We start from the raw sequence: 55,791 nt of genomic DNA, 5'->3' as shown, positions 1-55,791 counted from the left end.
CGGGCGGGTCCGTGGCCGTGGCCCAGAGTTCGTTGAACGTCCTCACCTCGCCGTCGACGCGACGGCCGTCCGCGTCGAGGCGCGTCTTCACGTTGCCCTCCTGTCGGTCCGGATCGAACTCCAGGCACAGCTCGCTGTCGAAGATGACGACGTCGCGAGCCGCCGCCGCCCTGCGGTTCCGCCGCCCCGGCGAGCCGTTGGAGGAGAGGACCCGGTAGCGTACGTCGATGCTGAAGCCACGCTGCTCCTCGCAGAGTTTGAGGAACCGTGTCATGAAGTCGGGGTCGTTCCTCTCCGACTCCTTGATCATGAAGAGCCGTCGGATGGTCACGTCCCGGACCCGCATCGCCTCGATCTGGGCGTCGAGATACGGTTTCGCCGAGTCCGTGTCCCAGAAGGGCTGATCGACCGAGCTGCTGGTGGCGTCGATCGTGCGGCGCGCGCATTCGGTGAGCCTGATGAGCCATTCGGTGTTGTCCCGGGGCCACTGAGCGGTCATGCCGGTCAGATCGGTGACGACGAAGGCGAGGCTCTCCGTCTCGGCCCTGGCGAACGCCTTCACGATCTCCGGACCCTGCTGCCCGACCCGGCTCAGGCTCTTGATCAGACGCGTGGCGTCACCGGCGCTCATCCCCGCCTGGTCCAGCTCGCGCAGCAGGCCGGCGGCCTCACTGAGCTGCATGAAGTGTTCCTGGTGCTCCCGGCCGCGCTCCCGCTGGCCCGTCTCCATGTCCGCCAGCCGCTGCTCGAAGTCGACCATGTACTGGATGATGAGGGCGGATCCGCCGATGACGACGGACACCGCGATCTTCCACAGTTCGTCCCCGGACTGGTGCACCAGGTTGGTGAGCACGTACGCGATCGTGCTCACGACGATGGTGACCAGTGTCTTGAGCACGATCGGCGCGATACGCATGCCGCCCGTCGGCCCCGGTGTCCCCGGTGTCCCCGGTGTCCCCGATGCTCCGGCCATTCCTGTCACTCCCCCGCCCAGGTGTCTCCAGGATGGTGCCCGATCAGCGCGGAGTCGGCACCTCTTGAGGCAACTGGATCGCGTGGAGCGCGAGTTGATCCCGGATGCGCCGTGTCAGCGCGCTCCACTGTCTGCTGTATCCCGGTGTCTCCTCCAGGTGGTTCCATGTGCCGTGCAGGACGGGATCGAGGCGGGCGCGGGGCATCCACAGGTGCAGAAGGTGGTCGACGAGCGGGCGCACGACCTTCACGGTGCCGCGGACGTCGCCGGACCCGGCCCTCAGTCCGTCGAGTCTGTCCGCGACGGTCGTGAGGAGCCAGTCGTGCAGAGCCAGGTCCTCACAGAGCACGGCGGCGGCGGTGAGCGGCGTCCCGTGCGGAAGGCGCAGTCGCAGGGTCCGCAGGCCGTCTTCGGCCAGCGTGAACAGGGAGGACGGTTCCTCACCGGCGTCGGCGTGCGTCGATGTCCAACGCAGCCTGGTGTCAGTGGAGTTGAGGGGAGCGTCATGGTCGAGGACGGGGTGCCGGGTGATCCTCGCCAGCATGCCCTCGGCGATCGACCCGACGTCCAGAAACCCTGGCCGGGACCCAGCGAGAAAGCCCTCGGCGACCGGTTTCCCGACGAGCCGTCCGACGGTGACCAGGGAGCCGGGCCGCGCGAGGTAGTAGCCCCAGGCCTGTCGCCTGTCGGTCCCGGTGGCGGGGATCGAGAAGGAGGCCGTGGACTGCAGGACCCGGCCCTCGGTGAGCACCGCTCGCGTGGTCACCGTACCCACTCCGCGCACGCGGGCACCGGTGGAGGTGGGCAGTCCGCAGTCCACGCCGGTGAGGAGGTCCGGGGAGATCACGAGGCGGTTCGGGCGCCGGGACGCCCTGACCCGTTCGTCGGCCCGCAGGTCCAGCACGCGCAGGGCGGCCCGCTCGTCCAACGCCTCGCGGGTGGGGAGCAGACAGGTGCGTACCTCACCGCAGGCGAGGACGGGGGGAGCGAGCGCCGCGTGGCCGCTTTTCACCTGCTCGGTGCCGCCCGTCACAGGCCCGGTGGAAAGACGTAGGACGTACGGTCGGCGATGTCGGCGGGCACGGTGAAGCCCTCACGCTCCGAGCGCGACATCGCCTGGTCCAGTACGGCGGCCTCCAGGTGAACCTGTCCGAGGACGACGCGAACGGCGTGTTCCACGGCGAGGAACCGGGTGGGGAGCACACTGCAGGTGGAGTACGCCGTGAAGGGCTCGGCCCGCGGGTTCAACCGCACGACGGGCGGAAGGTCGTCCCATTCCGTGGGGAACTCGCGGTCGTCCCAGGGGGTCGGGGTGAGAACGGCGCGGCCGTTGTCGCGCAGGAGTCCCAGCCTGACCAACTGCCAGACGGAGGCGAGAAAGGCACAGGACCAGGTCCGCTCCTCCCCCGAGCCGCTCCACAACTCGACGTCCATGAAGACGGAGTGGCCGCGTGCGGTGGTCTCGCTCGGGGGCTGCCAGGTCGTTCCCGCGGAGTCCAGGGCCGCGGAGGTCCGCTGGGCCGGGGCGCGGCGGCCGTTGCTGATCCAGCCGGTGCGGCTGACCGGCGGCCGGAACCCGTTGCCGCCGGGCGGCGGGGACTCCACCAGTCGGTGCAGAACGGACTCGGCGAGGTGCAACTCCGAGCGGTCCACGCCGGGTGCGACCGCGCAGCCGGACTCGCGGGCGAGGTAGTCGATGGTCAGACCCGCGTCGGCGGCGGCGCCCAGGAGCGGGGGGATCAGCCGGTCGGGGGTGGACAGCCGCGAGAAGTAGTCGTCGATCAGGAAGCACGTGCTGACACGCGCCCTCCCGTTCGCGAGCCGGGCCTCGGTGCCGGCCCGGACGGCGTCCGCCCACGGCCGTGCCGTCGCGAAGTGCCGGCGCAGCCGGGTGGTCCCTTCGGCGAAGTCCTCCATGTACAAGTGCCCGAGTTCCAGGGAGACATGGGAGAACGGTACGGACGCCGTGGGCGGTTCGGCGCTGGTCTCCCGGAAGGACGCGATGGGCTGGTTCACAGCTCCCCCCAGTGGCTGTCGTCGTACAGCCGACGGGTCAGACCGTCCAGTGAGTCCAGGGTCCCGTGGTCGGCGATCCTGCGGTCGAACACGTCCTCGTCGGTGATGAGGCGTTCCTGCCATTGGAGTACGGGTTCCAGCGGAATCGACGCGAGCACCCGGCTCTCGCCGATACCGAGGACGGCGGCGAGCTGTTCGAGCCTCTGGTCGCACTGCCGCAGCCAGGCGTACTGGGCGGGTGTCACCTGGGCCCACAGCGGTGAGTCCAGGTCGGCCACCGCGGCCCGTACGAAGCGGATGGAGCCGTCGAGCTCCTCGGGCCGGTGCCCCAGCAGCTCGCCGGCCCGCAGGATTCCGCGCTCGCCGAAGGTGAGTTCGGCCGCCGCCCTGACGTGCTGGTGGGTCCAGCGGTGGAACACGAGCCAGCGGCGCTTCAGCCTGTCGAGCCCGCCGCGGGGAGCGGTGGCCGCGAGGACCAGGTCCATCGCGTAGCTGCGCCCCGCGCTCAGGTCGACGACGATCATGTCGAACTCCCGCTTGAGACGCAGGACGAGGTCGACGCAGCGGTGGAGTTGATCGTCGCCGGTGACGAACTCCCCTCCGGAGCGGTCGCCGGGGAACAGGACGAGCCTGCCGGAGCCGCTGGGCCGGTCGCGCAGGTCGGAGTGTTCCGTGCGGGTCCAGACATCGACGCGGTGGGGTGTGCCGATCGCGCCCCGGAGATAGGAGTGCAGCCCGGTCTCGCGGACGTCCAGGTCGCCCACGGGCAGGTCGAACACGGCGGTGGCGGTCGGCGAGCCGAAGTCGAAGTCCAGGAAGCAGACGTCGTCCCCGGCCAGGGCGCTGCGGTAGGCGAGGTTGGCGCTGGTGACGGAGCGGCCGGTGCCTCCCTTGTCCGAGGCGGCGAAGACGAGCACGGTCACCCCTCCCCGTCCGTGGCACGCGCCAGGGTGTCCAGCCGCGCGAGGACGCCGAGCGTCAGCGCGAGCGAGGTTCCGGGCAGGTCCTCGATCAGCTCCCGGGCACGGCGGAGATCCGCTTCGACACCCTTGATCCACTCCCCCTGCGGGGTTCCGCCGAGCGGTGCCGGGTGGTTCTTCTGTTCCCGCCCCAGCAGATGGGCGGCCTCGCTGATCGCCTCTCTCGCCGCCGCGGTGAGTTCGTCACTGCGGATCGGAGAACGGTCGTAGAGGCCGTGGGCGGCGACCATGCATTCGGTGACCCGCTCGGTGACGCTCCAGGACGGGGTGGTCGCCGGAGCGGGCGCCTCGGGGTGGACGGCCCGCACGTCGTCCCAGAGTCCGACGCCCTCGCCCTCGGTGATACGGCGCCGCCACACATGGTCGAGGACACTCTCGGCCAGTCGCAGCAGCCGGTCCTGGGAGCCGATGTCGTTGGCCAGGGAGCACAGTTGGACGGACCGCTTGAGCAACTGGGTGGAGAAGTCGTTCATCACCCAGGTCATGGCCGGGCCCCGTTCGTCACTGCCCAGCAAGGGCATGGCGATCCCCGGACGGTGCAGCGCGACGGCCGGGTCGTCGCGGAGGGCGCGGCCGGTGATCCTGCCGCGCTCGGCGAGGCGTTCCATGACGGCGACGATCCGGCTGAGGTCGTGAACGGTGGTTCTCCGGCGCATCAGGTCGTGGACCAGGATGGAGACGACGGTGAGGGAGAAGTACTCCGACTCGACGGGGCCGCGCGTGGTGCGCCAGGGGATCTCCTCCAGGAGCCAGACCTCGTCGTCGAAGCGCGCGATGCCCGACCAGTACTGCTGCGTGATCTCGAAGCGCAGTCTCAGGGCCGAGGCGAGGTGCTGCTGTTCGGCGTCGAGCAGACCGAGGGTGAGGGTGCGCTCCGACAGGAGGTCGATGATCCCGTCGAGGGCGACGACGGTGAAGTGGAGGTACGGAACGGGGCGCGCGACGCCGTCCGGCTGCCGGCGGCCGCCCTGATCGGAGTCCGTGGAGACCACCGGGGCGTCCTTGACCACGCCCCATGCCCAGCCGCACTCGAACAGGCGGTTCTCGTTGCGCAGTTCGTCGCAGACGTCGGTGTCGAGGCCCAGCGCGAGACTGTCGGTGATCAGGGCGCGCAGCGGCTTGAACCGGTGCTGGAATCGCTGCACGACCTGCCGGTCGGACAGCCGGCCCCGGCCGAGCAGGCGCGCGAGCGCACGGCCCTGATCGGACGAGATGTCGACGACGTCGACGGTGAAGGAGCGCAGCAGGCCCACCATCGCGGCGGTCAGCCGGTCGCTGGTGTCCTGCCGCAGTTCCTCGATGCGGGCGACGGCGGACGCGCGGGTCGTCGTGTTCCGGTAGACCTTGAGGAATCCCAGGGTGGCCAGGCACAGGCTAACGGACATGGAGTAGGAGTCGACCACGTCGAACTCCCTTTGTTTAGCTGAGAGTTCGAGCTCAGGGTCGACGGAGCCGAAGGAATGGCCGCCGCCGAAGGTGGGGGCTTCACCGTCGTGGTGCCGCTTCATGAACTCTCCCACGATCTCGATGAGCCGCACGGGAATGTCCGTGGAATCCCCCACCTCACGCAGGGCTTTGCGCACATCCCGCTCGGTGGTGTTCGGATCGTCCAGGCGAAACGCCGGGAGCTCCGTCGCGGGGTACAGGAGGCAGAGCAGCCGTTCCGCGTCCGCGACACTGCTGAGGCCACCCGATTCGCCCCAGGACCACACTCCTTGCTCGAAGGAATGACGAGCCAATGCCTGCCACATGTCCAGCAACTGCTGGCGTGGTTTGATCTGCATTCCGCGCTCCCCCATGGCGGCCGTCCGCTCACCGGAATCCGCACGCGAGGATCATGGACGTGTAGCCGGGTCGCACCTCCCCCGGGCTGCCGATCCGGTGCGTCCGCACATGCTTGGTCAGGCGTTCGATACTGGCGGTGATCTCGGCCTGCTTCATCTCGCAGGCGGGAAACCAGGTGTCCCCCACCCGATACCCTTCGGAGTTCTCCATGAAGGCGGCCGCGAAGGGCGCTCCCGGAACAAGGGAATCCAGAAAATGCTCGACGGCGCGGTGGAATTCGTCGGGCGAGGTGGAGATGGACTCGGCGACGAAGAACATCGTGCCGATCTGCCACCTCTCGCGCCGCTCGGCGGGCTCCAGGACGTCGCCCTGCTCGACCCGTGCCACCTCGCTCAGCCGCTGCCAGGGGCCGCCGGGCATCGAGGCGTACGCGTCGTCCTGGCAGAGCTTGCGCCAGAAGTCGTCCCAACTGCCGTCGTGCCGGGCGATCTGCCGCCGAAGGTAGCGGAGATTGGGCCGCGCCTTGTCCAGCAGGGTGATCTCGTCGCACCAGGGGAGCATCGACAGGGCCGGATAGAGATTGGCGCCGGCTCCCACGTCGATTCCCCGCACCGGCCGCGCGGGAGCACTACGGAAGTGATCGCTGAAGTGAGCGCGTACGATCGACATGATCGCCTCGTCCACGGAAAGCACCGTGCGGTAGTTGTTCTGGACGTATTGAGCGGGGTCGAAGTCGTCCCAGGGCGTGTCCGCGTTCAACTGCGCCTGTTTTCCCGGTGATCCCAAGGGCATGCCCCACGGTATCAATGCTCCCGATCCCCGACTTCCCCTCCTTCTGAATCCTCTGCCGATGAAGGAGGCACGAGGGGCGCACGGTCGCATACGGCTCCCGACACTTGGGCCGAAGACTTGAACCGTGCGAGTGGCGGCGCGATTCTGGTCCGATGCCAGCACTTCACTCTTCGGTCGTTCGGGTCGGCAAGGCCGGCGATCAAGACTTGTCCGAACTGATTGATCTGGATCACCAAGCCTTTCCTGCCGACCCGTTCCCCTTTTCGCTCATGCGCCAGTTCATGGACATGTACCCGGACCATCTGCTCGTCGCGGAGGGCGACGACGGCCGCATCTGCGGATACGCGCTGGCCACACCACCGAACAAGGGACAGAGCTGGATCGTCAGTCTGGCGGTCGATCGCGTCGTACGAGGCAAAGGAGTGGGGCGGCAGTTGATGCGGGAGACCCTCAAGTCCCTGCGCGCCGCGGGGACGGGGACCGTCCTGCTCTGGGTCGAGCCGGCCAACGACCACGCCATAGCTCTCTACCTGTCCCTGGGCTTCGTCCCCGACCCCGCGGGCCCCCTGCCCGACCACTTCGGCCCCGGCGCCCATCGCCTCCTCATGTCGCTGGCCATGGGCGGTTGAACGGGGGCACAGGCCGCCGTGGCGTCGACGGGCGTCGGCCGCCGGCGCCCCGGAAGCGCCGCGGGTGCGGCCCGGATCGGCGGCGCACCCCCTGACACGCCGCCCCGCGAGGGGCTTCAGCCGGTCCGCTCACGACCCGCTGAAGCCCCCGGGAGACGGCCTGGGGCGAACCGGCCGTCCAGTTGGGGGACTTGACCGTCCAGCACCCCGGCGATCCCTGTTATGACGCCGCGGGACCGTCGAGTTCGCGTCGCCTGGCGGCCAGCGCCTTCGCCAGGACCTTGTCCCGGAAGGGGTTCGCGGGGCTCAGGGCCCTCGCCACCTCCACCGCCTCGTCCAGCAGTGCCATCCGCCGCTCGGGCAGGTCCCGCACCAACGGGGACGCGCTCGCCTCCACCAGGACGTACGCCAGCTTCGACCCGTACGCCTCCGGATCGACCGGTGTCAGGGTCCGGTAGATCCACAGCCCCGCGACTCCCCGCACCACACGTGTGTTGGCGCTCAGCAGCAGGACCCGCGCCCGCATCACCATGTCCTGATTCATCAATCCCCCTTCGTTCCACCACCCCCGGCCCGCCCCGGCACACGACGGAACAGCGCAACGAACGCGCCGGCGGCCCGAGACGGGTGCCGGCACGCATGCCGATGAGTGGATGACGACGAGTCTGCGGGCAGGCCACCGGCGCTGCCAAGACCGAAAGGACGTGCGCTCCGTCCTACCGCGAACGCCCCCCGAGCAGGCATGATGGACCTGACACTCTCCCAGGACCGCCCCGCACGCGTCGCGGTCGCCTGTACGAGGGTGCCTGAACCTGCCGGCCGGCCCCCTGGGCCCCGGCCCCCGGCCCCCGGCCCCCGGCCCGACGGTGACGCCGTCCGCTGCCGAAGGGATACTCGGAGCATGGCATTCCTCGTCTTCATGACCTTGCCCGGACTGGTCATCCTGCTGACCGCGCTGTCCTTCGTCGATCAGCTTCTGCTGCGCGCGAGCAGGGCCGGACTACTGCCATGGCGCAATGCCGCACGTCAGGGTCAGATATCGGCGACCGGGTTCGAGCAGTTGCACGCGAGCCTCTCGCCGGGCAAGCAGACCGAGCTGAAGGAACGCCAGTCGGCCCTGCTGCTGCGCGACGACGAGGAGGACGGGGCACCGCCGAACCGGACGACGGTGGATCTGGACGGCGGAACAGCGGTCATCCGCATCCCCGGCGCCGCCGCCGGCCCGCGCTAGCCCGCGTACACCGGCCGACACCGGAAGTGGAGCGCTCGGTCGGTGGGCGATTCGGGCGGGCGAGCCGGTTCCTGTTCGGCGACGGTGCGTGGGGGTCGCGGCGCGCGGGCGTCGGGCACCGGGCGTCGGGCAGTACATGCATAGGATCGCCGGCATGGCACTGCGACCTGTTCACGTGAACGTCAAGGCCGTCGACAGCTCGGCCGTCGGCCGGTTCTGGGCGGAGGCGCTCGGCTGGAGCGCGTACAGCCCCGGCGTGACCACCTATGTCGGGCCTCCCGGCGGTCCGGTCTGGCCGGACCCGGTCGTCCTCGGCATCGACGTCGTTCCGGTACCGGAGCCCAAGACGGCGACGAAGAACCGTGTGCACCTCGATCTCGCCACCACCTCGGCCGCCCACCAGGCCGAGCTGGTCGACCGCCTCAGGACGCTCGGGGCGACGCCCGTCGACGTGGGCCAGGGCGTCGTGCCGTGGACGGTCCTCGCCGATCCCGAGGGCAACGAGTTCTGCGTGCTGGAGCCCCGGGAGATCTACCGCGACACCGGGCCGATCGCCACGGTGGTGGTCGACTGCGTGGATCCGCGGGCCATGGCCGGGTTCTGGGGCGAGGCGACGGACTGGACCCTGCACGAAGTGGCCGACGATCATGCGACGCTGCGGTCGGCCAAGGGCGTCGGCCCGTATCTCGAGCTCCTCCGCACGCCCGGCGTGAAGACCGTGCCGGACCGCGTCCACCTCGACCTGCTGCCGTACCCCGGCGACGACAAGGAGGCGGAGGTGGCCCGGCTGCGGGCCCTCGGCGCCATCGAACTCGACATCGGCCAGGGAGACGTGCCGTGGACGTGCCTCACCGACCCGGAGGGCCACGAGTTCTGCGTACTCACGCTGTCCTGACACGGCGCGGCGACGCCGCCCGGCTATGTCTTGTCCAGCTTGTCGAGTTGCGTCGTGACGACCTCGTCCGGCACGGCGGCCGGGCCCTTGCCCCAGGGGCGGCCCGGGTTGCTGTAGGTGGAGAACATGACGACCGTCGCCCCCTTCCGGACGGCGACCACCGTGCAGGGAACCCGGACGGGCTTCTCGTTCTCGTCGGCCGCCGCGAGTTGTGTGAGGCGCACGGACACCGACTCGTCGCCGTAGCCGGGGTCGGGTCGGAGCTCGACCGTGTCGTAACGGAAGTCGACCTGGACGTCCTTGAAGGTCTCGCACTCCTTCGCGGCGGTACGCAGCTCACCGATCACCTGTGAGGCGACTTCGGCCGTGTACGTGGACAGGCTCAGGGTGATTCCGGGGCCGGGCTTCTTCATGGAGAGACTCCGGCCGATGCGCGCGCCGGCGGCGTGGGCGGTACCCGTTCCGACCGCGTGGACGAGGGGTGAGCACGCGGAGGGATCAGCCGTTCTGTGGGCCGCTCTGGTCGTCGTGGGAGCCTGCGCCACGTCGTAGCCGTCGAGGTCGGTGCCCGCGAGGGCCGCGTGCTCCAGTTCCGTCCGGCTGAGAGCCTCGGCCGGGGCCACCGACGCGGTCCGGTCCGGTGCCGATCCCGCCGGGGACTCCTCCCCCCATGCGCATCCGGCGAGGGACGGAAGGGCCGCCATGAGCATGATGGCAGCGACCCGGGCCCCTGATCGGCGCATGATGAATTCCCCGTCTGTAGGTCTCGGTCGTCCGACCCGGACTAATGAGCCGTCATATTGCCTGCGGAATGGACCAGTTGACCAGTTCGATTTACGGCGACGCCCCGCCTCCCATCGGCGACGACGGCACGGTCACCCGGTGATGCTTGGCTAGTGTGGGCGGTTCCTCGGCTCGACGCGCGCCCCGTCCGGTGGGAGCGGGTGTCCCGTCGTACGGTCGAGGTACGCCCCGACGTCTTGGTGAGAGCACAGGGACTGGTGTGAACGAGGTGTCGCCCACGATGGCCGCTCCGGGAGAGGACCGGCACGCCACGTGGCTGGAGCTGTTCTTCGACCTCGTCGCCGTGGCCGGCGTGGCCCAGATCGCGCATCTGCTGCACGGCGAACCCGGCGCCGCCGATGTCGGGCAGTACGCGCTGCTGTTCCTGGCGTTCTGGACCGCTTGGATCTGTTTCACGCTGTACGGGAACGTGGCGGGCGAGGGCACGCACGCCCGCACGGTGCTGGCCGCGATGTTCGGCATGGCCGTCATGGCGGCCGCCGTCCCCGGCGTCCACGAGGGCGAGGACGGTCAGGCCAGGGCTCTGGCGCTCGCCTATGTCGTGATCAGGATGCTCGCCAACCGCGCCTGGCGGCACCGCCGGGAGCTCCTCGTCGACTGGCCCGCCGCCCAGATGTCCCTCGGCGTGATTCCGTGGATCGTCTCCCTGTGGGCGCACGAACCCGGCCGGTACTGGCTCTGGGCCCTGGGCATCGCCCTCGACCTGTGGGTCACCTTCACCGTCTCCGCCCGCGACGTCATCGAGAGCCGGAAGGCCCACGACGAGCGCGAGGAGAGGCGCTCCCGGCGCCACGACACCGTGCCGCCCGTGTCGGTGGCCGCGCCGCACGCCGACCACCTGAGCGAACGGCTCGGCCTGTTCGTGATCATCGTGCTCGGCGAGGGTGTCGCCCAGGTGATCGAGGCCGCCTCGGACGCCACCTGGGACAGACGGCTCTACGGCCTCGCGAGCGCCGCGTTCTTCCTCCTGGTGGCCCTGTGGTCCCTGTCCTTCCGGCACGGCTACGCAGGGGTTCCGTATCTCACCGCGCGCTCCCTGCCGGCCCGTGCGGCGCTCCCGCTGCACTGCTTGGTGTCCGGCTGCCTGGCGGCTCTCGCGGCCGGACTCGGCGCGGCGGTGGAGCACCCGGACACGCTGCCCGCCGGCACGCGCTGGCTGTTGTGCGCGTCTCTGGCCGGATACTTCGTGCTCACCGGGATCGCCGCGCTGCGCCGGCCCGACGGCGTGCGCCGCTGGTTGCTGTCCGTGGTCCTGCCCTGCTGCGCGCTGCCGCTGCTGATCGCGGGGTTCGGCGGTGGGCTCGGGACCCTGGCCGTGGTCTGGCTGCTCGTGGCGGTCACGTTGTGGCCGACGTTCTACGAGAGCCGGCACGCCGAGCGGGCGAAGGCGGCGGCCCGGCCGGGGGCGTGAGCTCCGTGGTTCACGCGGCGCTCGCCCCCGGCGGCGAACGGATGGGACGCGAGCGGGCCGCCGGCGCCGGTGCTCACCGGCTGCCCACGCCCCGCTCGCGTCATGTCACCGGCCGGACGCGGCCGACGACGCCACCTCACCAGGTGTGCGCGACGTCGATCACCAGGCGACCGGAGAGCTGCGTCACCCGGAACGGCAGCCGGGCCCGCACGCCGAGTCCCACCTGGGTGACTCCCTCGAAGCTGGCTCCGAACTTCGTGTCCCGGAAGGTGCGGTAGCCGGTCAGGTCCACGCCCGGAAGGGGCCGGCCGCCCCGGCCGGGGTAGGTCTCGGTGTAGGTCTCCGGGTCGTACGACGGGGAGGACACCAGGATTTCGAGGATCGCCCCGCCGGAGACCGGAATACGGATGCCGGACGGGTCCTGGATGAAGGCGTCGACGTAGTGCACGGTGTACCCGATCCCCGTGGTGCCGGCGGTGGGCACGTCGAGGACCATGCGGTCGTAGCAGTCGTGCTGACCGGTCCTGATGTCGGTCAGCGACCCGTTGTCGGCGTCCGCCACGGTCTTCGGGAGGCTGCCCCAGCCGGTCGGGCACACGACCGCCGCCGTGGCCGCGCCGGCCGGTGCGGGCGCGGCCACGACCGCGCCGACACCGGCCATCGTCAGGGCGGCAAGCACCGCCATGGATCGTCTCGTACGCATGGTTCCCCCTTGGGGTCGCGGCTCTCGGTTTGCCTGCCATGTACGACATGCCGGTCACGGTTTTGGTTGTACGGACCGCCCCGAAACGTGGTCTGTCGCCAGGCCGCCGACCGTTCGCCCCAACGGGTTGCTCAGAAGGCCGAGTTGTCGAACCAGAGGGTCAGGAGATCCTCGTCGCCCTCGTGTTCGACGGCCTCCGCCTCACGGTCGAGGCGGCCGTAGACGAGGAGCAACAGGTCGGCCGCGCTTCCCCGAACGGTCGCGTCGGCCGATCCGGTCGCCGCTCCGGACGCGTCGAGCCCGAAGCCGTCGGGCCGCAGGCGCACCAGCCAGTCGCCGTCACCGTCGGTCGTCCGGAAGCGGATGGTCCGGTCGGGACCGCGCAGGTTGGCGACATCGGGTGCGAAGGACGTGGCGAAGGGCAGATTGACGAGGAACTCGTCGATGCCGTCGACCGCCACCGTACGGTCGATCGTGGCCGGCAGGCCGAGTGCCCGCTCGGCGTCGACCCGGTGCACCAGGGTCTCGAAGAGCATCCGGCGCGCCCAGAAGCGTGCGTGCTGGTCGACGCCCCAGGCCCACATGGGCAGGTCGGGGCCGGTGGCCGCGAAGGCCTCCGCGGCCACCGTCGCGCTCTCGGCCAGCCAGTCCGCGTAGCCGTCCCACCGCTCCGGAAGTCGCAGGTCGACATCGCGAGTTCGCGGCGGTGCCTGGACGCGGGCGTGCAGGAGGGCCGAGAACCAGCGCTGGACGCTGCCGGTGTGCCGGACCAGGTCCGCCAGGGTCCAGCCGGGGCAACTCGGCACCGCGGTCGCCGGATCGGCGTTCTCGAGCGCCGCGACGAATCGCGCGGTCTCGACCGCGATCGCCGCACGGTGGTCGATGGGAGTCGCTCCGCGGTGGTGATGGTCCGAGGACATCATCGTCGTGCCTTTCTACGAGGGTACGGGCGGTTCCGCCGAGCGGGCGGTCCCGCGGTGGCGCCGGACCAGCGGCCTCCGAGGGGTGCTGGTCCGGCGCGGCCGAACAGGCCGACGTGCTCGGGGTTTCGAGCGAGGGCGGTCCCGATCACACGGACGCGGACGCGGCCTCGGACTTGGTCTCGAACTCGGACGCGGACTCGGTCCGGGACTCGGAGTCGGACTTGGTCTCAGACGTGGTCTCGGTCTCGGTCGTCACGAGTTCCGGGGTCTCGGGGTCGGCACTCTTGCGCACCACGGGAGTGCGCGGCGCGTGAGCGGCCTTGAGCCCGAGCAGAGCGACGACCACGACCAGGATGAACGCTCCTCCGGCGATGGCGAAGCTCAAGGTGAACTGGCTCTCCTGGGGGAGGGTGGGCATGCCGGCCGGCAGCGCCACGGACTTCGACGCCAGGAGCGAGGTGATCACCGCGCTCGCGACGGCGCTGCCGACGGAACGGGAGATGGAGTTGATGCCGTTGGCGATTCCGGTCTGGTGGGCCGGGACGCCGGCGACGATGAGGGCGGGCATGGAGGCGTAGCCGAAGCTGATCGCCAGACCGATGAGCATGCCCGCGCTGATGACGGAGGCGCTGGTGTCATGGGCGGCGGTCAGCCAGGCGAAGCCGAGCACTCCGAAGCAGGCCCCGGCGGCCAGTGTGACGCGTGCGCCGAGCCTGCGCACGAGCACCCCGCCGAACTGGGCGCCCACCAGGGAGACCAGCGTGGTCGGCAGCAGATAGACGACGGAGGCGGCGAGCACCGAGGCGCCGAAGCCGTAACCGACCAGCTCGTCGGGCATCTGCACGAGGTACGAGACGCCGATGAACTGGGTGAACATCGCGAAGCCCAGCAGCAGCCCCGCCAGGTTGGTGAAGAGAACGGGCCGGTGGACGAACATCTTCATGTCCACCATCGGCTCCTTGACCCGGTTCTCGGTGAACACCCAGACACCCGCCATGACGACCGCGCCGGCGAAGGTGCCGAGCGTCCGGCCGGACGTCCAGCCCCACTCGTGTCCCTGCGAGATGGGCAGCAGGAGGAGCACCAGCAGCAGCCCGAGGGTCAGCGCACCCAGCCAGTCCGTCCGTCCACCGGTCTTCGTCCGGGAGGCGGGCACCACGAACAGCACGCCGACCAGGGCCACGACCGCGAGCACGACGGCCAGCCAGAAGGGCCGGTGGTAGTCGGGGTGCGAACCCTGGGTGAGGAGGCCCGCACCGACCAGGGCGAGCCCGCTGCCGAACGCGAGCGTGCCGCTGACCAGGGCCATCGCTCCGTGCAGCTTCTCGGGCGCGATCTCCTCACGCAGTACGGAGAGGGCGAGAGGGAAGATCGCGGTCGCCGCTCCCTGCATCACACGCCCGACGATCAGCCAGGTCAGCGAGGTCGTGGTGGCGGCGAGCACCGAACCGGCGATCATCACGCCGAGCACGCCGACGAGCGTGGGCTTCTTGCCGTGCTGGTCACCGAAGCGGCCGAGCAGCGGGGTGAACACGGCGGCGGACAGCAGGGTCGCGGTGGTCACCCAGCTCACGTTCGCCGTGCTGGCCTTCAGGTCGCTCTGGATCATCCCCAGGATCGGGACGACCAGGGTCTGCATCATCGAGACGACCATGGCGGCGAGCCCGAGCACCAGGACGATCCCGGTCTGCCCGGAGGACCTCGTCGACGCCGCTTGCTGTGTGTGAGACACGGAAAGTCTGCCCTAACTAGTTAACAACCTCGATGCTTGAGAACTTCAAGCAATAGCTGACCGTAGCCGTGAATATTTGAGATGGTCAAACTTCCTGGCGTAGGGTGACTCACATGACAGGAACCAGCGGTGTGGACACGGACCAGCTCATGGAGCTCCTGTCGGTCTCGCTCGGGGCCTACTACGGCGACTTCACGGTGGCCGCGGCGAGCGAGAACCTCACGGCGAGCCAGGGCAAGACGCTGAACGTGCTGCGCCGGGGACCGGCGGCGATGCGGGCCCTCGCCACCATCCTGACCTGCGACGCCTCCAACATGACGGGGATCGTCGACCGGCTGGAGAAGCGCGATCTGGTGCGGCGCGAGCCCAGCCCCACCGACCGGCGCGTCAAGAACGTCGTCCTCACCGCGGAGGGCCGCCGCGTGATCGACGTGATCCGCGCGAAGATGGACACCACGCGCGCGGGACTGAACAGGCTGAGCGAGGAGGAGCGGGACACGCTCTACACCCTGTTGCAACGCGCCTTCACCGCGGAGCCCGCCACGCCGCGACCGGGCGCCTGACCCAACCGCGTTCACGCAGCCGGGCACGCGAGGGCTTTCATGTGGCCGGGTTGCGGGCGCCGGTGCCCACGTCCGTCTCCGCGGCAGTCGCCGACCGGTGAACCACCGAAGCACCCAGGGACGTACACCTTGGGCACGAACCGCGCATACGGACGTGACCCGCCCGGTCCCGGCGCGACGCCGAGTCGTCGTCCGCCCAGACCCCGTCCAGACTCCGTCCCGACCGCGGGCTGGACGACCGGCGAACGACGGACGAAAACGGAGTGCGACGGCGAGCGCGGGGCGTGCAGACTTCCCGCCATGGCCGCCTTCGACTACGCCGTCGCGCTTCAGGACAGGGCGATGCGTCATGTCTCGGATGCGTCCACGGGGCAGCCCCTCCCGTCCGACCTACGGGTGACGATGCATTTTCACCCGGATCGAACAGCGGGAAATCGCCCCCTGCTCGCCCGGATGACCGACGACGGTGTCTACCGGTCCCAGTTCACGACGGGTACGAGCAACGGTGGACTGACCGCCCACCGCGGCGGGGACCGGTGGCGCTGGGAGAGTCGTATCTTCGCGGGCGCCTACGACGACGCGGCCCCCGAACTGCGCCCGGTCTACGGTGCGTTGAACTACCGCCGCACCCCGGCGGGCGGCGCTCCGCGTTTCGGTTCCTCGCACTTCAGGCTCACCTCCGAGACGCTCGCGCGCACCACGTTCTGCTATCCGGACAGTTCCGCCGAGCCGTCCGCCTTCGCGATCGCGGACCGATGTTCGCTGATCGACCTCGCCGAGGCGGCGAACGCGGACGCCCTGGACGACCACATCGAGGCACACCTCCATGGGCCCGTCAGATTCGACCGCGACGTGGAAGCTCTCGTGCTGGACCCCAGCTATCGCGGGACCGAGGTGCATGACGCGGCGCGACGCCTCCCGTGCCCCCTCGAATGGCATCCCGGCTTCCGCCTCGACGTCGCCGAACTGCGGCGCCATCCGCATTACCGGGGCCGGGAGTACGTGGATCTGGGAGCCGAGATCGCCGTCGACGGCCGGCTCACTCCCCGGGTCGTCGGAGACGCCGCCCGCACCGGCCGGTACGAACCGCAGGATCTCAAGAAGGTCTGGCACTGCCTCGCCAGGTTCGGGAACCTCGGCACCCACGGATCCGGGCGGCCAGGATCGATCGAGGGGTTCTCCTGGTCGGGAACCGCCGCCGCCGAGAGATCACCCGTACCCGCCCTACCCAACTACCGGGGCGTGCAACGCAGTTGGGCGCCCGCCGGCATTCGGCACTTTTTCGCCAATGACCCGAACCTCGATTGGTCTACACCTTGACTGGTACAGACCAAAGCGGTTGAGTGTGGCTCCACACCCCCCACCACCGTCGCCCGGACTCCGCGGCACCGGCGTTCGTCGGCGTACGCGCATGGCTCCCCCCGCCTCCGGAGCGGCCCCGCTCCGCAAAGGACTGATCCCGTGTCACAACGCCGCGCCGTTTCCCTCCTGGCCGCGATCCTGATCGGAGGCTCCGCACCGGTGCTGCTGCCGGCCGCCGGCGCCTCCGCCGCATCCTGTTCGAGCTACCCGGACTGGGTGGCCGGCCGGTCCTACGCCACCGGCAACATCGTCCGGTACACCGACGGCAAGACCTACATCGCCGAACACGACAACCCGGGCTACGACCCCACCATCAGCACCTGGTACTGGGACCCCTACGCCTGCGACAGCGGCCCGACGAACCCGTCCGGCGGGTCCTGCGCGAGCTACCCCGACTGGGTTCCCGGCAGGTCCTACGTGACCGGCAACATCGTCCGGTACACCGACGGGAAGGCCTACATAGCGGAGCACGACAACCCGGGGTACGACCCCACCATCAGCACCTGGTTCTGGGACCCGTACTCCTGTGACGGCGGCACGACCAACCCGTCCGACGGATTCGTCGTGAGCGAGGCGCAGTTCAACCAGATGTTCCCGAACCGGAATTCCTTCTACACCTACAACGGCCTCAAGGCCGCGCTGAGTTCGTTCCCCGGCTTCGCCAACAGCGGCAGCGACACGGTCAAGAAGCAGGAAGCCGCGGCGTTCCTCGCCAACGTGAACCACGAGACCGGCGGCCTGGTCTACGTGGTGGAGCAGAACACCGCCAACTACTCGCACTACTGCGACTGGAGCCAGCCCTACGGCTGCCCGGCCGGTCAGTCCGCGTACTACGGGCGCGGGCCGATCCAGCTCAGCTGGAACTTCAACTACAAGGCCGCGGGTGACGCGCTCGGCATCGACCTGCTGGGCAACCCCAACCTGGTCCAGACCGACGCCGCCGTCGCCTGGAAGACCGGCCTCTGGTACTGGAACACGCAGTCGGGCCCCGGCTCCATGACGCCGCACAACGCGATGGTCAACAGCGCCGGCTTCGGTCAGACCATCCGCAGCATCAACGGCTCACTGGAATGCGACGGCAAGAACCCCGCGCAGGTGCAGAGCCGTGTCGACGCCTACCAGCGCTTCACGTCGATCCTCGGCGTCACGCCGGGAGCCAACCTCTACTGCTGACGGGCCGAGGTACGAGCGCGTGGAGCCGGAGGTGCGTCGCCGCCGCGGCGCACCTCCGGCCCGCCGGGCCCACCCCCGACCGCGGAACTGCTCGGAAACCCCGACCGCGGCACTGCCCGGAAACACCACACGCCACACGAGCGGCGGGTGCGAGAGTGCCCTCGCTCCGGGTAGTCGTTTGGTATGAACGCATACGATCCGGATACTTCCCTGGATTCTCGGACGATTTTGGAGTCGGACGGCGTCTCGGCGCGCTGGATGGCCGGGCTGGCCCGCATCGAGCGGTCGGAAGCGGCGGACCCCGTGATCCGGAAGCTGCAGCGGGGAATCCGTTCGCTGCCGCTGGGCACGGCCCGCGATCTGCTGCACGGCCGGCCGCTGGGCCATCCGGTGCATCCGGTCCTGGTGCAGGTCCCGATCGGCTGCTGGCTGTCGGCCGCCGTCATGGACGTCATGCCGGCGGGGCAGCGCGCCGCGACGACGCTGACGGCCGTCGGGCTGGCCGGGATCGCCCCGGCGGCGATCACGGGGTGGGTCGACTGGGCGGACCTGCCGCCCGAGCAGGCGCGGGTCGGACTGCTCCACGCCGTCGCGAACGTGACCGCCGTGGCGCTCTTCGCCGCCTCTCTGACGGCACGACTCCGCCACCACTCGGCGAAGGGAAGACTGTGGGCACTCGGCGGCCTGGTGGCGGTCGGCGTCACCGGCGCACTGGGCGGCCACGTGGCCTACCGACAGGCCGTGGGCGCCTGGCCGGCTGACTAGGGCTACCCACCCGGGTGCCTCCGGGTCCCCTCGGCCACCTCATCGGGGCGCCAGTGCCATCGGGGTTCCGGCCCCGCTGGTTCACGAGCGGGAGGAAGCCCCGGTCCCGGACGGCTCCGCGGTCCCGGACGTCTCCGCGAGGACGTCCTCGCGGAGCGCGGCGCAGCAACTGCTGAGCAGGCGCGAGACGTGCATCTGCGAGACGCCCAGCCGTTCAGCGATGCGGCTCTGCGTCATGTCGCGGAAGAACCGCAGGTAGAGGATCGTCCGCTCGCGCTCGGGCAGCCTGGCCAGGGCGGGCTTCAGGGCCTCCCGGTTCACGACGAGGTCGAAGCCCGTGTCGGGTTCTCCGAGCGCGTCCGCCAGGGAATAGCCGTCGTCGCCGTCGGTGAGCCCGGCGTCCAGCGACAGGGTCGCGAAACTGTCCAGGGCCTCCAGGCCCACGCGTACGTCGTCCTCACTGAGGTGCGCGTACTCGGCTATCTCGGCCACGCCGGGCTGTCGGTCGGCGTTGGTGGGCGCGAGGTCCTTCACGGCGCCGCGGACCCGGTTGCGCGCCTCCTGGACGCGGCGGGGTACGTGCACGGCCCACATGTGGTCACGGAAGTGGCGCTTGATCTCACCGACGATGGTCGGGACCGCGTAGCTCTCGAAGGCGTTGCCCCGACCGGGGTCGTAGCGGTCCACGGACTTCAGCAGGCCCAGAGCGGCGACCTGGGTCAGATCCTCGACGGATTCACCCCTGCCCCGGTACTTGCCGGCGATGCGTTCCGCCATCGGCATCCAGGACTCGACGATCTCCTCGCGCAGCGCCTGCCGCTCGGGCCCGTCGGGAAGTCCCGCCATGTGCGAGAAGGCGGCGTCGGTGTCGGGGGCGTCGTCGTGCCGACGGCGCTGCGCGGCGGTGGTACAGGTCATGTGCTGACAGCTCCCTCAAGGGTTGCCGACCGGGCAGAAGCACCATGGGGGCGCGCACAACCTCGGTGACACGTACCGGAGCGAACGCTCTCACGGACGTGCCTTTTATCCGAAGCACTGTTGTCTGACTCCCCGGACCCTGGGGCGATAAACCTATATCGGGACAATGTGACCCTTCGGGGCAGCCCGGTCGTGAAGCGTGACGCCGAAGCTGTTGTTCGGCGCCGCTTCGTGTCGGACCGGCTCGCCCCCGTGACAGACCGTAAGCGGTGTCCGCGAGGTCGCTGCCCGAGGAATTCCTCGCGCACCTTCCTGGACCGTCACGGGAACTGAACGGGTCGCACGTCCGACTGCCTCACCACACGGCCTTCAGCAGGCCGCTGGAGATACGCCGCGGCTCGGTCGTCGGTGGGGCGGCGCCCGTCGCCCCACCTCGGGGAGCGGCGGCGCGCGCAACCGACTCAGAACGAGGTGGGACTTTGTCCGTCGAATCCGACGCCCCCGAACTGCCCGCTCCAGACGAACAGTTCACCGACCCGCCCGAGGGCGCGGAATCGGCGGCCGGGACCCTGAGACCGGAGCGACAGCCCTCGGGCTTCGGGCCGTTGATGGCGCGACTGCACTTCTACGCCGGTGTTCTGGTGGCACCGTTCCTGCTCGTCGCGGCGGTGACCGGACTGCTCTACACCTTCACCCCCCAACTGGACGCGTTCGTCTACGACAAGGAACTCACCGTCACGCGCACGGCCGGCACCTCCCGGCCGCTGGCCGACCAGGTGGACGCCGCGCGGGCCAGTCACCCGAAGGGCACGCTCGTCGCCGTCCGCCCGGGAAGCGGGGAGGAGACGACACAGGTGGACTTCGCGCTGCCCGAACTGGGCGAGCGGGCGCACACCGTCTACGTGGACCCGTACACGGGCAAGGTGACCGGACAGCTCACCACCTGGTACGGATCCACGCCCCTGAAGACCTGGCTGGACGACCTGCACCGCAACCTGCACCTGGGCACGACCGGCCGCTACTACTCGGAGATCGCCGCGAGTTGGCTGTGGGTCCTCGTCCTCGGCGGTCTGGTCCTCTGGTGGCGCCGGCAGCGCCGAGGCCGGACCGCGCGACGCCTGCTGCTGCCCGACCTCGCCGCCAAGAAGGGCGTGCGCCGCACACGGAGCTGGCACGCGGTGACGGGGGTGTGGCTCGCGGTCGGTCTGCTGGTCCTCTCCGCGACGGGTCTGACCTGGTCCCGTTACGCCGGCGCCCACTTCGGTGAGGCGCTGGACGCGCTGCGCTCGGGCACGCCCGGAGTGTCGACCACGCTGCCGGGCGGATCCGCCGACGAACAGGGCGGCCATCACCACGGGAGCGGATCAGGTACCCACACCACGCCGGGTGTTGACCCGGCGGCCATCGACGGGGTCCTCGACGCGGCGCGGCGCGACGGCCTGTCGGGCCCCGTGGCCATCGGCGTGCCGCAGGACGCCACCACCGCGTGGACCGTGTCGCAGACCCGCAATCTCTGGCCGGTCGGACGCGACAGCGTCGCCGTCGACGCCTCGACCGCCGAGGTGGTCGACCGGGTGGACTTCGCGGACTGGCCCGTCCTGTCCAAGCTGACGCGTTGGGGCATCAACGCCCACATGGGCACGCTGTTCGGCCTCGTCAACCAGATCCTGCTGGCGGTACTGGCCATCGGCCTGACCTGCATGATCCTCTGGGGCTACCGCATGTGGTGGCAGCGCCGCCCCACCCGCGCCGACCGCGGTGCCCGGCTCGGCGCCCCGCCGGCCCGAGGTGCCTGGCGCGGAATGCCGTACGGGGTCCTGGTGCCCGGCGTCGTGGTGGTCATCGCGCTCGGCTGGGCGCTCCCCCTCTTCGGCATACCGCTGGCCGTGTTCCTGGCCACCGACCTCATCGTGGGTGCCGTGAGCCGCCGCCGACCGGCGACCGAGCCGACCTCCGCCGGCTGACCCTCACCACAGCTCCGGAGAGCGGCACTTGGCGGGACCGCGCCACCGAGCGGTCCCGCCGACGGTCGAGTTGCCCGGCGGGACCATGATTTCGTGCGTGTCCTCAGGAAGCCGCCACGATCCCCGCGGTGTCCCAGGCCCTCTCGAACTCGACGGCCGGATACGGTGTCCGCTTGCTCTCGGTGAGCAGACGCCGGGCGAACTCCCCCATGGCCAGCGCGGCCCGGGCATTCCGGTCGACGATCCCGGCGATTTCCCGCGGTATGCCTTCAGGCCGCTGTCCAGCGATCCATGCGCGCAGGAACGCCTCGTACTCCGTGTCGTCGTCCGGGCCCACGGGCAGGTGATGGCGCAGCAGGTGGCGCGCGCTGTGGCAGCGGTCGTAGAGGCGGTGGGCGGAGAGGAACTCCCTTTCGGCCGTCGTCAGTTCGAAGCCGGAGCTCAGCGCGAGCCCGAAGTCCGCGAAGTACAGCCGCCGGCCGTCGGTCAGGACATTGGCGAAGTGGGCGTCGAAATGGACGAATCCACGCGAGGTCATGAAGGCGGTGCCGCGCGCCAGTGCCTGCTCCGCCCAGCGGAACGGCGAGACGTCCCCGCCCCGCGCCGCGGCGGTCCGGTGGTCGTGCAGCCAGTCGGCGAGTGTCCGCGGGATGTGTTCCAGGAAGAGCACCAGACTGGCCGAGGACCGCCCGATGGCCTCCAGACGCTCCCGCACCGCCGATGAACCCTCCCAGTGTTCGACCGCCTGGTCGATGTCCCCGAACGCGTCGACGAACCCCTCGGGGGGCGAGTCGGGCAGCACGCGCCAGTGGTACATCAGCGGGAACCCCTCGTACACGTTCCCGAGGACCCAGTTGGTGGTCATGACGTGCGCGGCCAGCTCGCGCCAGGCGCCGAATCCCGCCGAGCCCACCCCGTACTGGTAGAACATCGGCAGCCCGAAGAGGTTCGCCGTCGACCGCACGTGCTCCGGCCGCGTCTCGGTGTCCGTCAGCGGGACCTTCTTGACGAACACGCGCGTGCCGTCGATGTCGAGTTCCGCGGACCTGCCGCCGATGCCGGACCCCAGCGGGGAGGCGTCGGCGACGACCTCGCCGAGCCGGCGGTCGCTGAGCAGGGACAGGCGGGAGGCCACCCTCCCGTAGGTGGCGAGCCGTACGGCGTGGCTCGGTTCCGGGGTGTGCATCGAGGACTCCTCGGCGCCCGCGCCCGGGCTTCGGCGATCTTGTCGCGGTCGAGCCTATCCGCCGGTCCTGCGGGCGACGAGGGCCGCGTTTCGCGGTGTCCAGCGGGCCACCGTGATGCCTGTGCCCCGGAGCCCGCGCGGGGTCGGCCCCCAACGCGCCCGACCCCCTCGTGGAAATCCGTCCCGCATCCTCGACGGCGATACTGGACTGGTCCCGGCGGGCGGTTGCCCATCCCGACCGCGGGAATCGGCTTGGAGGAGCAGGAGGTCCGGGCGTCGCCGTCCGTCACCTTGCTCATGACGTCTGGGAGAGGACCTCGGGGAGCGAACTGTGGCAACGACGGGAGAGCGGCCTGACATCGTGGCCCGCGGGCGGCTGGCGGCCTTGCGCGAGACGGGACTGTCGGCCGCGGCGGACGCGGACATGGACCGGTTCGCCCGGCTCGTGGCCGAGGTGATCGGCGTGCCCATCGCGCTGGTGTCGCTGGTGGAGTCCTCGCGTCAGGTGTTCCCGGGCATGGTCGGTCTGGCCGAGCCGTGGGCGGACACCCGCTGGACACCGTTGACGCACGCGCTGTCCCGGCACGTCGTGACCACCGGCCGGCCGCTCGTCCTGACCGACGCCCGCCTGGATCCCCTGACGTGCGCGAGTCCGGCCGTCCCCGACCTCGGAGTCGTCGGCTGTGCGGGGATGCCGCTGACCGACGGGGCCGGGCATGTGCTGGGGTCGCTGTGCGCGATCGACACCCGTCCGCGGGAGTGGACCGAGCGTGAGCTGGAACTGCTCCAGGACCTGGCGGCGGCGTGCAGCGCGGAGCTGCGGCTGCGGATCGTCTCGCGCCATCGCGAGCAGGCCCGCGCCGACGAGGCGCGGGCGCGCGCCGAGGCGGACGAGGCGACCGGGCGGCACCGCGCCGCGCTGGAGCGTTCCCAGTTGCTGCTGCGGGCCGCGGACGCGCTGGCCGACACCACCGGCCTGGCCGACGTCCGGGAGCAGATCCGGGAACTGGTCAGCAGCGACCTCAAGCCCGCGTACGTCGGGCTGGTCCTGGTCGAGGGCGGCTCCACGAAGCGGCTGCGGCGCATGGTCGACGTGATGGGCGGCGCGCCGATGGAGCGCACGTACGAGACCTACACGCTCGACGCCGCCTGGCCGACCGCGCGGGCGGCCAGGGAGAACCGCACGATCACCGTCACGGACACGGCGCAGCTCGAGCGTGACTACGCGCCCGAAGTGGCCGAGACGTTCGCGGCTCTGGGGCTGCGGACCGCGGTGTGTGTGCCGCTGCCCGGCACGGTTCTCCCGCTCGGCACACTGGTCCTGGGCTGGGACCACCGGCACGAGATCGACATCGTCGAGCAGGCGGTGCTCGCCTCGCTGGCCGGGTACACCGCGCGGGCGGTCGAGCGGGCCCAGTTCGTGGACAACCGTGTCGACGCCGCCCGGGAGATGCAGGAGGCCCTGCTCACCGATGTGCCCTCGGTGCCGCGTCTGGACCTGGCCGCGCTGTACCGGGCCGCCGCGCGCACGGATCTCATCGGGGGCGACTGGTACGACGCCTATCCGCTGCCCACCGCGGCCCAGGGCGGGGAGGAGTCCCTCGCTCCCGCCGTGCTGGCCCTGTCCATCGGCGACATCACGGGCCATGACATGAGGGCGGCGACGCTGATGGGGCAGGTGCGCAGCATGCTCCGCCAGGCCGATCTCGACCACGCGGGCGGCGGGCCCGCACGGGCGGTCAGCGCGCTGGAGCACGCGAACGCCTCCCTGAACCTCGACGCCAGCGGCACCCTCGTCCACGCGCACCTGCGCCCCTGCCGTGTGGCCGAGCCGGGGAGCTGGGAACTGACCTGGACCAACGCCGGACATCCGCCCCCGCTCGTCGTACGGCCCGGCGGTGCCGTCGAACGGCTGACCGCGCACGACGTCATGGTCTTCCCCGGGCTGAACACACCGCCGCGCACCGAGGACCGGCTGCTCCTGGAACCCGGCAGTGTGCTCCTCCTCTACACCGACGGCCTGGTCGAGCGCCCTGGAAAGGACATGGACCTGGCCATCGAGGCGGCCGGGCGCCTGCTGGCCGCCCACGCCGGCCGTTCCCTGGACGCGCTGCTGAACGAGATCGCGGACGAGATCGCCGGTGCCGACGCCATCGACGACATCGCCCTGCTCGCGTTGCGCATCCCTCCGCCCGACGATCACGCGGCCCCTCCGCCTCGGGCGGCCTGACCGACCGTGCGAGGCGGCCGGTCATCACCCCTTCGGGGGCGGAGCGGGAGACTCGCCCCCGGAAGCGGAACCCCTCGTCCCGCGGCCGTGTAGAGATCCGCTCATGACCACAGCCCACTGGCTCTTCGGTGACCAGCTCGGACCCCACTTCCTCTCTCCCGGCGAGGACGGCCCGGACCGTGACGCGCCGGTGGTCATCATCGAGGCCCGCTCCGTGTTCCGCCGTCGGCGCTTCCACCGGGCGAAGGCCCATCTCGTCCTGTCGGCCATGCGGCACCGCGCGGCCGAGCTCGGCGGACGCGTGCGCTACGTCCGCAGCGAGACCTACCGCGAGGGGCTGCGCGAAGCGGTCGGCGACGACACGGTGACCGTGCACCACCCCACCTCCCACGCGGCCCTGCGGCTGGTCGAGTCCCTCGGCACGGTCACCGTGCTGCCCGCCCGCGGGTTCCTGGTGCCGCGACCGGCCTTTCGCGCCTGGGCCGACGACCGCGGCGGCCGGCCGCTGCGCCAGGAGGACTTCTACCGCTGGGTGCGGCGCGAGCACGAGCTGCTGATGGACGCCGACGCACCGGCGGGCGGGCGATGGAACCTGGATCACGACAACCGTGAACCCCCGCCCCGGGGAGAACACACCCTGGGCGCGCCGGCACCGTACCGGCCCCGCGAGGACGACATCGACGAGCGGGTGCGCCACGACCTGGACCGGTGGGAACGCGAGGGCGCGGTGCGCTTCGTCGGGCGGGACGGCCCGCGCCGGTTCCCGGCGTCGCGGCGCGAGGCGCTGGCCGCGCTGCGCCGGTTCACCGAGCACCGGCTGGCCGGCTTCGGCCCGCACGAGGACGCGATGCTGGCGGCCGATCCGGTGATGAGCCACAGCCTGCTCTCCTCGTCCCTGAACCTCGGGCTGCTGCACCCGCTCGAATGCGTCGAGCGGGCCGAACGGGCCTGGAGAGCGGGACAGGCGCCGCTGAACAGCGTGGAGGGGTTCGTCCGGCAGATCGCCGGATGGCGCGAGTACGTCTGGCAGCTCTACTGGCACTTCGGCGACGACTACCGGGACAGCAACGCGCTCCGGCACGACGCGCCGCTCCCGGACTGGTTCCTGGAACTGGACGCGGACGCCGTGACCGCGCGCTGTCTGGCCACGGCGCTGGCACAGGTCCGCGACACCGGCTGGACGCATCACATCCCCCGGCTGATGCTGCTCGGCAGCTACGCCCTGCAACGCGGCTGGGACCCGAGGGCGGTGACGGACTGGTTCCACCGCTGCTTCGTCGACGGCTACGACTGGGTCATGCTGCCCAACGTCGTCGGAATGTCCCAGTACGCCGACGGCGGGCGGATGACCACGAAGCCGTACACCTCGGGCGGCTCCTACGTGAACCGCATGAGCGACCTGTGCAAGGGCTGCGCCTACCGGCCTACGGAACGCTCGGGAGACCGGGCCTGTCCCTACACCACCGGGTACTGGGCCTTCCTGCACCGTCACCGCCGACGGCTGGCCGGCAACCACCGGACGGCACAGGCGGTCCGGGGACTGGACCGGCTCGCGGACCTGGACGAACTGCTCATCCGGAACAGGGACCTCGGGGACGCACCGCCGTGATGCGAAGGGGGCCGGGCCCGAGGGTCGCGGGCCGGGACGCGCCCGCTGACGCGACCGGCCGGCGGGGCGGAGCGGCGTAACACCAACGCACTCCCGCGGTTGACGGCCGTGGCACCCGCGGGGACGGTTGGAAGGTGGAGCCCCGCGGCGGCGGGGCTGAACCGCCTACTGCCGCGGGGTGAGTTCCCCGGACGGGGTGGCGACGCGGCGGGACGCGGACGCGTGGACCTGCCGCGCGGTCTCCCCACTGCCGCCCGACGCGACATCGCGCCCCGACGCAAGGGAGCACCGCACATGACCGACGCCCGGCACGACCGCCCCGCATCGGACCCGCATCCCCCCTCTCACCCGGAGCCTTCGGTGGCGCACCACTCGGACAGCCGCCCGGCGGACCGGCCCGGAAGGATCTCCGACCTGCGCCGGGTCGGCATCTCCCCCGACCACTGGTATCCGGTGGCCACCTCGCGCAAGGTCCGGCGCAACCGGACGTTCGCGGCCGTCTTCGCCGGTGAGCGGATCGTGCTGTACCGGGGGCGCAGCGGTGCGGTGCACGCGTTGGAGGACCGCTGCGCGCACCGGCAGGTACCGCTGAGCATGGGCGTGGTCGAGGGTGACATCCTGCGCTGCTGCTATCACGCGTGGGCCTATCGCGGCGACGGACGCATCTCGCAGATTCCCTACCTGCCCAAGGGCTGCGAACGTCCGCCGCGCGGGGTGCGCTCGTATCCGGTGCGCGAGGCCTACGGGCTGGTGTTCGTGTTCCCCGGTGACCCGGCGCTCGCCGAGGACGCGCCGTTCCCGTTCCTCCCCGAGTACCACTCCGCCACGCACCGCACCATGACGTTCTCCCGCACCGTGCGCTGCCACTACTCGTTCATGCACGAGAACCTGCTCGACATGAACCATCAGTTCCTGCACCGGAGCGTGCTCGGCCGGATCCAGCCGGAACTGCTCGGGTACGACGCCGGGCCGCGGCACGTCGAGGCGCGCTATCTCTTCGTCCCCGCCGGAGGACGCAAGGACCGGGGCGCGGGCCTGCTGTCCGCGGAGGGGATCGGGGGGAAGGACCGGCCCGATGTCATCACGATCCGCACCGAGTATCCGTACCAGACCCTGCGGGACGTCCCCGAGGGCGGCGACCTGCCGGTGTTCTCGCTCTGGGCCGCGTACGTGCCGGAGGACGCGGAGCAGCGGATCAATCACGCCTACGGCCTGCTCACGATCGCGAAACCGTCGGTGCCGGGGGCGCTGCATCTGGCCTGGCCGCTCATCCGCCGTTTCACCGAGCGGGTCTTCGCGCAGGACCGGACGGCGGTCGAGGCCGAGCAGCGCGCCTGGGACGAACAGGGCGAGGACCACAACCACGAGGTGTTCCCGCTCATCCTCGATCTCCGCGAGGTGCTGCGCGACAACGGCGTACCGCTGCGTCCGGAGCAGGCGTCCGGCTGCGCGCCGTGCGGGATGGCCGCGCCGGCGCACCACGCGGCCGGGGCGGGTGCCGCCGGGGCGACGGGCCATGCCGGAGGGGCGCGGTCCGCGGGCCCGGCCGTGGAGGGTGCCGGCCCGGCCGTCGAGGGCGCGGGCCGGTCCGAATAGTCGCGCCGGTTCACCGAAGGCGACCACTCGGACGTCCTGCCGAGCGCCCTGCCGGATGCCGCAGGGGATGCCGTGCCGGAGGGCCCCGCGTCCCGGTCGACCGGTCAGTCCGCGGTGGTGACCCGCGCCTGCTGTTCGGCGACGGGCGACGCCTGTGTGATCACTTCGGAGCGTCGCCGGCCCCGGTCCATGACACCGCCGGTGAAGGCGAGGCCCAGACCGGCCACGGCGAGAGCCGCGCCGACCAGGTTGGGCGCGGCCCAGCCCCAGCCCGCCGAGATGACCAGGCCGCCGAGCCACGCTCCGCCCGCGTTGGCCAGGTTGAACGCCGAGTGGTTGGAGGCGGCGGCCATCGTCGGCGCGTCCTTCGCCTTGGCCATGAGCAGCATCTGGATCGGTGTGGTGATGAGGGAGCCCATCGCGCCGATGAAGATGATCGTCAGCAGGGCGGGCACGGTGCTGTGGACCGCGAAGTAGAAGGTGACCAGGGCCGCGGCCAGCAGGACGAGCCCCCAGTACATCGTCGGGCGCAGCGCGCGGTCGGTGAGCGGTCCGGCGATCAGGGTGCCGAGCGTCATGCCGACGCCGTAGAGCGCGAGGACCCAGGTGGTCGAGGTGCCGGAGAGGCCGGTCAGGTGCGTGAGCATCGGTACGAGGTAGCTGTAGACGGCGAAGAATCCGCCGAAGCCCACGACGGCCGTGGCCAGACCGATGACGACCTGCTTGTTGCCCATGGCCCGCAGCTCGTGCCGGACACCGGACTGCGCCCCACGCGGCTGGTTCGGGACGAAGGCGGCCAGCGCGGCCAGGGCGACGAGGCCGATGACCGCGACCGCGCCGTAGGCGGAGCGCCAGCCCAGGTGCTGGCCGAGCGCGGTGGCGGCCGGGACGCCGACGATGTTGGCGATGGTGAGGCCGAGGAACATCTTCGAGACGGCGCGTGCGGCCCGGTCGGGAGCGACCAGCCGCGAGGCGACGACGGCCCCGACGCCGAACAGCGCGCCGTGCGGCAGTCCCGCCAGGAAGCGGGCGGCGAAGAGCGTGCCGAAGTCGGGGGCGACGGCGGACGCCGTGTTGCCGATCACGAACAGGCCGGTCAGGAGGAGCAGCAGTCGCTTGTGCGGGACACGCGCGCATATGCCCGTCAGGAGTGGCGCGCCGACGACGACACCGAGCGCGTACGCCGACACGACGTTGCCGGCGTGCGGTACGGACACACCGATTCCGTCGGCGATCTGGGGCAGCAGCCCCATCGTGGCGAACTCGGTCGTGCCGATACCGAACGCGACGACGGCGAGGGCCAGGAGAGCCAAGGGCATGGTGCAGGAGAACCTTTCGAAGACAACGAGCCGGTGACCGGTGAGCGGGGCGATGTGAGCTCGCCCACGGATTACACGTCCCGTCGCGCCGGGCCTCGTGACCCGGAGCACCCCGGGAAGAGGGTGAGCCCATGGCGAGTGCAGCAACGACGCGCAGGCATCCATTCCAAGATCGCCCCGCGGTTTGCGGCATCGGGCCGGGCCCGCTCCCCTGGCTTCTACGGCGGTCGGCCCGGGCAAGTGAGCAAGGATAGCCGCTGTGGCCGCGACGCCGTCCGGGCAGGGGGCGGCGAGGGCCCTCGGCCGACCGCCCTCTCACGCGGTGAAGCCGATGTCGTCCTCGTACGGGCCCCCGCCGTCCCCGCGGTGCGTGTCAGTGGCCGATGTCCCTCACCAGGGCGCCGGGGCCGGTGGCTGGACCACCGGCGGACGGTCGTCGCAGGTGATGGTGTCGGGCAGTTCCCAGGACGCCATCCACGGGCCGGTCGTGCCGCCTCCGTCGTTGCCGCCGAGGTCGTTCGCCGCGAACTCGGAGCCGGAGGCGGGGAAGTTGAAGGATCCGCAGTTGTTGATGCCGACCGCGCCGACGTCGCGGGCGTCCACGTTCTCGAACGAGGCCGAGCCGGCGGAGCGGGCGCTGAGCACGGAGGTGCCGGTGCCGTCCACGCGGATGTCTTTGAAGCGGACGCCTCGGATCGCGTACTTGTCCTTCACAGGGAAGTCGGAGACGAGCATGATCGCGTTGTAGGTGTTGTCGAGGAAGTGGTCGCCGGTGACCTCGATGTCGGCGTCGATGTCCCGCTCCAGGGCGTAGAACCAGATGGCGCCGAGGCCGATCTTCCAGTTGAGCTCGAACGGCCCGGAGCGGACCGTGGTGTTGTCCGTGATCCTCAGGTGTCCGGCGAAGGGTTCCGCGCCGAAGCGGGAGCCGACCTGGATGGCGCTGCCCTCCCTGACGGGGTCGGCGACGAGGTTGCCGGTGACCGTGTTGTCGGTGCCGCCGTACAGCGCGATGCCGTTGGCGAGGACGGGGCTCTGCACGGTGTTGTGGGCGAAGACGTTGCGCGCGTCGCCGGTCTTCTCCGACCACATGGCCAGGCCGTCGTCGCCGGTGTTGCGGACGAAGGTGTCCGAGACGCTCGAATCGGTGACGCCGGTATGGAAGTTGATCCCGTCGGCGATCTGGTCGGCGATCACGGTGCGGGTGGCCCGCAGGCCCGTCATCGGGCCGTCGAACCACATGCCGACCTTGGTGTGGTGGAGGTAGAGGCCGTCGATCGTCGAGTGGCTCATCGCTCCGCCGATCGCGTTGACCTGGTCGGTGTCGACGCGTTCGCGTACGTCTCCTTCGACGGTGAAGCCCGACAGATGGACGTCGTGGCTGCCCCCGTCCGCCGCGTCCTTGCCGTAGAAGCCGACACCCGTGTGGACCGAGCCGTCGGGGGCGGGGGTGCCGAGGGTGACCTGGTGGCCCTTGACGATCGTGTACCAGCTTCCCGCCCCGACGATCGTCACGTCGTCCACGACGATGTGCCGGTTCACCTGGTACGTGCCCGGCGGCAGGTACACCTTGAGGTGCCGCTTCTTCGCGTAGGCGACGGCCCGGTCGAACGCGTCGCCCGCGTCGCGCCGGCCGGTGGGGTCGGCGCCGAACGCGAGGACGTCGGCGGCCTTCTTCTCGACGTGCGGCGCGCCGACGAGTTGGGTGTCGAGCAGGTCGATCACGGTCCAGGCGGCACCGCTGTTCCCGGGCGCGGTGAGACGGACGGTGTCGCCGGCCGCGTACCGCTTGCCGAGCAGGAGCCGCTGTTCGTCGTAGAAGTGGCTGGGCCTGAACGGCTTGTCGACGGTGGGCGCCGGGGTGGTGGCCGACGGGACGCAGCCGCATTCGGTGATCCACCAGTCGGGGTGCAGCAGGTCGCCCTGAGGGTCGTTGCTGAAGGGGTACTGGTTGTAGAGCCAGGAGTACCGCGAGGTGAGGCTCATCGTGGTGCGGTGCCGGCCGTCCACGGAGACGTCGAGGGGCGCGGTGATGCCGCCACCGCCGGGGGCGTCGGGGATGCTGTAGCGCACGGTGAGGGCGTTGGTGGCGCGCGGCAGGGTGAACTCGACGTACTGGCCCGGCTTCAGGCGTACCGCCGTACGTCCCGACGCCTCGGACGGCAGGGTGTAGGCGGTGCGGTCGGGGCCGATGACGGTGCCGTTCGTCGACGCGCTCTCCGCCTCCTGCTCGGCGAAGTCCACCGCGGCACCGCGCCCCGCGACCAGACCGGGATCGAGCCCGGCCCGTGTCACCGCGGGGGCGCCCTCACCAGCCGTCGGGCCGCCCCCTCCGCCGTGCCCGGAGGCCGCCGGGGCCGGAGCGCCGAGCACGAGCACGAGTCCGGCAGCCGCGGCGGCCACCGCCGCGACCGTCCGAACCGGTCTTCGCGGGCGCCGTCCGACCCGCTCCGCAGCCGCATGTTCGATGTACGGCGCCATCGGATTCTCGTTTCTCTCGGAGCGGAGGACACCGAGGGCCGCTCGGTGCGCGGCGGCACGGCGGGAATCAGCCGTGCCGCTGCGTACCGGGACATTAGGGCGCGACGGGACACCCGGACAAGACGTCGAACACGTCTTTCCGTGATTCAGTACAGATCCTGCAAGTCAAAGTCGATTTCTTGCAGACCCGTCGCCCAGCACACGTCGGATCGGCGGTGGACAGTCACACTCGGTCAGGGGCGGTTCAGGCCCCACGTCTGCAAGGTGAAGGGACGGCCCTTCTCCTCGCCGGTGATCAGCGGCACGTCGAGGAGTTCGAAGCCCGCCTTCGTGGCCACGGCGACGCTGGCGGCGTTCTCGGCCTCCAGTTCCAGGATCACCTGCTCCGCGCCCTCCTGCTCGAAGGCGTACGCGGCCATCACCCGTACCGCCCGCACCGCCAGGCCCTGGCCACGGTGCGCCGGGCCGACCGCGTAGCCGATCTCCATGCCCTCGGGGGCGCGCCGCAGCATCACCTCGCCGAGCGCCGCTCCGCCGTCGACCGTGATCGCGAGCAGGACGGCCGTGCCCTGGGCGCGCATCTCCCGGTCCCGGTCCAGGCGTGCGCGGGCGGCGGCCTCGTCGAAGGGGGAGACGATCGGCGTCCAGTAGGCGATGTCGGGGTGGTCGAACAGCTCCGGCATGGCCGTCAGGTCCGCCTCCGTCCAGTCACGAAGGACGAGCCCCTCCCCCGCGAGCTCGATCCGCTCGGGAAACGACGACGTGGTGCTGCTCATGGTGCGGGACCTCCCAGGCCTGTTCGGAACGAGCCAGGATAACCGGGACGGAGAGCACCCCACCCTGGGGGAAAGCCGCCGGATGTGCTCGCGGCACTGGGATCATGAACCATGCGACCGGATGACTGGCACTTCACCGAAGACGTCGACGACTTTCTCGCCCGCGCCGGACACTTCCTGCGCTCACAGCCCGGTCGGCACATCATGCAGCTCACCTGGGCCGAGAGAGTCCGACAGCGTGGGGCGGACGCGTTCGGCTCCGAAGCGCCCCTGTTCGGTGTGCTGGAGCACGGGGGCGAGGTCCACGCCACGTTCTACCGCCTGCCGCCCAGGGGTTTCGGCCTGTCGCCCCTCTCGCCCGAGCAGGCAGACGCTCTCGCTGTCCGGCTGGCCGCCCTCGGGAACCCCGTTCCCAGCGTCAGCGCGGACGACCGCACGGCTGCCCTCTTCGCCGAAGCCTGGCAGCGGCACACCGGAGCGACCCCGAAACCGCGCGAGACGCGGCTGCGTCTGTACCGCCTCGAAGCGCTCACCCCACCGGACCCGATGCCGGCGGGCCGCGGTCGCGTCCTCGGCGAGCGGGATCTGGAGCAAGCCATGTTCTGGTGCGGCGAGTTCGCGCGGGCCGTCGGGGAGGAGGTGTCCATCAGCGCCGACACGTGGGCCGACACCCGCTTCGCCGACAAGCGCTACACGCTCTGGGAAGCCCCGGACGGCACTCCCGTCTCCGTCGCGGGCATGAACCCGCTGATCGGCGGCCAGATCCAGGTGGACATCGTCTACACGCCGGCCGACCAGCGTGGTCGCGGATACGCGGGCGCCGTGACGACAGAGGTGAGCCGCGCGGCGCTCGCCGCGGGCGCGCGGGACGTGGTGCTGTTCGCGAACCTGTCCAATCCCACCAGCAACGCCCTCTATCAGCGCCTCGGTTATCGCACGCTCACCGACTGGGCCGTGTACGACTTCGTGCGCGACACGTCGGAAGGCCCCGCCACATAGCACCCGCGTCCAGGGCCGGGGCGGATGCGGTGTGCCGCCCTGCCTCCTGGTCGAATGGATCTAAATTGGCTGATCATGGGGCGAAATAGCGGAATCAGTCGTCGATCGGTGCTCAAGGCCATCCCCGCCGCCGGTTTCGCGGCAGCGATGGACGAGGCCCTGGCCGGGCAGCGCGCGACGGCGGTGACAGCGACCTTTCCGCAGCCGGCCATCTGCGCCTCGCGGCCGGTGCCCGGCTCGGCATCGCCGCCGGTCGTGGCGCAGACCCTCGACGTCCGGTTCACGGACGTCTCCGTCCCCGGCTACGGACCGGTGACCACGCGGACCTACAACGGGACGATCCCGGGGCCGACCCTGCGCGTGCGCGGCGGGGACATCCTGCGGCTGACGCACATCAACGGTCTGCCACCCAACGCGCCGCACACCGGCGGTCACAACGCGCCGCACCACCCCAACAGCTTCAACCTGCACACCCACGGAATGCACGTCCGCCCGTCCGGCCACGCCGACAACGTGCTGCGCGAGTTCGCGCCGCGCACCGCCGAACAGGCCGCCGCCGGCGCCCCGGAGCCGCGGTACGAGACGACCATCCACGTCCCGGCGGACCATCCGGCCGGCACCTACTGGTACCACCCGCATCTGCACGGCTCCACCGCGGAGCAGGTCCTCGGAGGCATGGCAGGAGTGATCATCGTCGAGGGCGACGTCGACGAGATCCCTCAGATCGAAGCGGCCGCCGACGTCGTCGTGTGCATCAACGAACTCAAATTCAAGGACGGCAAGGTCCCTGCCTTCACCTCGGGCGGCTGGACGACCGGCATCCCCTCCACCTTCACCGTCAACGGCACGGTCAACCCCACCCTCCACCTGCGCCCCGGCGAGGTCCAGCGGTGGCGGCTGGTCGCCGCGACCGCGTTCACCGCCCTGCGGCTCCAGGTCACCGGAGACCGTGGGAACCTGACGATGCACCAGATCGCGCAGGACGGCGTCACGTTCGCCCGACCCGTCGCCCAGGATCTGGTGGACCTGGCCATGGGCAACCGCGCCGACGTCCTGATCCGCGGCGGCACACCGGGCAGGTACGAGCTGCGAGACCGTACGGTTCCCGAGCCCCTGATGACGATCGAGGTCGCCGGAGAACGCGTGGAACCGCCGATGGCGCTGCCGGTCTCACTGCCGCAGGGCAGACCCTTCCTCGACGAGCGGGACATCGCCAACCCCGACGCCGACCGGGACGTCGTGTTCCACACGGACGCGGGCGCGTTCACCGGGGCCTTCCCCAACGCCTTCCGCATCCTGGGCAGCCACCCGACCCCCGCGGCACACGCCGGCGACGACCTCACCCACGACCCGGCCTACGGTCTCTTCGACCCCGGCCACACCAACCACACCCTGACCCTGGGCACCGTCGAACGCTGGACCGTCCGCACCGACGAGACCGTGCCCGCGCACAGCCATCCCTTCCACCTGCACACCAACCAGTTCCTGCTCACCCACCGCGACGGCGAACGGCTCGATCCGCCCGTCTGGTACGACACCATCGGCCTGGACGGCGGCACACCCGGCGACCGGGTCACCTTCCTGGTCAGGTACGAGGACTTCACCGGGCACACCATCGCCCACTGCCACCAGCTCCACCACGAAGACCTCGGCATGATGCAGGCCGTGCACTACGTCGAACCCTGAGAGCGGGTCATCCCCGCGCTTCGGCTTCCCCCTCACAGGGTGTGGTGCAGCCGGCTCACAGGGTGTGGTGCAGCCAGCGCTGCAGGACTTCGTTGACGTCCGCCGGGAGGGAGCTGATCTGCTCGATGACCGCGCGGTCCTCGGGCATCGGCGGGATGCCGGCCGCCGTGAGGGTCGCGTGCAGGGCCAGGCGTCGCTCGTCCCGCGGGTCGAGGGTGTAGCCGAGGCGGTGGGCGGGGTTGGGCGGCGCCAGAACGAAGTCGCCGTCGTCGCGGGGCCCGGCCTGAGCCGGCACGGCGGTGTCACGGGGGTGTACGGCATAGGGGTCGACGAAGGCGCGGGAACCAAGGGTCTCACTGTTCCAGGGGGTCATCTCTGTCTCCTCATCGACGAGTTGTGAACCACCTGTCGAGATCTCCGCGAGGGCCCCTTCGGTTGCGTTCTCGGCCGAACATCACGCTGACGGCGTCATCGGCGGCTGATCACCTCGTACGACGGGACGACGGCCGCCGATGCTACGAATCCCGCGCGACCATCCGCCACGGAGTCACCCTCGCGCACGCGACCACCGGCCACCCGAGCCCGTAAAGCCACTGGCCACCGCGTCGCCCACGCCCACGCGCCACCGGCCGCCGGGTCACCCCCGCCCACCGGACCAGCGCACGGCGGCGGCTCCCGCGAAGTCGCCGGCGTGGGCGAATCCGCCCAGTACGACGAGATCACCGTCCTTCACCCGGCCCGAGGTGATCGCCTGGTCCAGGGTGACCGGGATCGCCGCGCCGAAAAGATTGCCGCACTGGTCGAAGGTGTTCAGGTGCCGCTCGGCGGGCAGTTCCAGCGCCTCCGTCCAGTTGCGCAGGAAGGTGCGGTTCGGCTGGTTGGTGACGAGGACGTCGATGTCGCCGGTCGCCACGCCGAGCCGTCGGCACAGATCCCCGATCACCTCCGGGACCAGCCGGTTGCCGCGTGCCAGCACCTTGGCGACGCTAGCGTCGGTGAACCCGATCCGGAGCTGGGACTCCCCCGGCTCCCAGTACTTGCGGCCGTCGTCGACCGCCAAGGTCATGTCGCCCGCGTGCTCGCCGATGTGCCGGGTCTCCACGTCGAGGACCGGGGAGCCGGCCGACGTCGTCACCCATCCCACGCCGCAGCCGTCCCCCGGGATCGCGGCCTGCGCCAGCCGGCGCACCTCGGACTGGGTGAAACACTGCCCGGCGACACTCTGCGCGTTGCAGATCAGCGCGGTCCTCGCGTCGGTGGTCGTGAGGATCTGCCGGGCCAGCTTCAGCATGTACACGAAAGAGGCGCAGCCCGCGTTGGCCACGTCGACGAGCCACTCCGGGTTCAGGCCCAGTCGGCGCGCCACTTCGGTGCCCGCGCCGACGAACGGGAGGTCCGGGAGCTGGCTGTGCACCAGGAGTACGTCGACGCCCCGGATCTCGTCCCTGCCGTGACGTTCGATCAGGGGCTGCACGGCGCGCTCGATCATGTCCGTGTTGGTCTCGTCCGCGGCGACGTGGTGCCGTGACCGCGGAACCTTGAACATGGGGTGGCCGCGCAACTTGTCCTCCGCGCCCGGGTACTCGGTGTAGTACGCGGCGGGGACCGGTTCGCCCGGAAGGTAGCCGGCGACGTCGGTGAGGCTGACGGTGGTCACGGTGCCACCGCCCTCGCGGGAGCCACGCTCACCGGCTGGCCGTTGCGGTGGCGGTGCTCCAGGATCGCCTTGAGGTTGTTCATCTCCACGGTGTGGCCCGCGTAGAACAGGTCCCAGTAGTCGCCCACCCAGGGCCGGTCGGGGCGGGGAGCGAGGCCGGGGTGCGGGTTCGTGTCGTAGTGGGGATGACGGCAGTTGGTCCAGGTGATCACCGATCCCGGCCTGTCGAGCACGAGCCGGGCCGGCACGACACGCATCAGGTAGATCATCCACAGCTTGTCGCCCTGGTCCCAGGAGCAGTGGTAATCCACGGTCATGGCCTCGGGGTTGGCGACGGTCCTGCAGTAGATCCTGGTGTCGTCCTCGAGCCGGTCGCGTCCCACCCACAGTCCCGGTGTGCCGGTGGGCTCGAAGTCCCGCAGGCTGCACGTCCATTCCTCCAGGTGGTGCCCCTGGCGGAGGTAGTCGTAGGTCAGTTCGGGCGGGCAGTCGACGTACTCGTGGATCGTGCAGTACTGCCCGTAGACCTGATGGTGGGGGTAGACGGAATGGGTCAACTCCACGCAGTGGGCGGTCAGTTCGTCCTTGCCCGGGTTCTCGATCCGCATCAGGCCCGGGATGTCAGCCGGCGCGGACGACTCGTCGCTCATCTGCATTCTCCTTGTGGTCGGCGTGTTCGGCACGGTCGGCAGGGCCGGTGGCCCGGGCGAAGGGCTGGAACGGCAGGAACGGAGGGACTTCCCTCGGGTCGCAGTCCAGTGCCACGAATGCGGGGCCGGCGCCCGCGTTTCCGCGCAGCAGCGCCTCGCGCAGGTGCGCCGCGCTCTCGGCACCGGTGACGTCGAGGGACGGGAACGCGGCGGCCACCCCGGCGGCGATGTCGGTCCGGCCGAACACGTCGTCGTCGCGGACACCGCCCTGGAGGAACTCCTCGCGCAGCGCGCACATGGCGTGGGCGTTGTTGTTGAAGACGACGAAGGTGACGGGCGCGGAGTGCTCCACGGCGGTGTGCACTTCCGCCCCGTGCATGAAGAAGGCCCCGTCGCCGGCGAGTACGTACGTGCGCCGCCCGGTGGCGAGCGCTGCACCGATGCCCGCGCCGAAGGTGTAGCCCATGCCTCCCATGCCGAGGGCCACCACGAAGCGCCCGTGGCGCGGCGCCGGAAGGAGGTGGACCGCGCTGGCACCGGTGTTGCCGGCGTCCACGAAGACGTGCGCGTCCTCGGGCAGCGCCTCCTCCACGGCGGTGAGGGCCTGGGCATAGGGGACGATCCGCCCTTGGACGGCCGGGGAGTCCGGGCGCACGGCGGGGGCGGGGAGAGGGCCGGGGTGCCGGGGGCAGGCGCGCGGGCTGGACGCGAGCCTCTCGGTCACCGCGCGCAGCGCGTCCCGCAGGTCCCCGACCAGCGCCGTGCCCGGCACGAACGGCTCTTCGACGTCCAGGCATACGACCTCGGTGGCGGCGAGGGCCCGTTCCAGCCCGCCGCGTGCCAGGAGCGGCAGCCGGGTGCCGACCAGCAGACACACATCGGCCCGCCGCAGACAGTGTTCGACGTTGGCGTGGCCCATCACCCCGGCCACCCCCGCGAACCGCGGATCACGGTTGTCGAAGACGTCCTTGGCGTCCGGGGTGACGGCCACCCACGCGCCGAGTCTCCGGGCCAGCCGGGACAGTTCCGTACGCGCGTCCGCCGCGGCGACGCCCTCTCCGGCGATGACGAGGACGGTGCTCGCGCCGCGAAGGATGTCCGACACCTCGGTGACAGCGGCCTGCGAGAGCGCGGCCGGTTTCGGCGCGGCCCCGACCCCGACCCCGACCCCGACCAGCGTGGCCCCTGTCCGCGCGGCCTCTGCTGGCGTGCCCCCTGTCCGCACGGACCCTCGCTGCGCAGCCTCTGCCCGCACGGACCCTCGCTGCCCAGGCTCTGCCCGCACGGATCCTGGCTGCGCATTCCCTGGCGGCACGGCCCCCGTCTGCACAGCCCCTGTCGGCGCCGGATCACCCTGGCCATGCCACGGGATCCGTGCCTGTTGGACGTCCTTGGGCAGCAGCAGCACCGCGGGACCGCGCGGCTCGGTCCGCGCCGCCGCCATCGCCAGCGGCAACAGCTCCACGAGCGAGTCCGCGTCCTCGACCCGGGCACAGAACCGGGAGATCGGGGTGAAGACCTCTCCCGCGTCGAAGGAGTCCCCCTTGCCGCTGGTGTCCTGGAACGCGCCGTGGCCCTCCTGGACCGTCGGCGGCTGGCCGACCAGGGCGAGCAGCGGCACCCGGGAGGCGTACGCCTCCGCGAGACCGGGCACCAGGTTCATCGCGCCACCGCCCGAGGTGGCGGCAACCACCCCCAGACGCCGGGTGGTTCGGGCATAGCCGTCGGCCATCGTGACGGCGGAGAACTCGTGCTTGGCGACCACACCGCGGACGGCTCCGCCGCGGTGCACGGCGTCGTACAGGTCCTCGATGTTCGCGCCACCGACACCGAACAGGTGGGTGACCCCGGCCCGGGCGAGCTCACCGGCCAGGTAGTCGACCATGCGTACCGTCCCGGCATCCGGCACGTCCGCCGCGGTGGTCATACGGGGCTCCCGTCCTTCTCGTGACGCCGGTCGACGAGACCGGACGACGTGATGACCTGAAAACGGTGCCGGTACTCCTTCGGGGTGACGCCCAGCGTTCGCCCGAAGGAACGGAAGAAGGTCTCGGCAGCGCCGAATCCGCAGCGGCCCGCTATCTGGCTGATCGGCAGATCGGTCGTCTCCAGCAACTCGCGGGCGCGGGCGATCCGGGTGCGCTGGACGTACTGCCCGGGGGTCGTGCCCACCTCGCGCCGGAAGACCCGGGCGAAGTTGCGCGGGCTCATATGGGCCTGCTCGGCCATCTCGGCCACGGGTAACGGGTTGTGGAGGTTCTCCAGAATCCACTCCTGCGCCGTCCGGATCGGCGGATGGTCCGCCAACTGGGCGTCCAGCAACGCGCTGAACTGGGACTGCCCTCCGTGCCGCTTGAGGAACAGCACCAGAAACCGTGCCGTCTCCAGGGCGACCGCCGCTCCGTGATCGGCCTCCACCAGGGCCAGCGCCATGTCGATCCCGGTCGACACGCCCGCCGAGGTGACGAAGGGGCCGTCCCAGATGAAGATCGGCTCCGCGTCCACCTTCACCGCCGGATAGCGGCAGGCCATCGACTCGCTGTACGCCCAGTGGGTGGTGGCGCGTCTGCCGTCGAGCAGGCCCGCCTCGGCCAGCAGAAAGGATCCGCCGCATACGGAGGCGACTCTGCGCGACCGGGCCGCCGCCGTGCCGATCCATGAGATCAGCACCTGGTCCCGCAGCGCCTCGCCCACACTCCAGCCGCCTGGCACGAGGAGTGTGTCGATGGGGCCCTGCCCCGCCTCGAGCGGCATGGCCGCCACGCTCACACCCGAACTCGTACGCACCAGTGGCGCGTCGGCGGACACCAGCTCGATCCGGTAGGGGGCGGCCCCCGGGTCGAGGAGTCGGTTGGCGATGTCCAACACTTCGATCGGGCCGGTGATGTCCAGCGCCATGGCCCCCGCGTACACCACTACAACAACACGTCGCTCTGCCACGGTCACAGCCTGTATCGGATCTCCGACTGACTGCAATGACAGTTCACTGACGCATCCGGCCAACAGGCGGCAGTCCGAGGAGAGTTACGGGCTGCTGGCCAGGCAGTTCGCGTACGGCCGCCGACCATGGCGGGTGAGGTAACTCACAGGCGTGTGACAGTCACCCCGACAACCCCACAGGGCGTCCCGAAGACCCGACCCACAGGGCATCCCGAAGCGCGGGGCGCCGAGGACGCGTTCTAGGGGCGGCGGGCCAGCAAGTGGGCGTCGAGGAAGCCGCGTTCGGAGGCCGGGTCGTGGCGCAGCTCGGCGACCACGACGAGCCCGGCCCCGGTCAGCAGCTCGGCGAACCGGTCGACCGGCCAGCTGTAGGCGGGCGTCACCTTGTGATCGAAGCGGATCGGCTCCGGCCCCTCGGTCCCGAAGAACGAGACCAGGAGCAGACCCCCCGGAGCCAGGACACGCACCTGTTCGGCGAGCAGTGCGGGCAGCTCCCCGGGCGGGGTGTGGATCATCGAGTAGTGGGCGAGCACCCCGCCGAGTGTCCGGTCCTCGACGGGCAGGGCCTCCATGCGCGCCTCGTCGAACCGCAGTGCCGGATGGGCCCGTCGGGCGTGCTCGACCATGGCCGGGGAGAGGTCGAACCCGAAGGCGTCCAGGCCCGAGTCGTGCAGCATGGAGGTCAGATGGCCGGGTCCGCATCCGACATCCGCTGTCCGCGGGTTGCCCGTCTCGCGCACGAGCTCCGCGAAGGCGCCGAGCATGGCCCGCGCGAACGGCCGCGTCTCCAGCCGATCGGCGAACATCGACGCGTAGAGCTCGACGATCCCGTCGTAGGCCGTCCTGGTCTCGTCCTGGTGTTCCGTCACGGGGATGAAGCTAACACCCGTCCCTCTCAAGGCAGTTGACCGACGAGACGTGAGCCGCTGAGCTCGGTATCACCCTTGTCCCCCACTTGTTCCCCCTATCCCTCTTGGTCCCGGGCCCCTGAAAATCCCTGGTTGCCGGAATCCGCAGCAATCCCACCGAGTTCCGCCGTTGCGCGACGCACCGGTGCCGGGTCCGGAGCGCTCGTGCGTGCGTTAGGATCGCCCGCCGACCTGCGGAAAGTCCGAACAGGGGCTCGCGGAGGTGTGTCGTGAACAGGGCAGTGAAGTCACTGGGCGGCCTGGCCCTTTGGACCTGCGGTGTGCTCACCGTGCACGCGGTGGTGACCGTAGCGACCGGGTTGGCCGCATGGCACAAACACCAGGTCCTGCTGGCGCCGGCGCTGCCGCCCACACCCGATGGCAGCGAGGCCCTGCCTCTGATCAACGCCGACATATGGTTCGGAAACCTGCTGGGCTGGTGGCAGGCCACGACCCTGGCGGCCCTGGTCGTCCTCATGGTCTGGATGACCGGCATGCGCGACCTCGCCGAACGGCTCTGGCCCGAGGGTCAACGCCGCCGTCGCGCGTGGCTGTTCTTCGGCTGGGTGCTTCCGGTGGCCGACCTGTTCATCCCCAAGATGATCGTCAACGACCTGTGGGCCGCCGCCGACTCCGGCCCGCGGCGTCGGCGTGGCCATCCCCTGCTCGCCGTCTGGTGGCTCTTCGTTCTCGCCGCCGGTGCGGCGGGCGACAAGGCCCTGTCCGCGATGAAGAAGGCGGACACCGCGGCACGGTCCGGCCGGGTGTTGGAACACGTGTTGGTGAGCGATGGTCTGTACGTGTGCGCCGCCGTGATGTCCATATGCGTGGTCTGGCAGCTCAGCGGTCGGCTGAGGGCTGCCGCGTCGGACCCGCTCGCGTTGCCGACGTGACGGCACGGGACGTCGTCGGCGTCGGCACTTGGTCATGGGCTCCGATCGATCTCGGTGGTGGGTCAGCCGTCGCCATGTGCCGGTCCCTGACACCGACGGCACGACGCGACGCTCCTCGGGCCTGGGACCCGGACGCATAGGACGTCAGGTTCCCGTCAGGGACCGAAGCTCCGGGCGTACGCGCCCCTTGTGCCGGTTGTCGAGCCTTACCATCGGTTGAGGCCACGACGCGAAAGGCGGCGACATGGTGCAGTGGCAGGGGACCAACTTCACCGTGGACGGTCACGAGCCGACCAGTGCCGAGGAGTACTACCGGATCGGCCTGCACTGCTGGAACAGTGGGCAGCACGCCGGTGCGGAGGTCCACTTCCTGGAAACCGCGGCGTCCACCGGCCACAGTGCCGCGATCGAACTGCTGGGGCACATCGACTACACGCAGGGGCGGTACGCGAGCGCGGTGCCACGGCTGCGGCACAGCAGTGGTTCACCGCGGGCTGCCTTCTACCTCGCCTCGCTGTACCACCACGGCTGTCCGCAAGCGGGCATCGTCGAGTCGCTGGACGAAGCGGCCCGCTGGTACGGCAGGTCGGCCGAACTGGGCGAGCCCGAGGCGATGCTCGTCCTGGGCGACCTGTACCTGGAACGGCTGATTCGGGTCACCCGCACGCCGGCGGAGCACGCCCTCGAGCAGTTCCTCGCGGCCGCCACACGCAACCACCCCTACGGCCAGTACCGCGCCGCGGAGATCTACCGCACCCTCTATCAGGACAACGAACGTGCCGCGGTGATGTACCAGTCCTGTCTGGACAACCCGCTGACCGCCCGCCACGCGCTGGGGTCGATGATGACGCTTCAGAGCCAGGCACACCTGCGGGAAATAGGGGCCCTGAGGGCAGCCCGCCGGTCGCAGGAGCGGCGTGACATCGTCAACCCGACGCAGCGGCGGGGCGACTACTACTGACGTCCTCGGTCAGTGGATGGCCAGGACCCACAGGAACGCGGCCAGCGCCCGCACCAGGTGTTCCGTCTCCTCGGTCTGCTCCAGCAGCGCGCCCGGTACGTGGGACAGCTCCCAGGAGGCCCGGTCCGAGCGCCCGTGCGGTTCCTCCGCCTCCCACAGGTGGACGATCTCCTCGGTGCTCGCGCTCAGCCGGGCGCACGCGTCGGCCGTGGCGCCGAGGACCTCCACCAGGGGGCCGGCGTCGTTCCGCCCGTCGGTGCCCCACCCCGCGCCGTCCGGCCTCGTCCCCTGCCGCCCGGCGCCGAGCGGTGTGCCGGCCGCGCCGGACAGTGCGGCGGCCGTAGCGGCCAGGCGCGATGCCCGCTCCAGCCAACTCGGTGCGGGGTGACCGGAAGCGGCGGGTGTGCGGAGCGATCGTTCCAGGTCGCGGCCGAGGCGTCCGCCGACGGACCGTTCCTGGTCGGTGGGCCGCCAAGTCCCCCGCTCCCGCAGATCGTCCGCCTGTCCCATGGCCCGGCGGGCCCGCGCGAGAGCCGCCGGCCAGTCGCCGGTGTCCCAGTCCGGCGTCGCCCGCGACTCCCGGACGCGGTAGCCGAGCGTCAGCCGCACCCCGGCGGGCCGCGGCCGCGGGAGGTATGCCTCGACATGCGCCTGGAGTACGTGCCTGATCCCGGCCACCGACGCCGCGCTGCCGACGCCGATCCCGGCCTCGCGGGCCGCGTCGGGCACGGGCCCCGTGTCCAACGGCTCGGCTCCCTGGGCGCAGTAGCTCAGGGCGTCGGCCAGGGGGACCCGGTCGACCAGAATGCCCGCGTCGTAGGCCGCTCGCCAGAAGAGCAGGCCGAGCGTGCTGTGCCTGGCACTCCCCCACGGCCACTTCACCCGCGCGCCCGGGTCCGCGGAGAACCGCTGGGACACCCCTGGTCCCAGGCCGCCGTCGCGCTCGTCATACCAGGCGACCAGCAGGCGTGCCTGGTGACTGGCCCGCTCCCACGCCCCGCAGCCGTAGGCGACCTGGTGCCCCGGCTCCCACCCGTTCCTGTCCACGGCGCGAACCGTACCGGGCCGGGGCGCGGGACGTCCGGGCGGGCGTCCCGGCCGCGGCATCCGCCATCGCCCGCGGGCTTCGTCTAACGTGGATGGGGCCTGCGCGCCTCCCCGGTTCCGCCGCGGACGAGCGTGGATTCTCGATGAGGGAGCCGTACATGACGCACAGCATCTGGGGCTACCACCCGGCCGCCGGGCACTCCGCGGGCACGGATCTGGTCGGGTTCAAGGTCGAGGCCGTCGACGGGGCCATCGGCAAGGTCGACGAGCACGCGGACGACGTCGGCTCCTCGTACCTCGTCGTCGACATCGGTGTTTGGATCTTCGGCAGGCATGTCCTGCTCCCCGCGGGCACCGTGAGGCGGGTCGACCGGGACGAGCGGAAGATCTACGTCGCGCTCACCCAGGAGCAGATCAGGGAATCCCCCGAGTTCGACCGGGCCAAGCACGTCGGCGACGCCGACTACCACGAACAGGTCGGCGGCTACTACCAGAGCCACCGCTCCTGACCCACCGTCGCGCCGGTGGGTCAGGGACCGGATCTCCCGCGGACCGCCGGCTCTCAGCCCTGGGCCAGCTCCGCCACCGGCTGCCACTTCTCCCAAGACTCCAAGCGCTTCTCGTAGTCCGCCTTCGCGATGCCCAGCGGCGCCGAACCGAAGAAGCAGCGCAGCGGCGGCTCCTCCGCGTCCACGATCTCCAGCACGGCCGCGGCGGACGCGCTCGGGTCGCCCGGGGTTCCGACGCGCTCGCGCCGCTGTTCCTGGACTTCCTTGTGGAACTCGGCGTACGCCGGCAGTGGCTCGGACGTGCTCGACGAGGAACCGGCCCAGTCGGTCGCGAACCCGCCCGGCTCGATCAGGGTGACGTTGATGCCGAACGGCGCCACTTCCTGCGCCAGCGCCTGGCTCATTCCCTCGAGCGCCCATTTCGAGGCGTGGTAGATGCCGACCAGCGGGAAGGCGCTGATCCCACCGATGGAGGAAACCTGCAGGATGTGGCCGCTTCCCTGCTCGCGCAGGAAGGGCAGCGCCGCCTGGGTGACCCACAGGGCCCCGAAGAGGTTGGTCTCCAACTGCGCGCGGGCCTCGGCTTCGGTGATCTCCTCGATCATCCCGAAGTGGCCGTAGCCGGCGTTGTTGACGACCACGTCGAGCCGTCCGAACCGCTCGTGCGCCAGCCGCACGGCGGCGAAGTCGGCGTCGCGGTCCGTCACGTCGAGCTGCAGGGGCAGCAGCCGCTCTCCGTAGGTCTCTCGAAGATCGCCCAGCGTGGACAAGTCGCGCGCCGTCGCGGCCACCGAGTCGCCGCGCTCCAGCGCGGCGATCGCCCACTCCCGTCCGAAACCGCGGGAGGCGCCGGTGATGAACCAGATCTTCTGTGTCATGGAGTGCTCCTCGTGGAACGTGTCGTCCGCTCGGTCACCACGTCACCGCGGCGCCACTCCTGCCACCCAACACCTTCGAGTGCGCTCCACGGCAAATCCGGCTCCCGGGCGCGGCCCGGCACCCGCTCCGGCCCCCGCTCCGGTGGGGGCGGGGATCGGTCACACCTGTACGAGTTGCGGTTCCGGCTTCTGCACGGGCGCGGTCTGCGGATTCCACTGTCTGGTGGTCCGCAGATATCCGTAGATCACGGACGCCATCGCCAGGAGGAGGATCGGTCCGAACACCCAGGGATAGCGGGCCATCTCCACCGGCAGACAGCGGTACGACACCACGAGCGCGGTGAAGACGACGGAGCCGTAGGCGACCAGCGTGACTCCCGCCCGGTCCCATCCTCGGGCGAAAGCACGCATGGTCGCCTCGACCGTGAGCGCGAACACCACACCGGCGACGAGATCCGCGCCGTAGTGGTAACCGAATCCGAGCGTCGCCGTGAGCGTGCCGACCAGCCAGAACGTGCCCGTGTTGCGCAGGAGCCGGGAGCCCTCGCGGGTATGGATGAAGAGCGTGGTGGCCCAGGCCGTGTGGAGGCTGGGCATGCAGTTGCGCGGGGTGATCTCGTCGAACGGAAACGCCTGCGGGGCACCGGTCGACAACGGGGTCTGCGGCCACAGGTTGGCCGCCGCCCACTGCCCGCCTTCGGCGCCGTAGGCGAAGACCGGACCGACCACCGGGAAGATCATGTAGACGACGGGCCCGACCAGACCGATGGCCAGGAAGGTGCGCACCAGATGATGGGCCGGGAAGCGGCCCTCCCGCGCCACGTTGCGCAATTGGTAGAGCGCGAAGACGGCCGCGGCGAGCGGGAGCTGACCGTAGACGAGGTGGAGGGCGTGGTAGCCGATCGGGCCGGTGGCCTCGACGAACCGGCCCATCACCCAGGACGGGTTGCCCAGCGCGTGATCGGCTGTGGCCACGTACGCGTCGAGCACGGACGGGCGGGTCTCCGATGTGATCATCAGCCAGGTGTCGCCCGTCTTGTGACCGGCCACCAGGAGCAGGCCCAGTCCGACGCCCTTCAGAAGCAGGACGCGTTCCCTGCCCGTGCGGCGGGTGACGGCGATGAACGCATAGCCCAGAATCACCCACAATGCGCCGTTGCCGAACATCATCTTGGCGTCGACCACCCAGCGCACCAGGAAGAAGACGACGTCGATACCCGCCGCGATTCCCAGCGAGATGAACCGCTGCCGCCAGGGCAGGACGACCATCATCAATGCCAGGCCCGCGTACAGCAGAGGACCCGAGGTGGGAGTGAATATCACTTCCCGGGCCTGGTTGGTGATCGGCCCCGGCATGCCGTAATGGCGCGCGACGATCTCCATCGCGACGAGGAAGCCGAAGGTCACCACGGCTGCGACGGCCCACAGAATCACCCGTGACCGGCGCCGCTCATCCAATTCAATTATGCTGTTTATTCGTGAAATTACTCGGGATGCTATAGATATCAACTGTTCGGCCGATTTGTTTAGGTATTGGTCATCCGGCTCACCCTTCGCGCTAGACAGCGTGTTCTTCTAGTGCAGGACGGACGATCAGGGCAATCGTCGTGAGTTCGATCATGCTATGAGCGTTACAGGTGGGTTTCAAGGGTCACAGCCGGTGCAAAGGTCGGCGGATCCTGTGCCCGACGATCTGCCGAGGTTACCGAAAGCTGCCACTCTGTCTGTAAATCACTCTTCGACGCTGAGGGGTTCTCATGGCGCGGACCGACCGGAGACCCATCGCGGGACCGAGGCCGTGGAGCCGGTCATGACGGGCACCACGGCCTCCGGCGGCCACTACGGAGAAGATCTTTTCGAGCCGGAGCACCCGCAGGAGGCCGAGCGCATCGACGCGGCCGCCCTGGTCTACGACCCTGTCACCACAGGCCGTTTGCGCGCGCTGGGCTCCGGACCGGGCGACCGCTGCCTGGAGGTGGGAGCCGGGACAGGGACCGTGGTCCGCTGGCTGCTGGAGGAGGCGGGAGCGGCGGAGGTGGTCGCGCTGGACCGGGACACCAGCGGCCTGAAATCCCTCGCGGGCCCGGGGGTGCGATTGGTCACTACCGATCTCCGGGACGAGAATCTGGACCTGGGCACGTTCGACCTCATCCATGCCCGGTTCGTGCTCATGCACCTGCCCGAACGCCGTCAACTCGTCTCCCGTCTCGCCCGATGGCTGAACCCGGGCGGCCGGCTGGTGCTCGGCGACGCCGTGGATGTGCCGAATCCGCTCGACTCCTCGTCGGCCTACCGGCGGACCATGGACGCGATGTGGCAGGCCCTCCGGACGACCATCGGCACCGACATATCCGACATCCCGGCCTATCCGTGCTTCCTGAGGGAGGAAGGACTCCAGAACGTCGCATGCGAACTGGTCTGCCCCCCGCTGGTCGCGGACGGTCCACTGGCCCGCTTCTGGTCCGAGACCTGGGACCGGATGCGCCCCGCCCTCGAGGAGACCGGACACGTCGACTCCGCCGTCATCGACGAGGCGATGGCCTACCTCGCCTCACCCCGGCTCGCCGAACTCGGACCCGGCATGATGATCGCCTGGGGACAGCGGCCCTGAGCCCTCCCAGACCTCGGGCCTCGCGCCGGCGTTGGTCGCCCTCACGTCTGCTCGGTCGTCCTCACGTCTGCTGGGACGGCTCGTACGTCTCGGCGGCGAGGCCGAACGTCCACGCCACTCCCTCGCGCGCCGTGCGCGTCGCCGGTGGGACGCGCAGCCAGTACGTCCGGTTCGTGCCGTCCGGCTCGGGGGTCGAGTTCACGACCTCGACCATGACCACGTCCTCGTCCCCGACCAGTTCGACCCGCCACAGCACACCCGTCTCGTCGCGGTGCACGGGAACCGCCCCCGACTCGTCCAGGTACCGGTCGTAGCCGTAGTGCTCCAGCATCACCCGACGCAGCTCGGCGTTCTCCTCGTCGCGTATCCGCTCGGGCGTCAGCGCGGTGAGTTCGTCGAGGAAGGTGCCCGGGACCGGCATTCCGCGCCACGCGTACAGCTCGAAGCCGTCCGCGTAGCGCAGTGCCGGGCCGTCCCCCCGGTCCAGGCGTCCCGCTTCGTCGCGGTGCAGGCTCAGCGGCCGCTCGCTGACGACCGCCACCTTCTCGTACGGCCACCACCAGCCGGCCTCGCGCGCCACCGCCGCGATCCCGGCCAGGTCGCTCGACTCGTCGGGGTCGAAGGCGCACAGCCATGCCGCGTCGTGCTGGCCGAGGGTCGCGTCCAGGAGCAGCAGCCGCACCCGGCTCTCCTCGTGCCGGTCGGTGCCGAGGTCCTCGACGACGCCCGCGCGCACCCGGTCGGCCAGGGTGCGGGCCGACTCCCACAGCGCCGCGCCCGTGGCCCGCCAGTGTCCGCTCCATCCCTCCGGGCCCAGCCGTTCGTGCGCTCGCGCGCGTTCCCCGGCCCAGGGCCCCGCGACGACGGCATTGCGGACGCTGGGTCCGGTGTCCCCCAGCACCGCGCCCTCCACGGGCGCCGTGCCCATGAGCATGCGTACGGCCTCGTGCGGTGACCGCGCCCACACGATGCGCTCGGGCTCGTCCAGCCCGGCCTTCCGGTAGGCGAGCCGGACGCCCTCCTCGGCCGCCGCCCGGTCGCCCGCCCCCGTCCGGGTCGCGGTGGCACGCCAACTGCCCTGTTCCATCACACCGTTCCTCTCCGATTTCCCGTGTACCCGAGCGGCACGGCACCCGCGGTGCCACCCGGTCCTGCCGTCGAACGCGCTGTCCACGCCCCGGTGCGCACCGCTCCGCACCCGGAGCACGGGACCACCGGCACACCTTCAGTCTGCGACGATCCGCACCGAACCCGGCACGTACTCACGCTGGCGGATCACCCGGTACCAGCCCTTGTGGAGGGAGATCGCCGCGTGCTCCTCGTGCACGACCCGCGCCCCTTCCGGAACGTGCAGGAGCATCGGGCCGAACACCCCGCCGTCCCGTATCAGCCGTCCGGGGCCGACCACGGCGTGGGCGTGCCCGGTGACTTCACCGAGGGCCAGGACGAGTCGTCCCCGCCCGTCGCGGGGCTCGGACGCCGCGTCGAGGGCGTGGTCCGGCACCGCCCTCTCGTCCAACGGCACGATCAGCACGTCTCCTTGGCGGAACATGGGTCTCCCTCCCCGCACGGCACGGCGTGTGCCATGGGAAAAACCGTAGGGGCGACCACTGACAATCGGCCTCCGGACCGGCCGCACACCCCCGCTGACCAGGCGTCATATCTCGCGGAGCCGGTCGTCGCACCCCGATCGGAGGGCTCTGGGCCCGGTACCCGCCGGCCGTTCCCGGGCGTCCCGTCCACAGGTACCGACCCTGTTCGCGGTGATGTCAGAGGGGCTTGGTAGAACTCGTCTGTCTGGGTGCGGATCGCGCGCTCCGGACTCGGCACCACGACCGTCGATCCAGCGGAATCAGCACGAAGGAGCGGGCGCGCATGACCATCAACAGCCATCTCGAGGAGTTCCACGGCCTGCAGGCCTTCACCTTCCCCGATGCCGACGACAAGTCGCCCCGGGCCACCTCGCTTCCCGCGCCCGAAACCGTCGCCTGGCGCATCGCCGTGGACGCCTACGACAGCGAGGAGGAGTGGGAGGGCGCGTTCGCGCGTTTCCTGGCCGCGGTGGACACGGACCAGGTGCGGGCGCTGATCGTCGGCGCGTGGAGCGAGGTCTACGACACCTCTCCCCACGCGGTGATCGAGGCCCTGGTCGCCGCGCGCGACCGGCTGCCCGCGCTACGGGCGCTGTTCCTCGCGGACATCGTGATGGAGGAGTGCGAGATCTCCTGGATCGTCCAGGGTGACGTGTCGCCCCTTCTGGAGGCCTTCCCCTCCCTGGTCGAATTCGGCGTCCGCGGCGGCAACGGCCTGGTCTTCCCCGCCGTGAAGCACGAGCGGCTGCGCACCCTGACCGTCGAGAGCGGCGGCCTGCCCGCCGAGGCGGTGCGCGGCATCGCCGCCAGCGACCTGCCCTCGCTGACCGCGCTCGACCTGTGGCTCGGCACCTCCGAGTACGGCGGCGACGCCGATGTCGCCGACCTGGAACCGTTCTTCGCGGGCAGCCGCCTGCCCGGCCTGGTCCGACTGGCCCTGCGCAACAGCGAGATCCAGGACGCCATCTGCACGGCGCTGGCCTCGGCCCCGGTCGTGGCGCGCCTGGAGCACCTGGACGTCTCCATGGGCGTCCTCACCGACGACGGCGCGACGGCCCTGCTCTCGGGCCAGCCGCTGACCCACCTCAAGGTGCTCGACCTGCACCACAACTACCTCAGCACGGCGGTGCGGACGCGCCTGCTGGAGACGCTGGAGCCCGCCGGTGTCGAGGTCGCCGCCGACCAGGACGAGGCGGAGTCCGACGAGGAGGAGGACGGCACGGTCTGGCGTTTCGTCGCGGTGGGCGAGTAGCGCCGACCGGTACCGGCACAGCGAACGAGGAGGCGGGATGGGCGGGTTGCGGCGGCGGGGCGCGCCGGTGAGGTGGGCGGTCGTCGCGAACGGGGAGAACCGCCGGGTGGACCTGTTCAGGGCGGCGGCCGCGAAGGCGGGCCCGGGCGCCCTGCGCGTGGTCGAGTGGCGGGACGTCCTGCGGGACGGCGGGCACGACTTCGCGGACGACGAGGTCGTCCGGCTGGACTCCCCCGGCGAGAACGCCGAGGTGGACCGGCTGTTGCGCGGAGCCGACGAGCCGACCAGGGTGGAGGGGTCCGCGCGCTGGTACGCGGGTTTCCTGGACGGTGTGGGTTCGCTGCGCGGGGGCCGTCGGCTCGACGACCCGGCGGATCTGGCCGTCCTCTTCGACAAGAGGCTGTGCCACGCCCGGCTCGACGCGGCGGGTGTGCCGGTGCCGCAGTCCCCGACCTCGGGCGCCCTTCGGGCCGTGGAGGACTGGAGCGGCGTCCGGGACCTCATGGCGGAGGCCTCGCTGAGGCGGGTGTTCGTCAAACTCGCGCACGGCTCGTCCGCGTCGGGTGTGCTGGCCGTCGAGACGACCGCCGCCGGCCGGATCCGGGCCACCACCTCGGTCGAGCGCACGGCTGACGGCGCCCTCCACAACTCCCTGCGGATCCGCCGCTACACGGACGAGGCGCGGATCGCCGCGATCGTGGACGCGCTGGCGCCCGACGGGCTGCACATCGAGCGCTGGCTGCCGAAGGCGTCGCTCGGCGGCAGATCGGCCGACCTGCGGATCGTCGTCGTGGCCGGCCGCGCGACCCACGCCGTGGTCCGTACGAGCCGTTCTCCCCTGACCAATCTGCATCTGGGCGGTGCCCGCGGCGATCTCGCGGCCGTGCGCGCACTGTCCGGCGACCGGTGGGCGGAAGCCCTCTCCATCAGCGAACGGGCCGCCGCCTGCTTCCCCGGCACCCTGTGCGTGGGCGTCGATCTGCTGCCCGCCGTCGGCTGGCGCCGCTTCGCCGTCGGGGAGGTCAACGCCTTCGGAGACCTGCTCCCCCGTCTGACCGGCCTGCCGGGCAGCGGCGCGGAGGGCCTGGACACGTACGCGGCGCAGGTCGCGGCGGTCCGTTCCCGCTCCCCCGAAGACTTCCCCGTACGACCCGCGCTTCCGCTCGACACTCCTGCCAGGACAGCACATGCCTCAGCCTGATCCCGACCGCACGCCGACCGCGACACCCTCCGCCCCGGAACCCCCGGGGACGCCCGACATGAACGAGGTGGTGGGACGGGACGACCTGCTCCTGCTCACCCTCGACACCCTGCGCCACGACGTGGCCGTCGAACTCGCCGCGGCCGGCCGCCTGCCGAACCTGACCGCCCATCTGCCCGACGGCACCTGGGAGCGGCGGCACGCGCCGGGGAACTTCACGTACGCCTCCCACCAGGCCATGTTCGCGGGCTTCCTGCCCACCCCGGCCGCTCCTGGACCGCACCCCAGGCTGTTCGCGGCACGGTTCGCGGGCAGCGAGTCGACGGCGGACCGCACGTTCGTCTTCGACACCCCGGACCTGGTGTCCGGCCTCGCCGCGCACGGCTATCGCACGGTGTGCGTCGGGGGCGTGGGCTTCTTCAACAAGCAGGGCGCACTCGGCGGCGTGCTGCCCGGTCTCTTCCAGGAGAGCCACTGGGAGCCGGAGTTCGGGGTGGCGTCGCCCACCTCGTTCGAGGCCCAGGTCGCGCGGGCGGAGAAGATCGTGGCCGAACTTCCCGGTGAGCAGCGGCTGTTCCTGTTCCTGAACGCGTCGGCGCTGCACCAGCCGAACTGGTTCCACCTGCCCGGTGCCACCCGTGAGGCGGGCGACAGCCTGCTCACCCACGCGGCGGCCCTCGAATACATCGACGCCCATGTCGGCCGACTGTTCCGCGCGATGAGTTCGCGCCGCCGCTGCTTCGCCATCGTCTGCTCCGACCACGGCACCGCCTACGGAGACGACGGCTACACGGGCCATCGTCTCGGCCACGACAGCGTGTGGACCGTGCCCTACCGCCACTTCTTCCTGGAGCCGACCGCATGACGCTCGCCCCCGTGGCCGCCCCGACCGGCCTGCCGCGCCCTTACCAGAGCTACACGTACGCCTATCCCCACAAGACCGCCTACCGGCCCCTCACCCCGCGCCCCGCGCTCAAGGACCTGTGGGCCGGCGAGTCCCGGCGGTCGCTCTCGCTCTATCTGCACATCCCGTTCTGCGAAGTCCGCTGCGGTTTCTGCAACCTGTTCACCCGCATCGGCGCTCCGGGCGATCTGACGGGACGCTATCTGGACGCGGTGCGGCGCCAGGCATCCGCGATGCGCGAGGCGCTGGGCGACGAGGAGACCCCCCGCTTCGCCAACGCCGCGTTCGGGGGCGGCACACCGACGTTCCTGGAGGCCGCCGAGCTGGAACGGCTGTGCGACATCGCCGAGCGGGAGATGGGCGCCGATCTCCGCGCGATCCCGCTGTCCGTGGAGGCCTCGCCCTCCACGGCCACGGCCGACCGGCTGGCGGTCCTGGTCGAACGGGGCGCCACCCGGCTCAGCCTGGGGGTGCAGAGCTTCGTCGAGGAGGAGTCCCGTGCGGCCGTACGGCCACAGCGGCGCGCCGACGTGGAGGCGGCGCTCGCGCGGATCCGCGAGGCGGGCGTCCCCGTCCTCAACATCGACTTGATCTACGGCATCGACGGCCAGACCGCGGCCAGTTGGCGCCACTCGCTGGACGCGGCCCTGGCCTGGCGGCCCGAGGAGATCTACCTCTATCCCCTCTACATCCGGCCCCTCACGGGCCTCGGCAGGCACTCCGACGCGCGCACGGCCGACCTGGAGTGGGACGAGCAGCGGCTGCGCCGGTACCGGGAGGGCCGTGACCACCTGCTGGCCCACGGCTACGAGCAGGTGTCGATGCGCATGTTCCGGCGGGCGGACGCCCCTCCGCAGGGACCTGACGACTACGCCTGCCAGACCGACGGCATGATCGGCCTCGGCTGCGGTGCCCGTTCGTACACCTCCACGCTGCACTACTCCTTCGACTACGCCGTGTCGATGCGCGAGATCCGCGGCATCATCGACGACTACACCGCCACGAAGGACTTCTCGCACGCGCTGCACGGCCGCCGTGTCGACGCGGACGAGGCACGGCGCCGGCACCTGCTCCAGTCCCTCCTCCAGGCGGAGGGACTGCCCGTCGCGGACTACCGGCTGGGCTTCGGATCGGATCCGTACGACGACTTCCCGTCCGAGATCGGCGACCTCGCGGCACGAGGATGGCTGTCGCACCGGGACGAGGACCGGCTTCGTCTGTCCGCGGAGGGACTCGCCCACTCGGACGCGATAGGCCCCGAGTTCTTCTCCGCGGCCGTACGGGACGCCATGGCCGCCTACGAGACGAAGTGAGGCTTCGGTGGACCTGACGATCCTGTACCGGGGCCCGCTCGCGTCCTGCGACTACGACTGTCCGTACTGCCCGTTCGCGAAGCGCCGCGACACCACCGCGCAGCTCCGGGCCGACCGCGCGGCCCTGGAGCGGTTCACCGCGTGGGCGGGCGAGCAGCGCGAGGACCGGCTGTCGGTGCTCTTCACCCCGTGGGGCGAGGGGCTGGTCCGCTCCTGGTACCGCCGCGCCCTCGTGGACCTGTCGCACCGGTCCCACATCGAGCGGGTGGCCATCCAGACGAACCTCAGTTGCCGCACCGACTGGCTGGAGGCGGCGGACCGCGACACGGTGGCGCTGTGGTGCACGTACCACCCGGGGCAGACACCGCACGAGCGGTTCGTCGCCAAGACCCGGGAGCTCGGCGCGATGGGCGTCCGTTTCAGTGTCGGCGTCGTCGGCCTGCCGGAGCACCGGGAGGCCGCGCGCAGGCTGCGCGCGGAACTCCCGGAGCATGTGTATCTGTGGGTGAACGCCGCCGAAGGACACACCTATACGGACGAGCAGGCGGACGAGTGGACCGCGCTCGACCCGCTGTTTCCCTTCAGCCGCCATCCGCACCGGTCGGCGGGTCTGCCCTGCCGCACGGGCGAGTCGGTCATCTCGGTGGACGGCGACGGGCGGGTGAGCCGCTGCCATTTCGTACGGACCGAACTGGGCCGGCTGTACGACGGCTCGTACCGTGCCGCGCTCGCCCCGCGCCCCTGCCCCCTGACGATGTGCGACTGCCACATCGGCTACGTACACCTGGAGACTCTGCCGCTGTACGACGTCTTCGCGGGCGGCGTCCTGGAACGCGTCCCGCGGGCGCTGCCCGACCGGGGCCGGGCGCTGCTTCCCGTGGTCCCCGCGGCCGGCTCCGGCTGAGAGCCGGGCGCGGGCGGCCGTCCGGTCCGGCCGGTGTCAGTCTTCGCGCCGTCGGCCGACGTACACGGTG

The 55,791-nt window shown here is 70.9% G+C and carries 51 protein-coding genes (2 of these 51 cut by a window edge); 23 read left to right on the top strand and 28 right to left on the bottom strand.

The window, feature by feature from the left end:
• The 6 genes in view from ACIQ7M_RS30415 to ACIQ7M_RS30390 are tightly spaced (at most 43 nt apart) and all read right to left on the bottom strand, a layout consistent with a single transcriptional unit that may run on beyond the window.
• Positions 1 to 973, bottom strand: the 5' portion of a protein-coding gene (locus tag ACIQ7M_RS30415) for a hypothetical protein (protein ID WP_403650441.1). 20 nt of this gene lie to the left of the window's left edge; the window shows 973 of its 993 coding nt (coding positions 1-973); it begins with the start codon at positions 971 to 973; its stop codon lies off the left edge, out of view.
• Between the two features lie 43 nt (positions 974 to 1,016).
• A complete protein-coding gene (locus tag ACIQ7M_RS30410; RefSeq protein ID WP_403650439.1) occupies positions 1,017 to 2,006 on the bottom strand; it encodes an SCO2521 family protein in 990 nt (329 codons plus the stop codon).
• Positions 2,003 to 2,989, bottom strand: a complete 987-nt coding sequence (locus ACIQ7M_RS30405) for an SCO2522 family protein (protein ID WP_403650437.1) — start codon at positions 2,987 to 2,989, stop codon at positions 2,003 to 2,005. Before ACIQ7M_RS30405 ends, ACIQ7M_RS30410 begins: the two co-directional genes overlap by 4 nt.
• Positions 2,986 to 3,906 (bottom strand): SCO2523 family variant P-loop protein, encoded by a 921-nt coding sequence (locus ACIQ7M_RS30400; protein ID WP_403650677.1) that lies wholly within the window; start codon positions 3,904 to 3,906, stop codon positions 2,986 to 2,988. The genes ACIQ7M_RS30405 and ACIQ7M_RS30400 overlap by 4 nt, the downstream gene beginning before the upstream one ends.
• Positions 3,907 to 3,908: 2 nt before the next feature.
• Entirely contained in the window at positions 3,909 to 5,753 is a 1,845-nt protein-coding gene (locus ACIQ7M_RS30395; RefSeq protein WP_403650435.1) for an SCO2524 family protein, read from the bottom strand.
• A 28-nt stretch (positions 5,754 to 5,781) separates the two neighbouring features.
• Positions 5,782 to 6,546 carry an SCO2525 family SAM-dependent methyltransferase gene (locus ACIQ7M_RS30390; RefSeq protein ID WP_386977124.1) on the bottom strand — a complete coding sequence of 255 codons (765 nt, stop codon included), beginning with the start codon at positions 6,544 to 6,546 and terminating at the stop codon, positions 5,782 to 5,784.
• Positions 6,547 to 6,752: 206 nt separating this feature from the next.
• Between ACIQ7M_RS30390 and ACIQ7M_RS30385 the strand changes: the two genes are divergently transcribed.
• Positions 6,753 to 7,175, top strand: coding sequence for a GNAT family N-acetyltransferase (locus ACIQ7M_RS30385; protein ID WP_386977121.1), 423 nt, complete (start codon positions 6,753 to 6,755; stop codon positions 7,173 to 7,175).
• 220 nt (positions 7,176 to 7,395) lie between these two features.
• On the opposite strand, the gene ACIQ7M_RS30380 is transcribed toward ACIQ7M_RS30385, so the two are convergent.
• Positions 7,396 to 7,719 (bottom strand): hypothetical protein, encoded by a 324-nt coding sequence (locus ACIQ7M_RS30380; protein ID WP_389845111.1) that lies wholly within the window; start codon positions 7,717 to 7,719, stop codon positions 7,396 to 7,398.
• Positions 7,720 to 8,076: 357 nt separating this feature from the next.
• Between ACIQ7M_RS30380 and ACIQ7M_RS30375 the strand changes: the two genes are divergently transcribed.
• Both ACIQ7M_RS30375 and ACIQ7M_RS30370 read left to right on the top strand, forming a co-directional pair.
• Entirely contained in the window at positions 8,077 to 8,406 is a 330-nt protein-coding gene (locus ACIQ7M_RS30375; RefSeq protein WP_403650431.1) for a DUF6191 domain-containing protein, read from the top strand.
• Positions 8,407 to 8,560: 154 nt separating this feature from the next.
• On the top strand, positions 8,561 to 9,301 hold the full coding sequence (locus ACIQ7M_RS30370; protein WP_403650429.1) for a VOC family protein: 741 nt from the start codon (positions 8,561 to 8,563) through the stop codon (positions 9,299 to 9,301).
• A gap of 23 nt (positions 9,302 to 9,324) precedes the next feature.
• Here the strand turns inward: ACIQ7M_RS30370 and ACIQ7M_RS30365 are convergent, their stop codons facing one another.
• Positions 9,325 to 10,044 carry a hypothetical protein gene (locus tag ACIQ7M_RS30365; RefSeq protein ID WP_403650427.1) on the bottom strand — a complete coding sequence of 240 codons (720 nt, stop codon included), beginning with the start codon at positions 10,042 to 10,044 and terminating at the stop codon, positions 9,325 to 9,327.
• Positions 10,045 to 10,325: 281 nt separating this feature from the next.
• Between ACIQ7M_RS30365 and ACIQ7M_RS30360 the strand changes: the two genes are divergently transcribed.
• The gene (locus tag ACIQ7M_RS30360; RefSeq protein ID WP_403650425.1) at positions 10,326 to 11,516 is read left to right on the top strand and encodes a low temperature requirement protein A; all 1,191 of its coding nucleotides are present in this window, start codon (positions 10,326 to 10,328) and stop codon (positions 11,514 to 11,516) included.
• A 136-nt stretch (positions 11,517 to 11,652) separates the two neighbouring features.
• Here ACIQ7M_RS30360 and ACIQ7M_RS30355 read toward each other — a convergent pair whose 3' ends face one another.
• The 3 genes from ACIQ7M_RS30355 to ACIQ7M_RS30345 all read right to left on the bottom strand — a co-directional run bounded on the left by ACIQ7M_RS30355 (position 11,653) and on the right by ACIQ7M_RS30345 (position 14,874).
• Positions 11,653 to 12,219 (bottom strand): hypothetical protein, encoded by a 567-nt coding sequence (locus ACIQ7M_RS30355; protein WP_403650423.1) that lies wholly within the window; start codon positions 12,217 to 12,219, stop codon positions 11,653 to 11,655.
• A 131-nt stretch (positions 12,220 to 12,350) separates the two neighbouring features.
• Positions 12,351 to 13,142, bottom strand: a complete 792-nt coding sequence (locus tag ACIQ7M_RS30350) for a maleylpyruvate isomerase family mycothiol-dependent enzyme (RefSeq protein WP_403650421.1) — start codon at positions 13,140 to 13,142, stop codon at positions 12,351 to 12,353.
• 145 nt (positions 13,143 to 13,287) lie between these two features.
• Positions 13,288 to 14,874 carry an MFS transporter gene (locus tag ACIQ7M_RS30345; protein ID WP_403650419.1) on the bottom strand — a complete coding sequence of 529 codons (1,587 nt, stop codon included), beginning with the start codon at positions 14,872 to 14,874 and terminating at the stop codon, positions 13,288 to 13,290.
• A gap of 113 nt (positions 14,875 to 14,987) precedes the next feature.
• Here ACIQ7M_RS30345 and ACIQ7M_RS30340 point away from each other — a divergent pair, with 113 nt between their 5' ends.
• The 4 genes from ACIQ7M_RS30340 to ACIQ7M_RS30325 all read left to right on the top strand — a co-directional run bounded on the left by ACIQ7M_RS30340 (position 14,988) and on the right by ACIQ7M_RS30325 (position 18,737).
• Positions 14,988 to 15,437, top strand: coding sequence for a MarR family winged helix-turn-helix transcriptional regulator (locus ACIQ7M_RS30340; protein WP_403650417.1), 450 nt, complete (start codon positions 14,988 to 14,990; stop codon positions 15,435 to 15,437).
• Positions 15,438 to 15,779: 342 nt separating this feature from the next.
• Positions 15,780 to 16,757: a DUF3626 domain-containing protein gene (locus ACIQ7M_RS30335; RefSeq protein WP_403650675.1), complete on the top strand. Its 978-nt coding sequence runs from the start codon at positions 15,780 to 15,782 to the stop codon at positions 16,755 to 16,757.
• A gap of 141 nt (positions 16,758 to 16,898) precedes the next feature.
• The gene (locus tag ACIQ7M_RS30330; RefSeq protein ID WP_403650415.1) at positions 16,899 to 17,972 is read left to right on the top strand and encodes a glycoside hydrolase family 19 protein; all 1,074 of its coding nucleotides are present in this window, start codon (positions 16,899 to 16,901) and stop codon (positions 17,970 to 17,972) included.
• A gap of 183 nt (positions 17,973 to 18,155) precedes the next feature.
• Positions 18,156 to 18,737: a DUF2231 domain-containing protein gene (locus ACIQ7M_RS30325; protein ID WP_403650413.1), complete on the top strand. Its 582-nt coding sequence runs from the start codon at positions 18,156 to 18,158 to the stop codon at positions 18,735 to 18,737.
• 81 nt (positions 18,738 to 18,818) lie between these two features.
• Here the strand turns inward: ACIQ7M_RS30325 and ACIQ7M_RS30320 are convergent, their stop codons facing one another.
• Positions 18,819 to 19,655 carry an RNA polymerase sigma factor SigF gene (locus ACIQ7M_RS30320; protein WP_403650411.1) on the bottom strand — a complete coding sequence of 279 codons (837 nt, stop codon included), beginning with the start codon at positions 19,653 to 19,655 and terminating at the stop codon, positions 18,819 to 18,821.
• Between the two features lie 608 nt (positions 19,656 to 20,263).
• On the opposite strand from ACIQ7M_RS30320, the gene ACIQ7M_RS30315 reads away from it, so the two are divergent.
• Positions 20,264 to 21,619, top strand: a complete 1,356-nt coding sequence (locus tag ACIQ7M_RS30315) for a PepSY-associated TM helix domain-containing protein (RefSeq protein ID WP_403650673.1) — start codon at positions 20,264 to 20,266, stop codon at positions 21,617 to 21,619.
• Between the two features lie 103 nt (positions 21,620 to 21,722).
• Here the strand turns inward: ACIQ7M_RS30315 and ACIQ7M_RS30310 are convergent, their stop codons facing one another.
• Positions 21,723 to 22,805 carry a protein kinase family protein gene (locus ACIQ7M_RS30310; protein WP_403650409.1) on the bottom strand — a complete coding sequence of 361 codons (1,083 nt, stop codon included), beginning with the start codon at positions 22,803 to 22,805 and terminating at the stop codon, positions 21,723 to 21,725.
• 331 nt (positions 22,806 to 23,136) lie between these two features.
• Between ACIQ7M_RS30310 and ACIQ7M_RS30305 the strand changes: the two genes are divergently transcribed.
• From ACIQ7M_RS30305 to ACIQ7M_RS30295, 3 genes are all read left to right on the top strand, one after another.
• Positions 23,137 to 25,035, top strand: coding sequence for a GAF domain-containing SpoIIE family protein phosphatase (locus tag ACIQ7M_RS30305; RefSeq protein ID WP_403650407.1), 1,899 nt, complete (start codon positions 23,137 to 23,139; stop codon positions 25,033 to 25,035).
• A 103-nt stretch (positions 25,036 to 25,138) separates the two neighbouring features.
• A complete protein-coding gene (locus tag ACIQ7M_RS30300; protein WP_403650405.1) occupies positions 25,139 to 26,644 on the top strand; it encodes a cryptochrome/photolyase family protein in 1,506 nt (501 codons plus the stop codon).
• Positions 26,645 to 26,938: 294 nt separating this feature from the next.
• Positions 26,939 to 28,240: a Rieske 2Fe-2S domain-containing protein gene (locus ACIQ7M_RS30295; RefSeq protein ID WP_403650403.1), complete on the top strand. Its 1,302-nt coding sequence runs from the start codon at positions 26,939 to 26,941 to the stop codon at positions 28,238 to 28,240.
• A gap of 104 nt (positions 28,241 to 28,344) precedes the next feature.
• On the opposite strand, the gene ACIQ7M_RS30290 is transcribed toward ACIQ7M_RS30295, so the two are convergent.
• The 3 genes from ACIQ7M_RS30290 to ACIQ7M_RS30280 all read right to left on the bottom strand — a co-directional run bounded on the left by ACIQ7M_RS30290 (position 28,345) and on the right by ACIQ7M_RS30280 (position 32,816).
• The gene (locus tag ACIQ7M_RS30290) at positions 28,345 to 29,559 is read right to left on the bottom strand and encodes an MFS transporter (protein ID WP_403650401.1); all 1,215 of its coding nucleotides are present in this window, start codon (positions 29,557 to 29,559) and stop codon (positions 28,345 to 28,347) included.
• A 390-nt stretch (positions 29,560 to 29,949) separates the two neighbouring features.
• Positions 29,950 to 32,040 carry a glycosyl hydrolase family 28-related protein gene (locus ACIQ7M_RS30285; protein ID WP_403650399.1) on the bottom strand — a complete coding sequence of 697 codons (2,091 nt, stop codon included), beginning with the start codon at positions 32,038 to 32,040 and terminating at the stop codon, positions 29,950 to 29,952.
• A gap of 233 nt (positions 32,041 to 32,273) precedes the next feature.
• Entirely contained in the window at positions 32,274 to 32,816 is a 543-nt protein-coding gene (locus ACIQ7M_RS30280) for a GNAT family N-acetyltransferase (RefSeq protein ID WP_403650397.1), read from the bottom strand.
• A 111-nt stretch (positions 32,817 to 32,927) separates the two neighbouring features.
• Here ACIQ7M_RS30280 and ACIQ7M_RS30275 point away from each other — a divergent pair, with 111 nt between their 5' ends.
• Positions 32,928 to 33,815, top strand: coding sequence for a GNAT family N-acetyltransferase (locus tag ACIQ7M_RS30275; protein ID WP_403650395.1), 888 nt, complete (start codon positions 32,928 to 32,930; stop codon positions 33,813 to 33,815).
• A 75-nt stretch (positions 33,816 to 33,890) separates the two neighbouring features.
• On the top strand, positions 33,891 to 35,501 hold the full coding sequence (locus ACIQ7M_RS30270) for a multicopper oxidase family protein (protein WP_403650393.1): 1,611 nt from the start codon (positions 33,891 to 33,893) through the stop codon (positions 35,499 to 35,501).
• A 55-nt stretch (positions 35,502 to 35,556) separates the two neighbouring features.
• Here the strand turns inward: ACIQ7M_RS30270 and ACIQ7M_RS30265 are convergent, their stop codons facing one another.
• The 6 genes from ACIQ7M_RS30265 to ACIQ7M_RS30240 all read right to left on the bottom strand — a co-directional run bounded on the left by ACIQ7M_RS30265 (position 35,557) and on the right by ACIQ7M_RS30240 (position 41,617).
• Positions 35,557 to 35,874 carry a hypothetical protein gene (locus tag ACIQ7M_RS30265; protein WP_403650391.1) on the bottom strand — a complete coding sequence of 106 codons (318 nt, stop codon included), beginning with the start codon at positions 35,872 to 35,874 and terminating at the stop codon, positions 35,557 to 35,559.
• A gap of 264 nt (positions 35,875 to 36,138) precedes the next feature.
• Positions 36,139 to 37,158, bottom strand: coding sequence for a 3-oxoacyl-ACP synthase III family protein (locus tag ACIQ7M_RS30260; protein WP_403650389.1), 1,020 nt, complete (start codon positions 37,156 to 37,158; stop codon positions 36,139 to 36,141).
• Entirely contained in the window at positions 37,155 to 37,808 is a 654-nt protein-coding gene (locus ACIQ7M_RS30255; RefSeq protein ID WP_403650387.1) for an SRPBCC family protein, read from the bottom strand. The genes ACIQ7M_RS30260 and ACIQ7M_RS30255 overlap by 4 nt, the downstream gene beginning before the upstream one ends.
• Positions 37,780 to 39,735 (bottom strand): thiamine pyrophosphate-binding protein, encoded by a 1,956-nt coding sequence (locus tag ACIQ7M_RS30250; protein WP_403650385.1) that lies wholly within the window; start codon positions 39,733 to 39,735, stop codon positions 37,780 to 37,782. Before ACIQ7M_RS30250 ends, ACIQ7M_RS30255 begins: the two co-directional genes overlap by 29 nt.
• Positions 39,732 to 40,748 carry a GlxA family transcriptional regulator gene (locus ACIQ7M_RS30245; protein ID WP_403650383.1) on the bottom strand — a complete coding sequence of 339 codons (1,017 nt, stop codon included), beginning with the start codon at positions 40,746 to 40,748 and terminating at the stop codon, positions 39,732 to 39,734. The genes ACIQ7M_RS30250 and ACIQ7M_RS30245 overlap by 4 nt, the downstream gene beginning before the upstream one ends.
• A gap of 239 nt (positions 40,749 to 40,987) precedes the next feature.
• The gene (locus ACIQ7M_RS30240; protein ID WP_403650381.1) at positions 40,988 to 41,617 is read right to left on the bottom strand and encodes a class I SAM-dependent methyltransferase; all 630 of its coding nucleotides are present in this window, start codon (positions 41,615 to 41,617) and stop codon (positions 40,988 to 40,990) included.
• A gap of 269 nt (positions 41,618 to 41,886) precedes the next feature.
• Here ACIQ7M_RS30240 and ACIQ7M_RS30235 point away from each other — a divergent pair, with 269 nt between their 5' ends.
• Positions 41,887 to 42,549 (top strand): DUF4328 domain-containing protein, encoded by a 663-nt coding sequence (locus ACIQ7M_RS30235; RefSeq protein WP_403650379.1) that lies wholly within the window; start codon positions 41,887 to 41,889, stop codon positions 42,547 to 42,549.
• Between the two features lie 244 nt (positions 42,550 to 42,793).
• A complete protein-coding gene (locus ACIQ7M_RS30230) occupies positions 42,794 to 43,510 on the top strand; it encodes a tetratricopeptide repeat protein (RefSeq protein WP_403650377.1) in 717 nt (238 codons plus the stop codon).
• Between the two features lie 9 nt (positions 43,511 to 43,519).
• On the opposite strand, the gene ACIQ7M_RS30225 is transcribed toward ACIQ7M_RS30230, so the two are convergent.
• A complete protein-coding gene (locus tag ACIQ7M_RS30225; protein ID WP_403650375.1) occupies positions 43,520 to 44,557 on the bottom strand; it encodes a hypothetical protein in 1,038 nt (345 codons plus the stop codon).
• 158 nt (positions 44,558 to 44,715) lie between these two features.
• Here ACIQ7M_RS30225 and ACIQ7M_RS30220 point away from each other — a divergent pair, with 158 nt between their 5' ends.
• Positions 44,716 to 45,066: a PRC-barrel domain-containing protein gene (locus ACIQ7M_RS30220; protein WP_386977022.1), complete on the top strand. Its 351-nt coding sequence runs from the start codon at positions 44,716 to 44,718 to the stop codon at positions 45,064 to 45,066.
• Positions 45,067 to 45,119: 53 nt separating this feature from the next.
• Here the strand turns inward: ACIQ7M_RS30220 and ACIQ7M_RS30215 are convergent, their stop codons facing one another.
• Positions 45,120 to 45,944 (bottom strand): SDR family oxidoreductase, encoded by an 825-nt coding sequence (locus ACIQ7M_RS30215; RefSeq protein ID WP_403650373.1) that lies wholly within the window; start codon positions 45,942 to 45,944, stop codon positions 45,120 to 45,122.
• Between the two features lie 159 nt (positions 45,945 to 46,103).
• Positions 46,104 to 47,402: a phosphatase PAP2 family protein gene (locus ACIQ7M_RS30210; RefSeq protein WP_403650371.1), complete on the bottom strand. Its 1,299-nt coding sequence runs from the start codon at positions 47,400 to 47,402 to the stop codon at positions 46,104 to 46,106.
• A gap of 352 nt (positions 47,403 to 47,754) precedes the next feature.
• Here ACIQ7M_RS30210 and ACIQ7M_RS30205 point away from each other — a divergent pair, with 352 nt between their 5' ends.
• Positions 47,755 to 48,555: a class I SAM-dependent methyltransferase gene (locus ACIQ7M_RS30205; protein ID WP_403650369.1), complete on the top strand. Its 801-nt coding sequence runs from the start codon at positions 47,755 to 47,757 to the stop codon at positions 48,553 to 48,555.
• A 61-nt stretch (positions 48,556 to 48,616) separates the two neighbouring features.
• Here ACIQ7M_RS30205 and ACIQ7M_RS30200 read toward each other — a convergent pair whose 3' ends face one another.
• Both ACIQ7M_RS30200 and ACIQ7M_RS30195 read right to left on the bottom strand, forming a co-directional pair.
• Entirely contained in the window at positions 48,617 to 49,645 is a 1,029-nt protein-coding gene (locus ACIQ7M_RS30200) for a DUF6745 domain-containing protein (protein ID WP_403650367.1), read from the bottom strand.
• 135 nt (positions 49,646 to 49,780) lie between these two features.
• On the bottom strand, positions 49,781 to 50,107 hold the full coding sequence (locus ACIQ7M_RS30195) for a hypothetical protein (RefSeq protein ID WP_403650365.1): 327 nt from the start codon (positions 50,105 to 50,107) through the stop codon (positions 49,781 to 49,783).
• 323 nt (positions 50,108 to 50,430) lie between these two features.
• Between ACIQ7M_RS30195 and ACIQ7M_RS30190 the strand changes: the two genes are divergently transcribed.
• Genes ACIQ7M_RS30190 through ACIQ7M_RS30170 form a run of 5 tightly spaced genes read left to right on the top strand, consistent with a single transcriptional unit; the run spans position 50,431 to position 55,721 of the window.
• On the top strand, positions 50,431 to 51,399 hold the full coding sequence (locus ACIQ7M_RS30190) for an STM4015 family protein (RefSeq protein ID WP_403650363.1): 969 nt from the start codon (positions 50,431 to 50,433) through the stop codon (positions 51,397 to 51,399).
• A 37-nt stretch (positions 51,400 to 51,436) separates the two neighbouring features.
• Complete coding sequence (locus tag ACIQ7M_RS30185; RefSeq protein ID WP_403650361.1) at positions 51,437 to 52,600, top strand: STM4014 family protein; 1,164 nt, start codon at positions 51,437 to 51,439, stop codon at positions 52,598 to 52,600.
• Between the two features lie 58 nt (positions 52,601 to 52,658).
• Complete coding sequence (locus tag ACIQ7M_RS30180; RefSeq protein WP_386976999.1) at positions 52,659 to 53,465, top strand: STM4013/SEN3800 family hydrolase; 807 nt, start codon at positions 52,659 to 52,661, stop codon at positions 53,463 to 53,465.
• A complete protein-coding gene (locus ACIQ7M_RS30175; protein WP_403650358.1) occupies positions 53,462 to 54,817 on the top strand; it encodes an STM4012 family radical SAM protein in 1,356 nt (451 codons plus the stop codon). Before ACIQ7M_RS30180 ends, ACIQ7M_RS30175 begins: the two co-directional genes overlap by 4 nt.
• Before the next feature lie 7 nt (positions 54,818 to 54,824).
• Positions 54,825 to 55,721 carry an STM4011 family radical SAM protein gene (locus ACIQ7M_RS30170; RefSeq protein ID WP_386976993.1) on the top strand — a complete coding sequence of 299 codons (897 nt, stop codon included), beginning with the start codon at positions 54,825 to 54,827 and terminating at the stop codon, positions 55,719 to 55,721.
• A gap of 36 nt (positions 55,722 to 55,757) precedes the next feature.
• Here ACIQ7M_RS30170 and ACIQ7M_RS30165 read toward each other — a convergent pair whose 3' ends face one another.
• On the bottom strand, positions 55,758 to 55,791 hold the end of the coding sequence (locus ACIQ7M_RS30165) for a spermidine synthase (protein WP_403650356.1). 692 nt of this gene lie beyond the right edge of the window; 34 of the gene's 726 nt are visible here — the last part of the coding sequence; its start codon lies beyond the right edge, outside the window — the gene reads right to left on this strand; it ends in the stop codon at positions 55,758 to 55,760.

Source organism: Streptomyces sp. NPDC096324 (genome assembly GCF_044763015.1).
Taxonomy (GTDB): Bacteria; Actinomycetota; Actinomycetes; order Streptomycetales; family Streptomycetaceae; genus Streptomyces.
The sequence above is the reverse complement of the archived record's forward strand: the minus strand, read 5'-3'. Positions and strand labels throughout refer to the sequence as shown.

Bases quoted from the DNA above. Each gene is read 5' to 3' on its own strand.
- ACIQ7M_RS30395 (WP_403650435.1), bottom strand. From the start codon at position 5,753: ATGCAGATCAAACCACGCCAGCAGTTGCTGGACATGTGGCAGGCATTG.
- ACIQ7M_RS30390 (WP_386977124.1), bottom strand. From the start codon at position 6,546: ATGCCCTTGGGATCACCGGGAAAACAGGCGCAGTTGAACGCGGACACG.
- ACIQ7M_RS30380 (WP_389845111.1), bottom strand. From the start codon at position 7,719: ATGAATCAGGACATGGTGATGCGGGCGCGGGTCCTGCTGCTGAGCGCC.
- ACIQ7M_RS30375 (WP_403650431.1), top strand. From the start codon at position 8,077: ATGGCATTCCTCGTCTTCATGACCTTGCCCGGACTGGTCATCCTGCTG.
- ACIQ7M_RS30370 (WP_403650429.1), top strand. From the start codon at position 8,561: ATGGCACTGCGACCTGTTCACGTGAACGTCAAGGCCGTCGACAGCTCG.
- ACIQ7M_RS30365 (WP_403650427.1), bottom strand. From the start codon at position 10,044: ATGCGCCGATCAGGGGCCCGGGTCGCTGCCATCATGCTCATGGCGGCC.
- ACIQ7M_RS30360 (WP_403650425.1), top strand. From the start codon at position 10,326: ATGGCCGCTCCGGGAGAGGACCGGCACGCCACGTGGCTGGAGCTGTTC.
- ACIQ7M_RS30355 (WP_403650423.1), bottom strand. From the start codon at position 12,219: ATGCGTACGAGACGATCCATGGCGGTGCTTGCCGCCCTGACGATGGCC.
- ACIQ7M_RS30350 (WP_403650421.1), bottom strand. From the start codon at position 13,142: ATGATGTCCTCGGACCATCACCACCGCGGAGCGACTCCCATCGACCAC.
- ACIQ7M_RS30340 (WP_403650417.1), top strand. From the start codon at position 14,988: ATGACAGGAACCAGCGGTGTGGACACGGACCAGCTCATGGAGCTCCTG.
- ACIQ7M_RS30335 (WP_403650675.1), top strand. From the start codon at position 15,780: ATGCGTCATGTCTCGGATGCGTCCACGGGGCAGCCCCTCCCGTCCGAC.
- ACIQ7M_RS30325 (WP_403650413.1), top strand. From the start codon at position 18,156: ATGAACGCATACGATCCGGATACTTCCCTGGATTCTCGGACGATTTTG.
- ACIQ7M_RS30320 (WP_403650411.1), bottom strand. From the start codon at position 19,655: ATGACCTGTACCACCGCCGCGCAGCGCCGTCGGCACGACGACGCCCCC.
- ACIQ7M_RS30315 (WP_403650673.1), top strand. From the start codon at position 20,264: ATGGCGCGACTGCACTTCTACGCCGGTGTTCTGGTGGCACCGTTCCTG.
- ACIQ7M_RS30310 (WP_403650409.1), bottom strand. From the start codon at position 22,805: ATGCACACCCCGGAACCGAGCCACGCCGTACGGCTCGCCACCTACGGG.
- ACIQ7M_RS30300 (WP_403650405.1), top strand. From the start codon at position 25,139: ATGACCACAGCCCACTGGCTCTTCGGTGACCAGCTCGGACCCCACTTC.
- ACIQ7M_RS30295 (WP_403650403.1), top strand. From the start codon at position 26,939: ATGACCGACGCCCGGCACGACCGCCCCGCATCGGACCCGCATCCCCCC.
- ACIQ7M_RS30290 (WP_403650401.1), bottom strand. From the start codon at position 29,559: ATGCCCTTGGCTCTCCTGGCCCTCGCCGTCGTCGCGTTCGGTATCGGC.
- ACIQ7M_RS30285 (WP_403650399.1), bottom strand. From the start codon at position 32,040: ATGGCGCCGTACATCGAACATGCGGCTGCGGAGCGGGTCGGACGGCGC.
- ACIQ7M_RS30280 (WP_403650397.1), bottom strand. From the start codon at position 32,816: ATGAGCAGCACCACGTCGTCGTTTCCCGAGCGGATCGAGCTCGCGGGG.
- ACIQ7M_RS30275 (WP_403650395.1), top strand. From the start codon at position 32,928: ATGCGACCGGATGACTGGCACTTCACCGAAGACGTCGACGACTTTCTC.
- ACIQ7M_RS30270 (WP_403650393.1), top strand. From the start codon at position 33,891: ATGGGGCGAAATAGCGGAATCAGTCGTCGATCGGTGCTCAAGGCCATC.
- ACIQ7M_RS30265 (WP_403650391.1), bottom strand. From the start codon at position 35,874: ATGACCCCCTGGAACAGTGAGACCCTTGGTTCCCGCGCCTTCGTCGAC.
- ACIQ7M_RS30255 (WP_403650387.1), bottom strand. From the start codon at position 37,808: ATGAGCGACGAGTCGTCCGCGCCGGCTGACATCCCGGGCCTGATGCGG.
- ACIQ7M_RS30250 (WP_403650385.1), bottom strand. From the start codon at position 39,735: ATGACCACCGCGGCGGACGTGCCGGATGCCGGGACGGTACGCATGGTC.
- ACIQ7M_RS30230 (WP_403650377.1), top strand. From the start codon at position 42,794: ATGGTGCAGTGGCAGGGGACCAACTTCACCGTGGACGGTCACGAGCCG.
- ACIQ7M_RS30220 (WP_386977022.1), top strand. From the start codon at position 44,716: ATGACGCACAGCATCTGGGGCTACCACCCGGCCGCCGGGCACTCCGCG.
- ACIQ7M_RS30215 (WP_403650373.1), bottom strand. From the start codon at position 45,944: ATGACACAGAAGATCTGGTTCATCACCGGCGCCTCCCGCGGTTTCGGA.
- ACIQ7M_RS30205 (WP_403650369.1), top strand. From the start codon at position 47,755: ATGACGGGCACCACGGCCTCCGGCGGCCACTACGGAGAAGATCTTTTC.
- ACIQ7M_RS30195 (WP_403650365.1), bottom strand. From the start codon at position 50,107: ATGTTCCGCCAAGGAGACGTGCTGATCGTGCCGTTGGACGAGAGGGCG.
- ACIQ7M_RS30190 (WP_403650363.1), top strand. From the start codon at position 50,431: ATGACCATCAACAGCCATCTCGAGGAGTTCCACGGCCTGCAGGCCTTC.
- ACIQ7M_RS30185 (WP_403650361.1), top strand. From the start codon at position 51,437: ATGGGCGGGTTGCGGCGGCGGGGCGCGCCGGTGAGGTGGGCGGTCGTC.
- ACIQ7M_RS30180 (WP_386976999.1), top strand. From the start codon at position 52,659: ATGAACGAGGTGGTGGGACGGGACGACCTGCTCCTGCTCACCCTCGAC.
- ACIQ7M_RS30175 (WP_403650358.1), top strand. From the start codon at position 53,462: ATGACGCTCGCCCCCGTGGCCGCCCCGACCGGCCTGCCGCGCCCTTAC.